The organism is Massilia pinisoli, from assembly GCF_024753285.1.
In the GTDB taxonomy this organism is placed as follows: Bacteria; Pseudomonadota; Gammaproteobacteria; order Burkholderiales; family Burkholderiaceae_D; genus Telluria; species Telluria pinisoli.
On the sequence record NZ_JANUGW010000015.1, the window covers coordinates 115,344 to 167,005 of the forward strand.

Consider the following 51,662-nt stretch of genomic DNA (forward strand, 5'->3'; position numbering starts at 1 on the left):
GACGGCCGCCTTCACGCGGTCGACCATCTCGCCCTGGCTGACGATCTCCTTGCCCGGACGGTGGCCGCAGCGCTTGGCGCCGACCTGGTCCTCGATGTGGCAGGCGGCCGCGCCGGCCTTGATCAGCGAACGGACGGTCCGCGCGACGTTGAATGCGGACGAACCGAATCCGGTATCGATGTCGACGAGCAGCGGCAGGTCGCACACGTCCGTGATGCGGCGCACGTCGATCAGGACGTCTTCGAGCCCCGAGATGCCGAGGTCCGGCAGGCCCAGCGACCCGGCTGCGACGCCGCCGCCGGACAGGTAGATGGCGCGGTAGCCGGCCCGCTTCGCGAGCAGCGCGTGATTCGCGTTGATGGCGCCGATCACCTGCAGCGGATGTTCGTCCTGGACGGCCTGGCGGAATGCGGCGCCGGCGGAGTGTTGGGTCATGTCCTTACCTTTCTTGAAGCAAATCGGAGGGTGTGGCACAAGGTTTTGCAAGGACCGTGCCAGTGGGCTTCCGAGGCGGACAACCCCGATTTTCAAGCACTTGGGTGCGCGGCGCAAGCGCGCACGGCCGTCAGACGTTGCACGCCGTTTCAATCTGAAACAGCCGGCGAAACAACGAACAGGGATTGTCGGTCTGCAGAAAGCGGCCAGTGCCGTTCGCCGAGCGCGGCCAGGGCATGAAAAAACCCGCACGCGGCGGGTTTCTTGTGGAGGACGCAAGGTGGGCAGCGAGGCCGGGGCCTCATGCCCACCTTTGCGTCGATGCGCGATCAGTGCGCGGACGCGCCGGCGGCACCGATACCGGTTTCCGAACGCACTTCCTGCGCTTCGTAGCCGGCCTTGTCGATCGCAGCACGCGGGCTGCTGTCAGTGACCGAGAACAGCCAGACACCGATGAAGCCGACGGCCATCGAGAACAGGGCCGGCGAGGTGTACGGGAAGATCTCGGCCGTGTTGTGGAACACGTCGACCCACACGGACTTCGAGAGCACGGTCAGGATCACGGCAGTGGCCAGGCCCAGGAAGCCGCCCACGGTCGCGCCGCGGGTCGTGCACTTGCTCCACAGGACCGACATGAACAGCACCGGGAAGTTCGCGGATGCGGCGATCGCGAATGCCAGCGACACCATGAACGCGACGTTGACCTTCTCGAACACGATACCCAACAGCACGGCGGCGATGCCCAGGCACACGGTCGTGATCTTCGACACGCGCAGTTCGCTGCCCGGTGCCGGCTGGCCCTTCTTGATGACCGTGGCGTACAGGTCGTGCGACACGGCCGAGGCACCCGACAGGGTCAGGCCCGCCACGACGGCGAGGATCGTTGCGAACGCGACGGCCGAGATGAAGCCGAGGAACACGTCGCCGCCGACGGCGTTCGCCAGGTGCACGGCCGCCATGTTGTTACCGCCCAGCAGTTTGCCGGCCGCATCCTTGAACGCGGGGTTGGTGCTCACCAGCACGATCGCGCCGAAGCCGATGATGAAGGTCAGGATGTAGAAGTAACCGATCCAGGTGGTTGCCCACAGCACGGATTTGCGCGCTTCCTTGGCGCTCGGGACCGTGAAGAAGCGCATCAGGATGTGCGGCAGGCCGGCCGTGCCGAACATCAGCGCCATGCCGAGCGAGATGCCGGAGATCGGATCCTTGATGAAGCCGCCCGGGCCCATGATCGCGTCATGCTTGCTGTGCACTTCGACGGCCTTGGCGAACAGCGCTTCCGGGCTGAAGTTGTACATGGCCAGCACGGAGAACGCCATGAACGTGGCGCCGCCCAGCAGCATCACGGCCTTGATGATCTGCACCCACGTCGTCGCGGTCATGCCGCCGAACAGCACGTAGACCATCATCAGCACGCCCACGATGACGACGGCCATCCAGTAGTCCAGGCCGAACAGCAGCTTGATCAGCTGGCCGGCGCCGACCATCTGCGCGATCAGGTAGAACAGCACGGTGACCAGCGTGCCGGAGGCCGCGAACATGCGCACGGGCTTCTGGGCGAAGCGGTAGGCGGCCACGTCGGCGAACGTGAAGCGGCCCAGGTTGCGCAGGCGCTCGGCCATCAGGAACGTGATGACGGGCCAGCCGACGAGGAAGCCGATCGCATAGATCAGGCCGTCGAAGCCGTTCGCGAACACGGCGGCGGAAATGCCCAGGAACGAGGCGGCCGACATGTAGTCGCCGGCGATCGCCAGGCCGTTCTGGAAGCCGGTGATGCCGCCGCCGGCCGTGTAGAAGTCGGAGGCGGAGCGGGTGCGCTTGGCGGCCCACTTGGTGATGAACAGGGTGAAGACGACGAACACGACAAACATCGAGATCGCGGTCCAGTTCGTGGCCTGCTTTTGCGCCTGGCCCAGGTCCGGGGAGGCGAGGACGGCGCCGGTCGCGGCCAGCAGCGCCGCGGCGGCGGCGCTCTTCATCAGGGTAGAGTTCTTCATGCGCGTACCTTTTCTTTGCCGGACGCGGCGTTGCGTTGGATGGCGTCGGTCAGCGCGTCGAATTCGCTGTTGGCACGGCGCACGTAGATGCCGGTGACGGCGATCGTGAACAGGATCACGAACAGGCCGAGCGGAACGGCCCAGGACATGACGCCGGACCCGACTTTCGAGGCCATGAACTGCTTGTCGAACGCGTTCAGCAGCGTGAAGCCGTAGTACACGATCATGACGAGCCACGTCAGCGTCCAGCCGTAGCGGGAACGCGTCTTGACGAGCTTGTGGTAGTTCGGATCTGCTTTGACCCGCTGGACGATTTCATCTTCCACTTTAGTCTCCATTTTAATAATCACCGTTCAGGTGGACGGCATGGCAACGATCCTATGTCGGTCGCCTTACCCGATTCTTACGGCTGGCGGAAATGTTTGCGCCCAACCATTTCACCGTGAAACCAAATTGAAACATCGGTTGCACGTTGCGGTACACTTGCAACATGAGTTACCCGAACCGACCCGCTCCGGCGCCGGACCAGGGTGCCGGCAAGCCCGTCATCTGGACGGTGTCCGTGTCGCGCCTGTCCGACCTGTTCCGCCACATCACCCCCGAATACGACCACCTGGCGCAGATCGAACCGCTGCACCTGGGCTTCGACGAGGCCGCCCGCCACATCCGCGAACGCATGGCGACGGAGCACTGCGACGTCGTGATCGCGGCCGGCTCGCAGGCCGCCTACCTGAAGGGACGCGTGTCCGTCCCGGTCGTCGTGGCGACAGCCAGCGGCTTCGACGTCATGCAGGCGCTGTCGCGCGCGCGGCGCCTGTCCCCGCGCATCGGCCTCGTGCACTACCAGCGCCCCGTGGCGGAACTGGCCGAGTTCGCGGCCACGTTCGGCCTCGCCGTCGAGCAGCGCACGTATGTGACGGAAGACGATGCCCGCGCCAGCATCGCCGAGCTGAAGGCGGCTGGCGTGGAAGTCGTCGTCGGCGCGGGGCTGATCACCGACCTGGCCGAGGAAGCGGGGCTCAAGACCGTGTTCGTGTACTCGCTCGATTCGATCCGGCGCGCGTTCGACGACGCCCTCGAGATGGCGCGCCTGACGCGGCTCGAGAGCGGCCGCGGACGGCGCGTGGTGGCCGCCGACAGCCGGCGCGCCCGCCGCGGCCTGGCCGACCTACGGGGGGAGTCCCCCGCGATGGAACGGCTGCGCCAGACCGTCGTGCTGTACGGGCGCTCGCCCGCGACGGTCCTCATCCAGGGCGAGACGGGCAGCGGCAAGGAACTCGTCGCCCAGGCCATCCACCGCGAGAGTCCGCGTCGCGGTGCGAACCGGCCGTTCGTCGCCGTCAACTGCGGGGCGATCGCGGAGTCGCTGCTGGAATCGGAATTGTTCGGCCACGAGGAAGGCGCGTTCACGGGCGCGCGCCGGGGCGGTCATGCGGGACTGTTCGAGGCGGCCGACGGCGGCACCCTGTTCCTCGACGAGATCGGCGAGATGCCGCTCGCGCTGCAGACGCGGCTGCTGCGCGTGCTGGAGGAGCGCGAAGTGATGCGCGTGGGCGGCACGCGCCCCGTGCCCATCGACGTGCGCGTGATCAGCGCCACCCACTGCGACCTGGAGGCACGCGTGCGCGAGGGCCGGTTCCGCGCCGACCTGTTCTACCGCCTGGCCGTGCTGCGCCTCGCCCTGCCCCCGCTGCGCGAGCGCCGCAGCGATATTCCCGCGCTCGCCGACTGGGCGCTGAAGAACGCCCTCGCCGCGCTGAGCGCACGGCCGCATCCGAACCTGGCTGCGGAAATCGCCGCGTGCGGCCCGCAGCTGGCGGCGTATGCGTGGCCGGGCAATGTGCGCGAACTGCGCAACGTGATGGAACGCCTCGCGCTGTTCCTCGCAGCCGAACCGCTGCAGGCGCTGACGCCCGCGTTCCTGTTGTCGGTGGCGCCGGAACTGGGCGCGGCGCCCGTGCTGCCGGCCGCCCCGGCGCAGGAAACCGTGGCCGACGTGCTGGCGCGCTTCAACGGCCAGCGCGACGCGGCGGCGCGGCACCTGGGCATCAGCCGCACGACGTTGTGGCGGAGATTAAAGGCGGGCAACTAGCCCGTCTTAATTCGCCCCAACGCACGCGCGCGCCAAAAGCCGTAGTATTATTTTTTTACTACGGCCTGGCGCCCGATCGGCGCCAGCTTTCGCACGCGGCGCCCACGAGGCCCGCGCCGCCCGTCCGCACGGAGGCACTATGCAAGACTTGTCGCAAGCTGCACTGTTTTCCCTGATCGGCAACACCCCCATGGTGGAAGTCACCCGCATCGACACGGGGCCCTGCCGCCTGTTCCTGAAGCTCGAATCGCAGAACCCCGGCGGCTCCATCAAGGACCGCGTGGGCCGCGCCATGATCGAGGCGGCGGAGCGCGACGGCCGCCTGCAGCCGGGCGGCACCGTCGTCGAGGCCACGGCCGGCAACACGGGCCTGGGCCTCGCCCTCGTCGCCCGGATCAAGGGCTACCGGGTCGTGCTCGTCGTGCCCGACAAGATGGCGTCCGAAAAAATCCTGCACCTGAAGGCGCTCGGCGCCGAGATCCACCTCACCCGCTCCGACGTCGGCAAGGGCCATCCCGAGTACTACCAGGACTACGCTGCGCGGCTCGCGCGCGAGATCCCCGGCGCCTGGTTCGCCGACCAGTTCAACAATCCCGCGAACCCCGCCGCGCACGAAACCACCACCGCGCCCGAAATCTGGGACCAGATGCGCCACGAGCTGGACGCCATCGTCGTCGGTGTCGGTTCGTCGGGCACGTTGACGGGCCTGTCGCGCTTCTTCGCGCGCGTGCAGCCCGACCTGGAATTCGTGCTGGCCGATCCGAAGGGCTCGATCCTCGCCGAGTACGTCGAGACGGGCAAGGTCAGCGAGGTGTCCGGCTCCTGGGCCGTGGAAGGCATCGGCGAAGACTTCATCCCCTCGATCGCCGACATGTCGCGCGTGAAGACGGCCTATTCGATCAGCGACGAGGAAAGCTTCAACACGGCGCGCGATCTGCTGCGCCAGGAAGGCATCCTCGCGGGCTCGTCGACGGGCACACTGCTCGCGGCCGCGCTGCGCTATTGCCGGGCACAGACGACGCCGAAACGCGTCGTGACGTTCGTCTGCGACACGGGCACGCGCTATCTCACCAAGGTGTACAGCGACGGCTGGATGGTCGACCAGGGCCTGCTGCACCGTCCCCGCACGGGCGACCTGCGCGACCTGATCGGGCGCCGCTTCGACGACGGCGAAGTCATCACGGTGTCGCCCACCGACACGCTGCTGACCGCGTTCAACCGCATGCGCAGCGCCGACCTCGCGCAGATGCCTGTCATCGACAAGGGCAAGCTCGTGGGCCTCATCGACGAGTCCGACCTGCTGCTGCACGTGACGAGTGACCGGGAACACTTCAAGGCGCCCGTCTCCGGTACGATGACGTCCGACCTCCAGACGTTGGCTCCCTCCGCCGGCATGCAGCAGCTGCGCGACATCCTCGACCGCGGCCTCACCGCCGTCATCGCCGAGGGCGATCATTTCTATGGCCTGATCACCCGCTTCGACCTTCTCAACCACCTGCGCAGGACACTGACGTGACCCATCCAGACGACACGAACAAACGCCACATCGCCACGCGCGTCATCCACGGCGGCCAGGCGCCCGATCCGGCCACGGGCGCCGTGATGCCGCCCATTTACGCGACGTCGACCTTTGCCCAGGAAAGCCCCGGCGTGCACAAGGGCCTGGACTACGGCCGCTCGCACAACCCCACGCGCTGGGCGCTGGAGCGCTGCGTGGCCGACCTCGAGAGCGGCGGCGCCGCGTACGCGTTCGCGTCCGGCCTCGCCGCCATCGCGGCCGTGCTGGAACTGCTGCCGGCCGGCTCGCACATCGTCGCCGGCGACGACATGTACGGCGGCACCTACCGGCTGTTCGAGCGCGTGCGCCGCGTCAGCAGCGGCCACGATTTCACGTACGTCGACCTGACGGACCCGCTGGCGCTGGCGAACGCGCTGCGACCGGAAACGAAGATGGTGTGGGTGGAGACGCCGACGAACCCGATGCTCAAGCTGGCCGACCTGCACGCGATCGCGCAGCTGTGCCGCGAGCGCGGCGTGATGACCGTGTGCGACAACACGTTCGCGAGTCCCGTCAACCAGCGCCCGCTGGAACTGGGCATCGACATCGTCGTGCACTCGACGACCAAGTACATGAACGGCCACTCGGACGTCATCGGCGGCGTCGCCGTCGTCGGCGGCCAGCCGCACCAGCAGGCGTGGCGCGAGCGCCTCGGCTTCATCCAGAATGCCGTCGGGGCCATCCAAGGACCGTTCGACAGTTTCCTCGTCCTCCGCGGGATCAAGACGCTGGCGCTGCGCATCGAACGCAGCAACGCCAACGCGCTCGACCTGGCGCAGTGGCTCTCGAGCGAGCCAAAAGTGCGGCACGTCTACTATCCGGGCCTCGCGTCGCACCCGCAGCACGAGCTGGCGCGGCGGCAGATGCACGGCTACGGCGGCATCATCTCCATCGACCTCGACACCGACCTCGCCGGCGCGCGTCGCTTCCTCGAGAAATGCGAGATCTTCACCTTGGCGGAAAGCCTGGGCGGCGTCGAGAGCCTGATCGAGCACCCGGCCATCATGACGCATGCGACGATTCCCGCGGACCAGCGCGCGCGGCTCGGGATCGGCGATGGCCTGATCCGGCTGTCGGTCGGGATCGAGCACGTGGACGATCAACGCGCCGACCTGGCAAGGGCGCTCGCCGCGATCTGAAAACGTCTCCTCCGGGGTGCCCTCCGGTGCCCACGGAGTCCTGTGGGGCGCCATCCTGTGCCCACGGACTCCTGTAGGGTGGGCTCCCTGAGCCCACCCTACGACTAGGCCCAGGCCGGCGCTGGCAGCGCCAGGCCTTCCTCGTTTTCGCATTCTGCGACGAACACGGGTCGTCCGGCGTCGTCACCTTGCACGCGGAACGTGGACACGACGTCCGTCAATTGCTCCGCCTGCGCGCGCAGCGTGGCGGCCGCGGCCGCGGCCTGCTCGACCATCGCCGCATTCTGCTGCGTCGCCTCGTCCATGTCGGCGATCACACGACGCACCTGCGCGATGCCCGCCGCCTGCTCCGAGCTGGCGCCGTCGATCGCATGCAGCAGGTCGGCGACTTCGCGCACGCGCGCAAGGATCTCGCGCATCGTGCCGCCGGCCGCGCTGGCGATGCCCGCACCGGATTCGATGGCGCCCGTCGATTCGCCGATCAGCTGCTTGATCTCTTTCGCCGCGGCCGCGGAATGCTGGGCCAGGCTGCGCACTTCGGCCGCCACGACAGCAAAGCCGCGCCCTTCGGCGCCCGCGCGCGCCGCCTCGACGGCCGCGTTCAATGCCAGGATGTTCGTCTGAAACGCGATCCCGTCGATCATCGCCGTGATGTCGCCGATGCGCGCGGCGGACTGGCGGATCGTCTCCATGCGCTCGACCATCTGCCCGACGGCGCCCGCGCCCTGCTGCGCAACGCCGGACGCGGCGAGCGCGAGCGCGTTGGCGTCGTGCGCGTTGACGTGGTTCTGCTCCACGGCTTCCGTCAGCTCGGACATCGCCTGCACCGTGGCGTGCAGATTGCGCGCCTGCTCCTCCGTCCGGTGCGACAGGTCGCGGTTGCCGGCGGCGATCTCGGCCGACGCGTCGTCGATCGTGCGGGCGCTGTCCAGCACCTTGACGACTGTCGCCGACACACCGCCCGTCATGTGGTTCAGCGCATCGAACAGGCGGCCGATCTCGTCGCCGCGTGCGTGGTCGATGGTGGCCGACAAATCGCCCTCGGCGACGCGCTCGGCGAGTTCGACGGCGTGCTGCAGCGGCGTCACGATGCTGCGCGTGAGCAGCCACCCGGCCGCGCAGCCGATGAGGAGCGCCGCCGCGCCGAATGCCGGCAGGAGCACGCGGCTCAGCGCGAACGCGTGCGCCGACGTTGCGGCCAGCGCGCGCGCCTCGCGCGTCTGCCAGGCCAACAAGCTGTCGAGCGCGTGCGTGTAGACATCGAACGTCGTCGCGAGTTCGCCGGCCGTCATCTGCTCGACGTCCTGCGTCTTGCCGAGGTCCTTGGCCTGGAACACCTGCGCGCGGATCTTGAGATACGCGGCCTTGCGCTGGGCCGCCGCGTCGATCAGCGCGCGCTCCGCGGGGGCGGACGGCAATGCGGCCAGCTTCGCGTCGAGGGCAGCGGCATTCTTGTCGCCTTGCGTGAGCTGGGCCTGGAAATAATCGCCCGCTTCCAGGCTATCGCTGCGGGCGATCGCCACGGCGCGCACGCCGTTCAGCCGGGCGATGCCTTGCAGTTCCGCCGTCAGCTGCTGGCGGGCGAGCTTATCGTTGACGAGATCGTTCGTGATCGCGTCGGCGGCCTGCATGCGCCACAACGCGACGATGGAAATGATGACGATGGCGAGAGACACCACGGCAAAGGCGCCGAGGATCTTGGTGCCGGTCTGGAGGTGGGCGAGTCGCATGGGGTCGTGTCCGGAAGAGAGGGATGCGACCGATTATAGAAATGCCATGTGACAACAAAATGAATGAATGTGACAGCCATGCATTCTTTTGTTACGTGCCAATGACAAAAAAGAAAGCCCGCACGGGGCGGGCTTTCGGTGCAGCGATGGCGATCGCTTATTCGGCTTATTCGATCTCAACGGTCTCGACCGGCTCCGGCGGCGGCGGAACGTCGCCTTCCGGGAACTCGAGGAACACCTCGTCCTTCTCGTTCAGCTCGACCGTCACACGACCGCCGTTCACGAGACGGCCGAACAGCAGCTCGTCGGCCAGCGCCTTGCGGATCATGTCCTGGATGAGGCGCGACATCGGCCGCGCGCCCATCTGCGGATCGAAACCTTTCTTCGCGAGGAACTTGCGCAGTTTCTCGGTGAAGATGGCTTCCACCTTCTTCTCGTGCAGCTGCTCTTCCAGCTGCATCAGGAACTTGTCCACGACGCGCAGGATGATGTCCTCGTCGAGCGCGCGGAAGCTGATGATCGCATCCAGCCGGTTGCGGAACTCCGGCGTGAACATGCGCTTGATGTCGGCCATCTCGTCGCCCTGCGCCTTCGAATCCACGAAGCCGACGGAGCGCTTGGTCAGGCTTTCGGCGCCCGCGTTCGTGGTCATGATGATGATCACGTTGCGGAAGTCCGCCTTGCGGCCGTTGTTGTCGGTCAAGGTGCCATGGTCCATCACCTGCAACAGGATGTTGAAGATGTCCGGATGGGCCTTCTCGATCTCGTCCAGCAGCAGCACGGCATGCGGCTTCTTCGTGATGGCCTCGGTCAGCAGGCCACCCTGGTCGAAACCGACGTAGCCCGGCGGCGCACCGATCAGGCGCGACACGGCATGACGCTCCATGTATTCCGACATGTCGAAGCGCACCAGCTCGATGCCGAGGATGAACGCCAGTTGCTTCGCGACTTCCGTCTTGCCGACGCCGGTCGGACCGGAGAACAGGAACGAACCGATCGGCTTGTCCTGCTTGCCGAGGCCGGCGCGCGCCATCTTGATCGCGGACGCCAGCGCATCGATGGCCGGGTCTTGCCCGAACACGACGTTGCGCAGGTCGCGGTCGATGGTCTGCAGCTTGCTGCGGTCGTCCTGGTTGACGGTCTGCGGAGGAATCCGCGCGATCTTCGCGATGATGTCCTCGATCTCGGTCTTGCCGATGGTCTTCTTCTGCTTCGACTTCGGCAGCACGCGCTGCGCGGCACCCGCTTCGTCGATCACGTCGATCGCCTTGTCCGGCAGGTGACGGTCATTGATGAAGCGCGCGGCGAGCTCGGCCGCGGTCGACAGGGCCGACGCCGAATACTTGACGCCATGGTGCTCTTCGAAGCGCGACTTGAGGCCGCGCAGGATCTGCACGGTCTGCTCGACCGACGGCTCGTTCACGTCCACTTTCTGGAAGCGGCGGCTCAGAGCGTGATCCTTCTCGAACACGCCGCGGAATTCCGTGAACGTGGTCGCGCCGATGCACTTCAGCTGGCCGTTCGCGAGGGCCGGCTTCAGCAGGTTCGATGCGTCCAGCGTGCCGCCCGATGCGGAACCGGCGCCGATGATCGTGTGGATCTCGTCGATGAACAGGATGCCGTTCGGCGTGTCCTTGAGCTGCTTTAACACCGCCTTCAGGCGCTGCTCGAAGTCGCCGCGGTACTTGGTGCCGGCCAGCAGCGCGCCCATGTCCAGCGAATACACGACGGCATTCTGCAGGATCTCGGGCACGTCTTCCTGGACGATGCGCCATGCCAGGCCTTCCGCGATCGCGGTCTTGCCGACACCGGCCTCGCCCACGAGGAGCGGATTGTTCTTGCGGCGGCGGCACAGGATCTGGATCACGCGATCCACTTCCTCTTCGCGTCCGATCAGCGGATCGATGCGGCCATCGGCGGCAGCCTTGTTCAAGTTCTGGGTGAACTGATCCAGCGGGCTTTCCTTGGCCTGGCCTTCGACCTGCGCCTCTTCCACGCCTTCCGACGCCTTCTGGCTGTCGATCTGCTGGTCCTTGCGGACGCCGTGCGAGATGAAATTGACCACGTCGAGACGGGTCACGCCCTGCTGGTGCAGGTAGTAAACGGCATGCGAGTCCTTCTCGCCGAAGATCGCCACGAGCACGTTCGCGCCCGTCACTTCCTTCTTGCCGTTGGACGCGGACTGGACGTGCATGATCGCGCGCTGGATCACGCGCTGGAAGCCCAGCGTCGGTTGAGTGTCGACTTCGCCCGTGCCGGGCACGGTCGGCGTGTTGTCGCCGATGAAATTCGTCAAGGTCTTGCGCAGGTCTTCGATGTTGACCGCGCACGCACGCAGGACTTCAGCGGCCGACGGATTGTCGAGCAGCGCCAGCAGCAGGTGTTCGACCGTGATGAACTCGTGCCGAGCCTGCCGCGCTTCGACAAAGGCCATATGTAGAGATACTTCCAGTTCCTGCGCAATCATACTTCCTCCATCACGCACTGCAGGGGGTGGCCTGCCTTGCGCGCATGCGTTAATACAAACTCCACTTTGGTACACGCTATATCTTTGGAAAACACGCCGCACACGCCCTTGCCATGACGGTGTACGGAAAGCATGATCTGCGTGGCCGTTTCGCGATCCTTGTTGAAGTACTCCTGGATGATGGCGACCACGAACTCCATCGGCGTGTAGTCGTCATTGAGCAACGCCACCTGATACAACGGGGGTGGCTTGACGGTCTGCCGCTCCAGCAGCTGTTCGGTATCTTGCTTGGTTGCCATAGGGGTATTCTAAATTGCTTTCGATCTTCGTGTGTGCGGAAACTAACCCTCAGGGTAATCCCAGTTGCTTTCATCTTACGCGTTTTCCAGCCGGAGCACAGATGGCGGTCCGATTGCCAAAATCAAGAGGTTGTTTTTAGGCGATTGTGAAAATTTTCACAACACCTGTTCAAAACCGCTTGACTTACAAGATTATTGCACCAACAATGCAGTTATTGACATGTACTTATGTACTTGTTGATAAGAATGAGCAGGCTGAGGAGGGGGCAAGAAGCTTCTTGCTTTTATGGCTCGTGTGATTTGTTTTTAATCGAAGGTTATTTTATGGCAACAGGTACTGTGAAGTGGTTCAATGATTCCAAAGGTTTTGGCTTCATCACCCCTGATGACGGCGGCGAAGATTTGTTCGCGCACTTCTCCGCAATCAATATGAACGGTTTTAAGACCCTCAAAGAAGGTCAAAAAGTCCAATTCGAAGTCACGCAAGGCCCGAAAGGCAAGCAAGCTTCCAACATCGTCGGCGCGTAAGCACCCTCTGGAAGCAGAAGACCCCGCTGCGGCGGGGTTTTTTTCATTCTACGCCAGGCGCAGCAGCGTGCGGCGCGGCACCTCGGCGCCCCTCCTCCCGGCCGTGACGCTCGCCGTAGCGCTCAGTTTGCATATGTGCAATCGTTTGCCGCGCCGCAAAACATCTGCATGCGGTAAATCAAACGTCCACCCTCTTATATTCTTTAGCCCGCTTATCGCCGCCTCGGTATGTGCGCTTATATATAGTGATAAAAGAAAAAGCCCCGCTATTAACGGGGCTTTTGATTTGCATCAATCGTTTGCAATTACATATTCTCGATCATGACGTCGCCGAAGCCCGAGCACGACACCTGCGTCGCGCCTTCCATCAGGCGCGCGAAGTCGTAGGTGACGCGCTTCGAGGCGATCGCCCGTTCCATCGAGCTGATGATGAGGTCGGCCGCTTCCGTCCAGCCCATGTGGCGCAGCATCATCTCGGCCGACAGGATCAGCGAACCCGGGTTCACGTAATCCTTGCCCGCGTACTTCGGCGCCGTGCCGTGCGTCGCTTCGAACATGGCGACGGAGTCGGACATGTTCGCGCCTGGCGCGATGCCGATGCCGCCGACCTGGGCCGCCAGCGCGTCCGAGACGTAGTCGCCGTTCAGGTTCAGCGTGGCGATCACGCTGTACTCGGCCGGGCGCAGCAGTATCTGCTGCAGGAACGCGTCGGCGATGGAATCCTTGACGACGATGTCCTTGCCCGTGCGCGGGTTCTTGAACTTGCACCATGGACCGCCGTCGACGAGCTCGGCGCCGAATTCCCGCTGCGCCAGCGCATAGCCCCAATCGCGGAAACCGCCTTCCGTGTACTTCATGATATTGCCCTTGTGGACCAGGGTCACGGACGGCTTGTCGTTGTCGACCGCGTACTGGAGCGCCTTGCGCACGAGACGCTCGGTGCCTTCGCGCGACACGGGCTTGATGCCGATCGCGGACGTGTCCGGGAAGCGGATCTTGCGCACGCCCATTTCGCGGGTCAGGAAGTCGATGACCTTCTTTGCCTCGGGCGACTCGGCCGCCCATTCGATGCCGGCGTAGATGTCTTCCGAGTTCTCGCGGAAGATCACCATGTCGGTCTTGTGCGGCTCGCGCAGCGGCGACGGCACGCCGTTGAAGTAGCGCACGGGGCGCAGGCAGACGTACAGGTCGAGCTCCTGGCGCAGCGCGACGTTCAGCGAGCGGATGCCGCCGCCGACGGGCGTCGTCAGCGGGCCCTTGATCGACACGACGTACTCGCGCACGACGTCCAGCGTTTCCGGCGGCAGCCACACGTCCGGGCCGTAGACCTGCGTCGACTTCTCGCCCGCGAACACTTCCATCCACGCGATCTTGCGATCGCCGCCGTAGGCCTTGGCCACGGCCGCGTCGACGACCTTGCGCATCACCGGCGTGATGTCGACGCCCGTGCCGTCACCTTCGATGAACGGGATGATCGGTTGATCGGGGACGTTCAGGCTGAAGTCCGCGTTGACGGTAATCTTTTGACCATCGGTAGGTACTTTGATATGTTGAACCATCATGTTCTCCGAAGTGGGCGCCTGGCGGGCCGCCAGGTCTGCCGGCTCCATTAGATTAGAATAGTGATCGGGTCGTCGGTCTTGTCTAAGACGCAACACTGGCACGACATTATGCACCAAAAACTATCCCCCATGTCTCTGATCCTGTTCAACAAACCCTTCCAGGTCCTGTGCCAGTTCTCACGCGAGGACGAACGCCCCACGCTCGCCGACTACCTCGACATCCCGAACATCTACCCGGCCGGCCGCCTCGACGCCGACAGCGAAGGCTTGATGCTGCTCACGGACGACGGCCGCCTGCAGCATCAGATCGCCCATCCCGACCACAAGGAAGCGAAGACTTATCTCGTGCAACTGGAAGGCGTCGCCGACCGCGCCAGCCTTGCGCGTCTGCAGGCCCCGATCGACCTGGGCGACTTCACGACGAAGCCGTGCCGCGCAGCGCTGATCGCGGAACCGGACTGGTTGTGGCCCCGCAATCCCCCGATCCGCATGCGGCAGGACAAACCGACCAGCTGGATCGCGATCACGCTCGAGGAAGGCAAGAACCGCCAGGTACGCCGGATGACGGCGGCCGTCGGGCTGCCGACGTTGCGTCTCGTGCGCTCGAGCATCGGGCCGTATTCGCTGGCGACGCATCCGTTGATGCCGGGAGAGTGGATGGAAGTGGACGCCGCGCAGGTCGGCGGCAAGCGCTCAGGAGTTTGACTTACATCAACCTTTCGAAAAGTTAATGTAGGCGCGAAGAAAACCTGTCAACCGGCAATTCTTGGCCACCGTTAAGGGTACAGATTCACCGTTGTGGATCACCATCTTCTTTAAAGGAACCCGAAATGTCCAAACTGATCGCTGGCCTGGTTGCTTCCCTGTTCGCCGTTTCCGCTTTCGCCGCCACGCAGGCCGCGGCACCGGCAGCTGCCGCTCCGGCAGCATCGACCACCGCCGAGCAGCCTGCCGCTCCCGCGAAGAAAATGAAGAAGCACCACAAGAAGGCCAAGAAGGCCGCCGCCGCCGAAGCCGCTTCGGCCGAACCGGCAGCAGCGAAGTAAGCGCTTCGCCGCCCATCCAGGCAGCCTGCGGGCTGCCTTTTTTATGCCTGCCTGGCTCAAGGCAACAAAAAACCCGCCGGACTTGCGTCGAGCGGGCTCTTCATCCACGCCGGGCGCGCGACCTCGGTCGCGCGGGCGTTGCCGTCGGGTGATTAAGCCGACAGGGCCTTGATGGCGGCAGCCAGGCGGCTCTTGTGGCGAGCGGCCTTGTTCTTGTGGATGATTTTCTTGTCAGCGATGCTGTCGATGGTCGACACGGACTGCTGGAAGATTTGCGAGGCGGCGGCCTTGTCGCCAGCCTGGATGGCCTTGCGGACGGCCTTGATTGCGGTACGCAGGGTCGAGCGCTGGGCCGAGTTGTGTGCGTTTTGCTTGACTGCTTGACGAGCGCGCTTGCGTGCTTGTGCGGTATTTGCCATGGAATTTCCTAATCGGGGTCAAGTTGCGTTTGCAAACATTCAAACCGGCCCATTCCAGTGCCTGCCAAACGAGTGTCTGCTAACAGAATTCAATACAGCCCTCGATTATAGCGAAGGTTTCATCGTAGGGCAAATCCTGGTTCGTTTTTGTGCAATAGCCCAGCTATAATCGCTGGCTATGAACCTACTCAAGACCCTGGCAGCCATCTCGAGCATGACGATGCTGTCCCGTATCACCGGCCTGTTGCGTGAGTCCCTGTTTGCCCGTGCCTTCGGCGCCAGCGATTATACCGACGCCTTCAACATCGCCTTCCGCCTCCCGAACCTGCTGCGCCGCCTGTTCGGCGAAGGCGCGTTCTCGCAAGCCTTCGTGCCGATCCTGGCCGAGTACAAGAGCCAGAAAGGCGACGCCGCCACCCGCACCCTCGTCGACCACGTCGCGAACACCCTCGTGTGGGCGACGCTGGCAACGAGCATCCTCGGCATCATCGGCGCCCCGATCGTCCTGTACGTGATCGCGAGCGGCCTGAAGGGCGCGGCATTCGACGCCGGCGTCGTCATGACCCGCCTGATGTTCCCATACATCCTGTGCATGTCGTTCGTCGTGCTCGCGGGCGCCGTCCTCAACACCTGGCGCGAATTCAAGATCCCCGCGTTCACGCCGGTGCTGTGGAACCTGTCGTCGATCTTCTTTTCGCTATTCATGGTGAAGTATTTCGACGTGCCGATCTATTCGATGGCCGTCGCGGTGATGGTCGGCGGCGTGCTGCAGGTCGGCATCCAGATCCCGGCGCTGCAGCGCATCGGCATGCTGCCCCGGCTGTCGCTGAACCCGCTCGCGGGCCTGGCCGACCCCGGCGTGCGCCGCATCCTCAAGAAGATGGGGCCCGCCGTGTTCGCCGTGTCGGCCGCCCAGATCAGCCTGCTCATCAACACGAACATCGCGTCGCGCCTCGGCGCCGGCAGCGTCTCCGTGCTGCAGTACGCGGACCGGCTGATGGAATTCCCGACCGGGATGCTGGGCGTGGCGCTGGGCACCGTGCTGCTGCCCAGCCTGTCGAAGGCGAACGCGGACGGCGACCCGGTCGAATACTCGGCCCTGCTCGACTGGGGCCTGCGCCTGACATTTCTCCTCGCGCTGCCGGCCGCCGTCGGCCTCGCCACGTTGGCCGAGCCGCTGATCGCCACCCTGTTCAACTACGGTGCCTTCAAAGCGCATGCCGTGACCGCGGCCACGGCGCCGCTGATGGCCTATGCGGCGGGCCTGCTCGGCATCATCCTCATCAAGATCCTCGCGCCCGCGTTCTATGCGCGCCAGGACATCCGCACACCTGTGAAGATCGCCATCGGCGTGCTGATCGCGACGCAGCTGATGAACCTCGTGTTCGTGCCCGTGCTGGGCGTGACGGGTCTCGCGCTGTCGATCGGCCTCGGCGCCTGCATCAACGCGAGCTTCCTGTTCACGGGCCTGCGCCGGCGCGCCATCTACGTACCGCACGCCGGCTGGCTGCCGTTCTTCCTGAAGGTCGTCGCTGCCGTTGCGCTGATGGGCGCCGTCGCGTGGTTCAGCCAGGCGCAGCTCGACTGGGCCGCGCTGCGCGCCCATCCGCTGCTGCGCGCCGGCGCGCTGTTCCTCATCATCGGCGCGAGCGCGCTCGTCTATTTCGCCGCGCTGCTGGCGCTGGGCTTCCGTCCGCGCCATTTCATGCGCCGCGCCAAGTGACGGGTCGGGTTTAGCGGCCGGCGTCCTGCGCCGGCGGCGGCTCGTCCCGCTCGTCGCGGCCGTCCCCGGACGCTTCTGACGGCGGCGGCGCGGGCGCCGCGTCCGCGGGCGCCGGCTCGACGGGAACGGGCGGAGGCGCCGGCGGTGGCGGCATGACCGGCCCAATCGGCTGCCCGCCGGCCGGGCGCGCCGGATCGGACAGCGTGCTGCCGGGCGCCGGGAACAGCGACGGTTGTGCGGCCGGCGTGCCGTTCGGCTGCGGCTGGAACAGCGACGGCTGCTGCGCCAGCATCTGCCCTTGCACGACGGTCTGCCCCATCGCCGCGAACTTCCAGTCCGAGACGTGCTCCTTGTTCTCGAACCCCGCGAAGCGCGCATCGAAATTTGCGATCTTCAGCGGCTTCGCCGTCGACAGGCTGTACACGGCAAGGACGCCCTTGCGGTCGCCCGGGTTCGTCCACACGATGCCCCATTCGGCCTTGCCCGTCATGGGGTCCACGAAGATCTTGCGCAGGTGCCGCCGCACGCCGGGAAAGCGCGGATCCTTCAACAATTCCTTCAGCGACGGCGGCTGCGCCGGCTGGCCCTTCGGCGTCGCTTCCGCATACGTGCGCAGTGCCTCGCCGAACGCGGCGCCGATGGCCAGCAGCTCCTCCTCGGCCCGCGCGCGGCGCAGCAGCGCATCGATCTTCAGCGTGGCCGCGCCGACGAGGCCGATCACCGCCACGAGGATGATGAGGCCGAGATAGGTAAATCCGCCGTCGCGCCGCGCCCGCATCGTGTCACCACTCGGCATACGGCTTGCCGTTGCGGCCGTTGCCCGGAGCGCCGCTGTGGATGTCGTACACGCCGCCTTTCTCGTCGCCCTCGGGCGGGACGACGACCCAGGCCGCGTCGCTCTCGGCGATCGGGTCGTACGGCAGCGCCGCCAGGTAGCGCTTGTCGACGAGCTGCTGCAGCGAGTCGGGATAGCGCCCCGTGTCGCCGTGGAACTGGTCGATCACGGCGCGCGTGTTGCGCAGGTTCTCCGCGAGGATCGTCTCCTTCGTGCTGTCGATCTTCGGGAAGAAGCGCGGCACCGCGAGCGTCAGCAGCAACGCCACGATGCCCAGCACCACCAGCAGTTCGATGAGGGTGAAGCCCCGCTTGCGCGTAATGGTCGGTGTCGAAGTCATGCGCTCACCAGCGGCTGTAGGGGATGTCGTTCAACCCGACCTTGCTTGACGTCGAGTAGACGTCGTACACGTCGTCCCCTTCCTTCGGCTCGTCCGGCTCGCTCGCGTAGCTGCGCTTGCCCCACGTCTCGGCGTCCTTCAGGTCGGCGTTGCCGTTGAACGGGTCGCGCGGCAGGCGGCGCAAAAAATAAATCTTCGCCTTCTTCGGGCTGCGCTGGTCCGGCACGCCGTCGACGAGCACCTCCAGTTTCGGCGGATACCCGCTGGCGCCGGCCGCGCGTGCGACGCGGCCCTCGTCGCCGGCCTTCTTGTACGCGTCGATGGCGGCGCGGATCTCGCGCAGCGCGGTACGCAGCTCCTGTTCGTGGCGGCGCTGCAGCGCGACCTGGGCCACCGGCACGACCAAGGTCCCGAGCAGGGCCAGGATCGCGAGGGTGACGAGCAGCTCGATCAGGGTGAAGCCGCGCGGGCGCCGTGCGTTCATTGCTGGTTCGGGAAGGCCGCGCGGGCCGCGGGCACGGGAGCGGGCGTCGGTGCGGGTTGCGGTGTCGGCGTCACATCCGGCGGCGGCAGCGGCGTGATCTGGACCGGCGGCGACACCGGCAGGTCGGACGGCGGCACGGACGGCGGCGCGGACGGCAGCGTGGCCGTGCCGCCGACGCTGGTGGCAGGCACCATCCCGCCCGGCGCATTGGCGGCCCCGGGCACCGGCGCCGGCGTCACCGGCAGCGGCGCGGGCGTCACCGGCAGCGGCGCCGGCGCGTTCGGGACGGGCGCGGCGCCGGGTCGCGCGCCCGGCGCCGCGTGCACACCCTGCCCCGGCATCTGCACCGTCCCGCGCCCGCCCGAGTCGGGGCGGCGCCGGAAGCTGGCCTCCGTGCCGGCGCTGAATTCGGACGTCGAGGCCGGCGGGCGCTGCACGTTGCGGATCAGGTGCGGCGTGATCGACAGCACGACTTCCGTCTTGTTGCGCGTGTCCTGCTGGCTGCCGAACAAGCGGCCGAGGATGGGGAAGTCGCCGATGCCGGGCAGCTTGGTGCTGCTCGACCGGTCTTCGTTCTTGATCAGGCCCGCCAGCACCTGGTTCTCGCCGTCCTTCAGCTGCAGCATCGTCGACGCGGACCGCGTGCCGATGCGGTACGCCGTCGTGCCGCCCTTCGTCGTGACGGTGTCCACGAGGTTGCTCACCTCGAGCGAGATGCGGATGCCGACTTCGTTATTCAGGTACACCGTGGGCTCGACGTCCAGCTTCAGGCCAACGTCGACGTAGTTCACGGACTCCGACGCGAAGCCGCCCACGCCCGACGAAATGGTCGTCGTGATCGTCGGCAGCTTGTCGCCGATGACGACCTTGGCCTTTTCCTTGTTGCGTACGCGGATGCGGGGCGCGGCGAGGGTGTCGGAATCGCCGTCCGTCTTGCTCGCGGTGAGGGAACCGGCGACACCCGTCACGCCGATCGTCTTGCCGTTCAGGTGGCGCAGCTGGTCCACGGTGATCGCGGCGCCGGTCGACGTCTGCAGCGGCGTGAACGCCAGGCTCGTGGGCCAGTCGATGCCCAGGTCGAGCAGGCGGTTGCGCTGCACCTCGAGCACCTCGACGTCCAGCATCACCTCGGCCTCCGGCACGTCCTGCAGCGCGACCAGCTGCGACGCCACTTTTACCGCTTCCGGCGTGTCGCGCAGGATCACGAGATTCAGCTTCTCGTCCACCACCACGTCGCGCGACTTCAGGATCGTCTTCAACGTGTTGGCGATGTTCTTGGCTTCCGCGTTTGCCAGGTAGAAGGTCTTCACCGTCATCTCCTGGTATTCCTTCTGCTTGGCCGCGATGTTCGGGTAGATCAGGATCGTGTTGCCGTCCATGACCTGGTGTTCCAGCTGGTTCGTCATCAAGAGGTAGTAGACGGCCGCTTCCACCGTGCTGTTCTTCAGGAAGATCGACGCGCGCTGGTCGGTCTTGACGTCCTTGTCGAACAAGAAGTTGAGGCCCGAGTGGCGCGCGATCACTTCGAAGATCTGCTTCAACGGCGCGTCGCGGAATTCCAGGCTGATCGGCGAGCGGAACGCGGCCGTCAGCGCGGCCTCGGGCGACGCGGCCTCGATCTTCTCGTTCACGACGGCCAGCAGGTCGCGCGCCGGGTCGTACGTGGGGCGCTCCGTCAGGATCGCCGACAGCTTCGTCTTCGCCGCCTCGTAGTCCTTGCGTTCGATGGCGGCGCGCGCCTCCGTCATCAGCACGCCGTGGCGGCGGTCGGCGTCGACCTGGCGCAGGCCCGCGCGTGCGCGCTCGTTCAGCGGGTCGATCGCCAGCACGCGCCGGTAGTCCTGCACGGCCAGGTCGGCCTTGCCGTCGGCCAGGTTACGGTCGGCCTGCGGCAGCAGGCGGTTCGTCGCGGCGTCGCGCGCGCGCAGGAACGCGGTCTTGTACGCGACGTTGGTGGGGTCCGCGGCCAGCGCCTCCTGGTATTTCGTGAGCCCGGCCTCGACCTTGTCCTGCGCGACGAGCTCATTCCCTTCGCGGTAAGCCATCTGTGCCGCGCAGCCGGCCAGCAGGAAGGCCAGCGCGGCCGGGAGCAGCCGGCGGGCCAGCATGGTGGGCAGCATTGAAGACCGGCGCATCCGGCCTGCCGTTGGGCGAGCGATCAATCGAATACTCCAATATTAAGCTGCTGAATCTGATTCAGCGGCAGGTAGGTCAGGGTCAGCACCGGCGGCGCGATGGACTCGACGCGGTACGTGCCGTCGATCACCGCGCCCTTCTCGCGCACGACGTACGTGCGATCGCCCCGCGCCAGATAGACTTCCCACGCGCCGTTGCCGACGGACTTGCCGATGAACGTGAACGGCAGCGGCGGCGCCGTGGGCGGCGGTGGCGGTGGCGCGGGCTGCGGTGGCGGCGGTGGGGGCGGCGGCGGCGTCCAGTCCTGGTGCGCGAACGGACCGGCGCCACCCTGGCCGAACGCGGCGTCGCCGTCGCCGATCAATACGTCGCGCGGCACGAGGGCAAGCACCGGCTGGGCGGAGACCGCGTCGCCTGGCTTCGCGGGCGCGGGCGGCGCCGCGACGGGGGCGGACGCAGGCGCGGGCGTGCGCGCGAGCACCGCGCTCGCGGACGGACGCGCGGCCGGGCGCTCGGCCGGTTCCGCGATGCCGCCGGCCGGCGACCGGTCGCCGAACGCGGCGAGCAAGCCCGCGCCGACGAGGGCCAGGCCGAGGATCGCGTGGCGCGGCTTGAGAGGCTTCATGGCTGCGGCGCGCCGTCGCGCAGGTACAGGGTCAGGCGCAGGCGCGCTTCCACGTTAGCGTCGCCGATGGCGTCGCGGTGGAAGGTGATCTCGTCCAGCGACGCGAACGGAATCGCGCGCAGCGCCGCCATCGCGAACTGCCAGATGGCCTGGTACGTCCCCTTCACCGGCAGGTTCACCTGGTACGTGTAGACATGGGCATTGCGGTCGAAGCCCGCCTTGTACTCGCCCTGGCGCAGCACGAGACCGGATTTCGCCGCGAGCGCGAACAAGGTGCGCACCTGCTGCTCGGCGCCGTGGCGCTCGCCCAGCGCGCCGTAGAATGCGGTGAGATTGTCGGGAGCCTGCACGGGCGCGGCTTCCGGAGCCGGTACCGGCGTCGCGGCGGCCTGCGGTTTCTGCTTCGCCTGCGCGGCGTACGCGTCCTGCGCGCGCTCCATCGCCCACACGGCGTGCAAGGTCCACGCCAGCGCGCCGGCCATGACGAGCGGTACGACGATGGCTGCCGCCATGATCGGATTGGCGCGCAGCAGCATGATCCGCAGGCGCAGCATGGGCGAGGCGAACGTCGTTTTCATTGCGCGGGCCTCCACTGTGCGTCGATCTGGAAGCGGATCGGACGGTTCGGGTCCTGCTCGTTGATCTCGTGGCGCGCCAGCAGCACGGTCGTGAACCACTCGATGTGTTGCAGCGCCTCGACGTAGGCGATCATGTCGTCGCTGTTCTTCGCTTCCGCCGTGATGCGCACGCTGCTCTTCTTCGCGTCCGGCTCCAGCGCCAGCAGCGCGATGGTGGCGGGGGTCGCCGCCTGGACGGCGTCGTGCAGGCCGCGCCACGGCACGTTCAGCTGCTGCACGGCCGTGTTGACGGCGCCGGCCTGCGCGGGCGGCACGGCGCGCGCGGGCGCCGCGACGGGCACGCGTGCGGCGGCGCGCGCCTGCGTGCGCGCGACCTGGGCCTGGCGCTCGGCGGCCGCACGCTGCAGGCCGCGGTATTGCGCGACGGTGCTGGCGAGCGGCCCCGCCAGCCCGAGCGCGACGACCAGCAAGCTCCACGTCCCGCGCGGCGTGCGATACCACGCGCGGCGCAGGCTCGGCGGAGCGAAATCGATGTGCACTTTTCTCATGGCGCCCTCCCCGTCAGCGCGAGCCGTGCGCAGTCGGGCCACAGCGGGTCCGTCTCGTCCTCGAACAAGGTGCAGGCGAATTTCAATCGGCCGGCGCTGCTCCCCCATCCATTCGGCGCGGGGCCGCAGATCTGCAGGCGCTCCGGCCGCGACAGCCCGACGCGCAGCGCTTCGCGCGCCACGTGGCCCTCGAGCCAGTCGCGGTCCGCACCGGGCGGGATCGGCGCCGTGCGCACGGCCGCGAGCAGGTCGCCGTCGAACGCGGCGACGGACAGTACGCCGCCATGCACGACGCCGAACCACGCGCCGGCGCGGCGGATGCGCCGGTGCTGGTTCATCGCCGCGACGAATTGCGGCACGATCTCGACGAGCTTGAAGCGCTGGCTCGACGCCGCCGCCGTCAACTGGTCGAGCAGCGCCAGCGGCAGTGCGGCCGCCAGGAACGGGCGCGCCGCATCCCAGTCGGCGCGCATGGCCCACCCCGCGAGGCCGCCGCCGAACAGCGACTGGTAGCGCAGCGCGGCCGCGCCTTCCAGGTCGGCGAGGCGCGTGGCGCCTTCCGGCGGCGTCACCTGCCACAGGCGCACGAGGTCGTCGGCCAGCACGACGGTCGCCGGCAGGCCGGCCACGTCGTGCTCGCCGAGCAGCATGCCGAGCGCGGCCCCGAGCGACACGGCGTCGCCGCCCGTCGCCGCGACCTGGCCCAGCAGGCGCGCGCGCTCGTGCGGCCAGATGCTCGTGCGCACGAGCGCGAGGGCGTCCGGCGCGATACCGATGCGCAGCTGCTGGCCGAAGCCGGACTTGAACGAACTAAGCATGCAGCGTGACCCTCCGGATTTCCTCGATCGTCGTCGCGCCGCGCTGCACGAGGTCCAGTGCCGCCAGGCGCAGGCTGCGCGTGCCGTTCGCGGCCGCGGCGGCCTTGATGCGGCGGATCGGCTGCTTGTCGACGATCAGTTCGCGGATCTCGTCGTTCAAGGTGAGGATCTCGGCAATCGAGCGGCGGCCCTTGTAGCCGGTGCCGCGGCAATCGCCGCAACCGACGCCGCGCATGAACCGGTAGTCGTGGACCTCCGCGCGCGTCAGGTGTGCGGACGTCAGTTCCGCGTCGTCCGGCGTGTACTGGACGGCGCAGCGCGGGCAGTTCATGCGGATCAGGCGCTGCGCCCAGATGCCGTTCAGTGCCGACACGAACGCATACGGGTCGATGCCCATGTGCGTGAAGCGGCCGAACACGTCGAACACGTTGTTGGCGTGCACGGTCGTCAGCACGAGGTGGCCCGTCAGCGCCGACTGCACCGCGATCTCCGCCGTCTCGCGGTCGCGGATCTCGCCGACCATGATCTTGTCCGGGTCGTGGCGCAGGATCGAGCGCAGGCCCTTCGCGAACGACAGGCCCTTCTTTTCGTTGACGGGAATCTGCAGGATGCCCGGCAGCTGGTATTCGACGGGGTCCTCGATCGTGATGATCTTTTCGCGCCCGTTGTGGATTTCCGTCAGCGCCGCGTACAACGTGGTCGTCTTGCCGGAACCCGTCGGCCCCGTCACGAGCAGCATGCCGTAGGCTTCCTGCGCGAGCATCCTGAGCGTCGCGAGCGACGGCGCGTCGAACCCCAGCGCTTCCAGGGTGAGCGAGCCATAGGCCTCGATCATCGCGCGCTTGTCGAGGATACGGATGACGGCATCCTCGCCATGGATGCTGGGCATGATCGACACGCGCAGGTCGATGTCGCGCCCCGCCGACTCCACGCGGAAGCTGCCGTCCTGCGGGACGCGACGCTCGGCGATGTCCAGTTCCGCCAGCACCTTCAGGCGCGAGATGATGTGCTCCGCCAGCTCGATGCCGCCGACGGACGTCGCGTGATCGAGCACGCCGTCCACGCGGTACTTGACGGCGAGGCCGCCCGCGGTGCTTTCCAGGTGGATGTCGGAGGCGCCCGCCTTCAAAGCGTCGTACAACGTGGAGTTCACGAGCTTGACGGCGGGGCTTGCGGCTTCCGACACGCTGGCGAACGACAGCACGGTGGCGCTCTTGCCGTCGCGGCGGCCCTCGCCGCTGTCGCCGACGAGCGTGTCGACGGCGCGCGCGGATTCCTCGTGCTTGCCGAGGTAGGCCTGGATGTCGGACTGCAGCGCCAACCGCAAATGCAGCGGCGCCGCCGCCGTCGCGCAGGCCTGCGCCTGCAACCACGTCTGCAGGTCGAGGTCGAACGGATCGGCGATGACGCCCGTGAGATGCTTGGCGTCGTCGCGCAGCAGCACGCAGTGGCGCGCCAGCGCCTGCGCCAGCGGCAGCAGGTCGAACGCGGGCTGCTGGCCGAACATCTCGGGCGTTTCCATCACGGACAGGCCGAACGGTTCGGCCAGCAGGCCCACGATCTCGCGCGGCTCCAGCCCGCACAAGCCTTGCAGCTCTTCGACGAGCGAGCGGCGCGTCTGGCGGCTCTGCGCGCGCGCGCGGGCGAGCAGCGCGGCGTCGAGGGTGGCGAGGGGCGCGTTCACGACATGTCTCCCGCGAGGTCGAAGATGGGCATGTACAGGAGCACGACGATGGCGCCGACGACGAGGCCGATCGCGGCCATCAACAGGGGCTCGAACGTGCGCGTGAAGCGGTCGATCCAGCGCCCGATCTCGCCGTCGTAGAACGCGGCCGAGCGCGTGAGCATCGTGCCCATCGCGCCCGTGCGCTCGCCCACGCGCAGCATGCGCAGCGAGATCGGCGTCGTCAAGCCGTTCGCTTCGAACGCGTCCGACAGCGGGCGCCCCGCCTCGATCGCCGCACGCGCCGCCTTCAGGCCGCCGGCCAGGCCCGGCGACACCATGCCCTGCACGGTGTCGATGGCGTTCACGAGCGTGATGCCCCCTTCGTTCAGCATGCCCAGCGTGAGGTACAGCCGGGAGAGTTCGTAGATGCGGGCGCGTTCGCCGATGCCGGGCAGCTTCGCCAGCAGACGCGCGGCGCCACCCCGTTTCAGCGCGCGCCGGATGGCCCACGCGGCGAGCGTCACCGTGGCCACGAAGCCGATCAGGAGGCCGCCCGCGTGGCGTCCCGCGAACTGGCCCCACTCGAGCATCACGCGCGACATCCACGGCAGGTTGCGGCCCGCGCCCTGGTACACCTCGGCGAAGCGCGGCACGACGTACGACATCAGGAAGATCGACACGCCGCCGCCCACGAGCAGCAGGATCGCCGGGTAGATCGACGCGCTGACGACCTTCGCGCGCACGGTGTCGATGCGCTGCTGGTATTCGATGTAGCGTTCGAGCGCGCGCGGCAGGTCGCTCGTGCCTTCGGCCGCGCGCACGATGCCCACGTACAGCGGCGGGAACAGCGCGGGCTGCGCGGCCATCACGGCGGACAGGCGCTTGCCCTCGCGCAGGCCGGCCAGCAGCCGTTCCAGCACGCCGCGCGTGGCGGGGCTGGCCTCTTTTTCCAGCAGCGCTTCCAGACCCTCGACGATGCCGAGGCCGGCCGTCAACAGGGCGAGCAGCTCCTGGCTGAACAACACGAGCGACAGCTTGCCGCCGCGCTGGCGGCGCAGCAGCGGCGCGTGCACGGGCTCGATGGCGCTGACGAACAAGCCGCGCGCCTCGACCTGGCGGCGTGCGTCCGCCTCATCCGGCGCGTCGACGACTACGCTGGCGATGCGCATGTCGGGCGCGAGGGTGCGGACCGCGAACTGCATGGTGACTTGAATGGCTTATTGCGACGTGATGTCGGCGTTCTCGCCCTCGCCGCCCGGCTGGCCGTCCTTGCCGAGCGACAGGACTTCATACTCGCTCTTGGTGCCGGGCGCACGGTATTGGTACGGATGACCCCACGGATCGAGCGGGACGCCCTTCTTCAGGTACGGTCCGTTCCACTTGGCGGTCACCGCGGGCGGGGCCGTCAGCAGCGCGTTCAAGCCCTCTTCCGTCGTCGGATAGCGGCCCACGTCGAGGCGGTAGGTGTCCAGCGATTTTTCGAACGCTTCGATCTGCGCCTTCGCGACGGTGACTTCCGACTTGCCCAGCTGGGAGAAATATTTCGGGCCGACGTAAGCCGCCAGCAAACCGATGATAACGATAACTACCAACAGTTCAAGAAGGGTGAAACCTGCCTGGCGGACCCGCGCGGCGGTGCCCTGGTTCTGCATACGATACATCCAACCGACTCCTCTATTGCTCTAATGTAAAGCCTTGCGTGAAGGCTACCATGGCCCCGTCATGGCGACAATGCATTTATGCCACGCTCGTCGGTTGAAAATACCGCAAACGAATTTCTTCTCCGAAAATTTTAACTCGGTTGTGCCCGATTTAACAACATCCTCGTGCGGCGCGCTCAATCCTCCAGCAGCCGCAGATCCATGCAGCGCGCCAGCGCATGCGCGCGGTTGCTGACGCCCAGCGTGCGGTAGATGCGCTGCAGATGGTTCTTGACGGTCAGTGCGCTGATCCCCAGCAGCCTCCCCATCTCGTCATTGCTCTTCCCTGCCCGCAGCCAGCCGACGATTTCCGTCTCGCGCGCGCTGAGCGGCCGCGCCGGCCGCCCGTCGTCCGCGTCGCGCGCCGCCGGCAGCCGGCACAGCGCCAGGTGCAGGTGCGGCAGCAGGAGTTCCGCGAAATAGCCGAGGCGCGCGTCCGGCCGTGGCGGCAGGCCGAACAGCACGAACATGCTGCCGCCCGCACTCGTCGGCCCGGTGCCGTGCACCAGCACGTTGTCGAAACCGGCCCGCGCCACCTCGGCGCGGAATCCGTCCAGCGTCTCGGGCGCGGCCGCGCCGAAGTCCGCCAGCGCCGGCAGGCGTCCCGACCGCATGCAGTGGCGGGCGATGCGCAGCGCCAGGCCGTCGTCCGCATCCGTCAGCGCGCGCTGCGCGGCCGTGTCGAGCACGGTGCCGTGCAGGCATTCGAGGCGCGTCACGCCGCCGCCCGGGCCGAACTGCAGGCAGACGAGCACATGGTGCGGCAGCAGCGCCTGCACCTGGCCCTGCGTCCACAGGAAGAACTGGCGCAAGCTCGCCACGCGCAAGCCGGGCTCGATGGCGCGCAGCAGGTATTCCTGCTCCTGGCGGCTGAGGATGACGACGGGTTCCACCTTGGCGTTCAGCGCTGGACGGCGCCGCTCCAGGCGGCCGCGCGCGCATGCCAGGCGACGAAGCGGTAGCCGGTGCCGCGCACGGTCTCGATGTGCTCCTGGTGGCCGCTCGGCTGCAGCGCATGGCGCAGCCGCCCCACGTGCGCGTCCACCGTGCGCTCGTCCAGCACGGCATGGCGGCCCCACACCTGGTCCAGCAGCTGCGAGCGCGTGTGCACGCGTTCCGGGTGGTGCATCAGGAAGTTCAGCAGGCGGAATTCGACGGGGCCCAGCGCCACCTGGCGCGCCCCGGCCACGACCCGCTGCGTGTGCGGATCGAGGCGCAGGCCCGCCATCTGCACGGCGTCGACGGACACGTGCGGCGCGCGCCGGCGCAGCACGGCCTGCATGCGCGCCAGCAGCTCGCGCGGATTGAACGGCTTGGTGAGATAGTCGTCGGCGCCCGATTCCAGCGCGAGGATCTTGTCGTGCTCCCCGGCCCGCTGCGACACCATGATGATCGTCAGCTCGCGCGTGCGCGGCTGCGCGTGCAGGCGCCGGATCAGCGCCTCGCCCGATTCGCCCGGCAAGTCCCATTCGAGCAGCAGCATGTCGGGCATGCCGGCGTCCAGCGCGGCGAGCGCGGACTCGGCATCCGGGCACAGGTCCACGCGGTGGCCCGCGCGGGTCAGGTTCAATTCCAGCAGCTGGCGGACGGCGGGGTCGGGATCGACCACGAGGACGTGTGCGCTCATCGCGATATCCTGGGCATGTTTGTCTCGGTGACAACAGGCTCGAATATGCACGAAGCAAAGTCAGCTGAACAATATAATTTCGATTAAGAATTAATATGTTTAGCGAATATATTGCCGCGCGGAAGTACCCCCACGCGCCCGGGCGGACGCGTGGGGGTCAAGCGTCAGCGCAGGCGGCGGCGCTGCGTCCAGGTCAGCAGGACGAGCCCGGCCGCGACGAGCATCCAGTCGGCCGGTTCCGGCACCGGGTTCACGGTGGCGAAGGCGGCATCGGTCGCGATGGCGGGCGGCAGGTCGGCCACGAGGCTGATCGACGCGGCGGGATACGCCAGGTAGTCGCCGGCCGCGTTCAACAGGTCGACGGTCAGGCTCGTGCTGCCGCCGTCGAGCGGCGTGCCGCCGAACGTGACGTCGAAGCCAAACTGGCCGCCAAGCACGATGGACTGGAAGAATTCCGAGAACGCATCGCTCTTGAACGTGTACGCGCCGCCGGACTGCACGACGTTCGCGAGGTCCGGCGTGCCGGTGAAGGCGCCGTCGAGGCCGCTGATCGTCGCCGTCAGCACGTCGCTCGTGAGGAACGGCAGGAAGTCGATCTGCATATAGCCGTCGCCGCTCGCGGCCGACGTGTCGAGGGCCACGTGGTAGGTCGGGTTCGCGTATGCGCCCGTCGTGCCGGCCAGCAGGGTCAGCGCCAGCAGTGCGCGGGACATCAGTTTTTTCAGGTTCGTCATGGTGCTCTCTCAATCAATCTTCAAAAGGTGCCGGAATACAGTTTCGACGTGTACGTGATGTTCGTCTTCGACGGGTTGGTGAAGGTCAGGCCCACGCTGACGGTCGCGCCCGGCGCCAGCGACGCGCCCGGCAACGTGACGTAAGGCGCGCCGTTGAAGTCGCCGCTCTTGTTGTCGAGCGTGACGCCGGCCGGCAAGCCCTGCAGCACATATTGCAGCGGTCCGGACAGCGCGGTGCCGCCCGTGTTCGTGAACGACACGCTGCCAGTGAACTTCCCGGTGACGCGGTTATAGCCCAGCACGCCCGGCACGATCTTCACGCCCGCGGTGACGTCCGTGTACGCTGGCGCCAGGTTCAGGCTCACGACGACCGGGTCGTGGTCCGACGCGCGGAACGGATTGTTCACGTACGGATCGTCGGCCGTGTCACCGAGGTTGTAGTCGATGGCGTCCGGCTCGTCGGCATTGTTGTGCCACTCCGCCACGCCGGCCACTTGCGGGTTCAGGCTGCTGCTGGCCAGCGCGTGGTCGAGGTAGCCGCTCTGGCCGTCGAACACGAACGAATACGGCATGCCGTTCGGGCGCACGAAGCGTTCCAGTTCGTTGACCATGCCGTTATCCGTCAGGAAGGCGATCGGATCCTCGTGGCCGTACGAGTTGAAGTCGCCGACGGCCAGCACGTCCGGGTCGCCGGCGGCCGCCACGACGGTCGGGATGAAATAGTTGAACAGGCGTTTGGCCTGCTGGATGCGCGTCGCGTTCCAGCAACCCTGGCCGTCACCGGAGTCCGTGTCGCCCGCGCCCGCGCCGCCGCAGCCCCCCTTCGATTTCAGGTGGTTAACGATCAGCGAGAACTTGCTGCCGTTCGCATTCACCTTGAACGTCTGCGCCATCGGTGCGCGGTTGTTGACGGCATCGCCGTCCGACAGCGCGCCGCCCACCGGCGTCAGCACGGCCGGCTTGTAGATCATCGCCACGCGGATCGCGTCCGTGCCCGTCGCGGCGGGCTTCGCCACGTAAGCGTAGGTCGGCGTCGGCGCACCGATCGCCTGGTTCAGCGCATCGACGAGATAACCCACCGTGGTGTCGCCGTTGTTCTGGATTTCCATCAGGCCGACGGCGTCCGCGTTCATCGCCTTCAGCTCGTCGACGATCTTGTCGCGCTGGCGCACGAATTCCGTCATGTTGTCGGCGCCGCGGCAATTGCTCTTCGACGTCGAGTTCCCGATGGTGCAGCCCTGCCCCGTGCGGCCCCACGCATCCGTGCCGTCCGTGAACGTCGTGAAGAAGTTCAGCACGTTGGCGCTGGCGACGCGCACGTTGCCGGCGACGACGACGGGCGCATCCTCGCGTGGGTTCGTGCGGCTGATCACCGGGGCTGCCGTCGGTTGAAGCTTGTACCAGCCGCCGCCACCGCCGATGGCGCCGAAGTCCAGCACGCCGACGAGGTCCGTCACCGTGTCGCCGGCGCGCACCGTCTTGTCGGCGGCGAGGTACGGAATGTGCGCGGGCACCGTGAAGATGCCGTCGTCCAGGATCACCATGTTTTGCGCGTTCGCGGCGATCTGCGCGTTAGCTTCCGGCGTGCCGGCGCGGTAGCGGTTCGTCGGGCTCTCGCGGCGGCCGCTGGCCAGCACCAGCTCGCCGCGGTCTCCGAGGTAGCTGTTGCCGTTGACGGTGAGCGGGTTCGCGAAGCGCACGAGCATGCCTTCGTAGTGGCTCAGCTCCGTCGGCAGGTCGATGTTGACCGGGGTGATCGTGTTGCCGGTGCCCAGCACGGCGACGGCGCTGACGTCCTTCAATTCCGTGAACGAGCGCGCCGAACCGTTCGGCGCGTATTCCGTCACGGTGCCCGTCACGCGCACGAGGTCGCCTTCGTTGGCGGCGCCCGGCGAGCCGAACACGAAGATCGCGTCCGACGTGTTCGGGTCGCCGTCGCCTTGCGGGTCCTGGATGTAGAAGCCGCTGCCCAGTTTCTTCGTGATGACGCCGGACGTCGTCTGCACCGTGTTCGCGTACGGGCTCGTGAGGCCGCTGCCCTGGATCTGCGGGATCGTCAACGAGCCCGTGACGGCCACGTTGACCGTGCAGCTGGCGCTCTGGCTCGCGTCGTTGGCGAACGTGATCTCGACCGGGTACGTGCCGGCAGGGAGATTCGCGGCGATGACGAGGCTCGCGGTCGCCATCCGGTTGTCGACCGTTGCCGGCACGAAGCCGGTCAGGCTGATGCCGGCCATGGCGCCCTTGCTGATGACGGCGCTGTTGACGATGCTGTCGGCGTCGCTCGCCTGCAGCGGCGCGGTCGTGCCGGTGCCGACGTCGATGCCCACGCTGCCGGGGCATGCCAGCACGATCGGCTGCGGCAGCGCCACGCCGCTGCACGACACGCGGTCGCTGGCCGTGGTGCGCGGCGCGGCGGCGCCCGTCACGAAGTCGCTGCTGTTGTCGTTGCTGTCCAGGCAGCCGCTGTTCTTGCGCAGGACCGCCAAGGTGTTCGATGGCCCGGCCGTCGGGCCGGAGCCTTCATACGCGCTCGCGGTCGCGCCGAAGCCGACGAGGTCGACGACGTTGTCGACCGGCTTGGCACCGGCCAGCGCCGTCGTCGAATTCACGAGCGCGACCTTGCCCGCCGTCGCGCTCATCGCGATCGTGCCGGCCGTGTCGGGTACCAGCGCATCCGTGCCGCCGCTGCCCGCCGCTTCGTGGACGAGGTAGTACTGGCCCGCGGCCAACGTGATGCTGGCCGGCAGCTTCGTCACCTGCCACGTGGTGCCCGCGCTCGACGCGTATTGCACGCTCCAGCCGTTCAAGGTGACCGCGGTGTCGCCCGTGTTCAGCAGTTCGACGAAGTCGTTCTTGTAGGTGGCGCCGGAATTGCCGCCGCCGCCATAGACCTGGCTGATGACGACGCCGCCGGGTGCGGCGAACACGGGTGCCGACAGGCCGGCCAGCAGGGCCGCGAGCACGGTCATGCGTCCGGGCGAGTGATGAGCTGAGCGTTGCTTCATGGGATGTCCTAGGGTCTGATTTTGTCGATGAAACACTTAACAAATGAATATTAAATGCGTAACACGACAACATCATGACCACGGATTAGTCCGAACGAACCAATCGGCAACCACAGGACAAAGGGAGATGCGTCCGCGCGCGGGGCGCGGACGCGGGAGGCGGCGCGACTTGACGTCGTCAGGCGCGCTTGTAGATGTCCTCGAAGCGGACGATGTCGTCCTCGCCGAGGTAGCTGCCCGATTGCACTTCGATGAGGTGCAGCGGCAGCTTGCCCGGGTTTTCCAGGCGGTGCGTCATGCCGATGGGGATATACGTGGACTCGTTCTCGGACAGCAGCATGACGTTGTCGCCGCACGTCACGCGCGCCGTGCCCGACACGACGATCCAGTGCTCGGCGCGGTGGTGGTGCATCTGCAGCGACAGCTTTTCGCCCGGCTTCACGCAGATGCGCTTGACCTGGAAGCGGTCGCCCGCGTCGATGCCCTCGTAGTAACCCCAAGGACGGTACACCTTCGTGTGGTACAGGTGTTCCGTGCGCTCGTGGCCCTTCAGGTGGTCGACGACGTTTTTCACGCGCTGGACCATGTCCTTGTGGGCGACGAGCACGGCGTCGGGCGTTTCCACGACGACGAGGTCCTTCACGCCGACGACGGCCACGATGCGGCTCTCGGCGCGCACGAGCGAGTTGCTCGTGCTGTCGAGGTAGACGTCGCCGCGCACGGCATTGCCGCTCGCGTCCTTCTCCTGCACGTCGGCCAGCGCGGACCACGAACCGACGTCGCTCCAGCCGATGTCGGCCGCGACGACGACGCCGTCGCGCGTGTGTTCCATCACGGCGTAGTCGATCGAATCGGACGGGCTCGCGCTGAACGCGGCTTCGTCCAGGCGGCAGAAGTCGAGGTCACGGTACGCGGACTGCACGGCGCCGGCGGCTGCCTGGGCGATTGCGGGCGCATGCTGTTCGATCTCGGCCAGGAAGCGGTCGGCGCGGAACATGAACATACCGCTGTTCCAGTAGTAGCTGCCGTCGGCGACGAAGCTCGCCGCGGTGTCGCGGTCGGGCTTTTCGACGAAGCGCTCGACCTTGTAGCAATCGTCGCAGCCCGGCAGCGGCTCGCCGCGGCGGATGTAGCCATAGCCCGTTTCCGGGGCGCTCGGCACGATGCCGAACGTGGCGAGCCCGCCTTGCTCGACCTGGTCGGCGGCGCGCTCGACGGCGATGCGGAACGCTTCGTTCTTCTCGATCACGTGGTCTGCGGGCAGCACAAGCATCACTGCGTCGGGATCCTGCGCGTGCAGGAAGCGCGCGGCCGCCGCGACGGCCGGGGCCGTGTTGCGGCCGGTGGGCTCGAGCAGGATGCCGTGCGGCGTGATGCCGACGTCACGCATCTGCTCGGCGACGAGGAAGCGGTGCTCGTTGCCGCACACGATCAATGGTGCCATCAACCCCGGCCAGCCGCGCACGCGCAGCGCGGTTTCCTGCAGCATCGTCTTCTCCGTCACGAGCGGCAGCAGCTGCTTGGGCATGACGGCCCGCGACAACGGCCACAAACGGGTACCGGCGCCGCCGGAGAGGATGACTGGGTAAATTTTCATGCGTTGACTTTCTCGATTGCCTTGACTGTTTCTTCGGCTTGTTCTTTGCGCCGGCTGCGGCGGCGATCGCGCGCGTTCAGCCACTCCGACGACCCGTATTCGGACGAGTGCTTCATCTCGCCGGCCCGGTCGATGCTGTAGTCCTTGAACACGATCATTTCATGCAGGGTCACGTCGTTCAGCACGCGAGTGTACTCGAAAAGCACACTGCGGACGACTTCGGCGCCCTCGCAGATATGGCTGCCATGGCCGATCCACGTGGGCCCGATGATCGTCGCGCCGGCCTCGATCTTGACCCCGGAGCCGATGTAGACGGGCCCCTTGATGGTCGTGCCCCGCCAGTCGATGCTCGTGTTCAAGCCCGTCCACAGGCCGGGCTCGATCTGGATGCCCGGCACGTCCATATGATTGACCTCACCCGTCAGCACGTTCTGCAGTACTTCCCAGTAATCGCTCACGCTGCCGATATCGAGCCAGTTGAACGGGCGGCCCTGGGCATAAAACGGCATGCCCTTTTCCGCCAGCAGCGGGAACAGCTGCGAACCGATGTCGAATTCCACGCCCGACGGGATCAGGTCGATCACTTCCGGCTCGAACAGATAGATGCCCGTGCTGATGAAATTCGACAGCGCGTCTTCCTGCTTCGGCTTTTCCTGGAATTGCGTGATGCGGCCGTTCTGGTCGGTCACGACGACGCCATAGCTCGACACCTTGTCCCACGGGACTTCCTTCGTGATGACGGACGCCATGGCCCCCTTGCGGCGGTGCTCCGCCAGCGCGGCCTTGAGGTCGAGGTCGATCAGCGCGTCGCCGCACAGGACGATGGTCGTGTCGTCGAAGAAGCCGCCGAATTCCTGGATCTTCTTCATGCCGCCGGCCGAGCCGATCGGCACCGCGACGACTTCGCCGTCTTCCTTCGTGTAACCCTCGAACGAATAGCCGATCTGGACGCCGTATTGCTCGCCCTCGCCGAAGTATTCCTCGATCTTCTCGTGCAAATGGCTGACGTTCACCATGATCTCCGTCACGCCGTGCTTGCGCAGGTGCTCGATCAGGTAGGCCATCACGGGCTTGCCCAGCACGGGGATCATCGGTTTCGGCAGGTCGTAAGTGAGCGGACGTACGCGCGTACCTTTGCCTGCTGCAAGAATCATCGCTTTCATGGTTCGGTCCTCATACGTTTATTTTGGGGTAGTTTGGTAGCGCCAGGAATCGGCGCACATCTGAGCGATGTCACGCTGCGCAGTCCATCCCAGCTCCTCGCGCGCTTTCGTCGGGTCGGCGTAGCACTTGGCAATGTCGCCTGGGCGACGGTCCACGATCTGGTACGGAATCGGCTTGCCGCACGCCTTCTCGAACGCGTGCACCATTTCCAGCACGCTGTTGCCGTTGCCGGTGCCGAGGTTGTACGTGTACAGGCCTGCGGCCTGCCCAAGCTTGTCCAGCGTCTTCACGTGGCCGACGGCCAGGTCGACGACGTGGATGTAGTCGCGCATGCCGGTGCCGTCCGGGGTCGGATAGTCGCCGCCGTAGACGGACAGCTTCTCGCGCTGGCCGTTGGCGACCTGGGCGATGTACGGCACGAGGTTGTTCGGGATGCCGTTCGGCTCTTCGCCGATCAGGCCGCTTTCATGGGCGCCGACCGGGTTGAAATAGCGCAGCAGCGCGATGCGCCAGTCGGGCTCGGCCTTGAAGACGTCGCGCAGGATGTCTTCGATCATCAGCTTGCTGCGGCCATACGGATTGGTGGCCGACAGCGGGAAATCCTCCTTGATCGGCACCGAGGCCGGATCGCCGTAGACGGTCGCCGACGACGAGAACACGAGGGTCTTGCAACCGAACTTGGCCATCGTCTCGAACAGCGCCACGCTGCCGTAGACGTTGTTGTCGTAGTAGCGCAGCGGCTGCGCCACCGATTCGCCGACCGCCTTCAGGCCGGCGAAGTGGATCACGGCGTCGATCTTGTGCGCGCCGAACACGGCTTCCATCGCCGCGCGGTCGCGGATGTCGCCTTCGACGAAGACGAACGGCTTGCCGGTGATCTTTTGCACGCGGTCTTGCACGGAGCGCACCGCGTTGTACAGGTTGTCGTACACCACCACGTCATGGCCGGCGTTCTGCAGTTCCACGACCGTGTGCGAACCGATGTAACCCATGCCGCCAGTAACCAGAATCTTCATGAATGTTCTTCTTTCTCAAAAAATGTTGCTGCCGCCTTGACCCCTGGTCCGGCGTGCATCGTTTTTTAGCGGCGCGAGCATCGGGCCCGCGCCATCCCTGTCGGTGTTTTGGTGTACTGCTGCCTCGCGGACGCTATCGTGCGCCCTGCGCTTATTTATCTATCTCGTCAGCCGCGGACTTCCCTGGTCAGGATGTCCACGATCCGTTCCGCCGCACGGCCGTCCCACAGGTGCGGCCGGCGGCCCTGCTTGCCTTCGCCGCGCAGGATCTTCCGTGCTTCGGCGACGATCACGGCCGGGTCGGTGCCGGCCAGGACGTTCGAACCTTCGTCCACGGTCACGGGGCGTTCCGTGTTCTCGCGGATCGTTACGCACGGCACGCCCAGCGCCGTCGTTTCTTCCTGCAGGCCGCCGCTGTCCGTCAGCACGACGGCCGCGTCCTTCCACAGGTTCAGGAACGCCATGTAGGCCTGCGGGCCCGCCAGCGTGATGTTCGGGCCCAGGTCGATGCCGAATTTCTCCAGGTTCGCGCGGGTGCGCGGATGCACGGGGAAGATCAGCGGCAGGTCCGCCGCGATGTCCTTCAACGCCCCGGCGATGCGCGTGAACATGGCCGCGTCGTCCACGTTGCTGGGACGGTGCAGGGTGACGACGCCGTAGCGCTGGCCGGCCTGCTGGCGCGCGGTCTTCCACGCGCTCGTCTCGAAGCCGGACGTGTCCGTGCGCGTCAGCTTGTCGGCCTGGTACAGCACGTTGTCGACCATCACGTGGCCGACATAGTGGATCGCCTCTTCCTTCTTGCCTTCGCGGCGCAGGTGCTCGACGGCCGCAGGCTCCGTGACGAAGAACCAGTCGGAGATGCTGTCCGTGACGAGGCGGTTGATTTCTTCCGGCATCGCCATGTCGAAGCTGCGCAGGCCTGCCTCGACGTGGGCGACGGGGATGTTGAGCTTCTTGGCGACGATCGAGCATGCAAGCGTGGAATTCACGTCACCGACGACGAGCACGGCATCCGGACGCTCGCCCTGGCACAGTTCCTCGAAGCCGATCATGATCTTGGCCGTCTGCTGGGCGTGGCTGCCGCCGCCGGCGGCCATGAACACGTCCGGCTGCGGGATGCCGAGCTCCTCGAAGAACACGTCGTTCATCTCGCGGTCGTAGTGCTGGCCCGTGTGGATGATCTTGAACGCGGGCGCATCCGGACGTGCCTGCAGCGCGCGCACGATCGGCGCGATCTTCATGAAATTGGGGCGGGCGCCGGCGACCAGATAGATAAGCATGAGAAAACGATCCCTTGTTTAGTTATGGAAAAACACTGTTAGAAAAACGCTATTGTAAACTTGCACTCGACCGGGACGGCGGACGATACGGCGCTGATCTTCAGCACGTCGCACGGCTGCATGCTTTCCGCGCTCCCCGCATACCAGCCGAGCGGCGGATTTTCGTGGCCGCGCACCAGTTCCAGTTTGAGGTCCGCCCCGTGCGCATGCATCTGCAAGGTGAAGCGTTTGCCCCGTACGTGCAGGCCGGAACTGTTCAGCCGCACGTCCAGGCCGGGCGCGAAATGCCAGAACAATTCGAACTGGTGGTGCTTCTTCGCGGCGATCTCGTCGCGCACGATCAGCGTGGCGCTCGCGGCGTCGTAGCGGACGCTGCGCATGTGCCGCACCGGATCCGCCAGGCGCTCGTAGCCGTCGTGCGCGCCGCGGAAATCGAACTCGTGCGGCGACTGCGGCATGCGCTCGATCGACGCCCTCGCCTTTTTCAGCCACATGAAACGTCCGCCGGACACCGACTGGTCGAGCCCGTCGATGCGCACCGTGTTGTGCGCCGACGTGCCGCGGAAATACTCGCGCCACTTCGGCTCCTGCCACGACGAATACGAGCCGGGATCGACGAGGCATTCCTCGCCGCCGATGGACAAGGTCAGCGCCAGCGCATCCGCGTGGCCATGCGCGGCGAAGCCGAGGTAGCCGAGCGGTCCGCAATCAACCATGCCCTTGATCTCGTTGGGCTCGCCGAAGTGCGAGCCGAACAGCAGGTAGCCGCCGTCCGGGAAGGCCCAGCCCGTCCCGGACTCGTGCGGGTCTGCCTCCGGCCGCTTGCCGGGCACCGTGTGCAGCAGCCAGCGCACACCAGGATGCGCGGGCGCGAGCCGGTGCAGCACGGCGTCGCCGAGCGCCAGCAATTGCTCGATGCGGTTGCCGCCGGGCGCGTCGAGACGGAACGCGAGGCCGGCATCGGTATCGCCCACTCGCGGCACGTTGCCGCCCACGTCGCGCACGGAACGGAGAAAGCGCTGCGCGCGCTGCAACGCCGTCCAGTAGGCGCGCGAGAACGGGTGGTCGCACGCCTGGCCGACGAGGCCCGCGACGAACAGGCACTCCAGCGCGAACACGTGGTAGGCGAACGCCTGCTCGCGGTTGACGCCGTCGCGCGAGAACTGGACCTGCGCCTCGTGCTCCAGTTCGCGCCGCGCCTGCTCCAGCCACGCGCCGGACGCATCCCAGCACGGCCACACGGACGCCCCCACGTACAGCCCGGCCAGCTCGCCGATCAAATGGTGATTGGCGGACGAATGGCGCGACAGGTTGCGCGCGATCGCGCTGCAATGGGCGTGGATCGAATCGAGCCAGTCGGCGCGCAGGCGTCCGCCCTCCTCGCCCGCGAACAGGTCGCTGCCCTCGCCGCCGACCAGCTGCCACACGAGCCCCCAGTTGACGAGGCGGATGCCGAGTTCCAGCGAGCTCGTCCAATTAGGGCCCACGAGCGGCGGGCACTGGTCGAGCCAGCTGCGCAGCTGCGTGTGCAGCGCGTGCAGCCAGGCCGGGTCGCGCGTCAGCGCCCAGGCCTGCGCGAGGCGCACGAGGTGCAGGTGCCGATTCAATTCCCACACGTGCTGGATGTCGCCGACCTGCTCGCGGTTCCCGGTCGCGATGTCGCCGCCGTAGATGCTCGGGCCGACGACGCCGCTGTCCGGATCGCGGTTCCACACGGGCGGCATGCCGACGTCGAAGCGCCGGTGGCCGAACAGGACGACGTGGCCGGCGCAGATGCTGTCGGCGTCGGCCAGCAGCGCCTCGCGCTCCGCCTGCGGCAGCGTGGGGATGCCCTGGACGTTGAACGTGCGGGCATGCGGCAGCGGCGGCGCGGCGCGGGCGCGCACGCGCTTGGCGACGCGCGCGACCGCGGCCCGCCGGATCCGGTAGCCGACTTCGGCCACGGACATGCAGCGCAAACGGTTGACCAGCCAGACCATCCCTGTCGCTTCACTCATCATTGTGTCCCCGCCTGGTGACGGTGCCACGCGGACGGCCGCCCGCGCGCCACCTCGGTTGAGTATTGTTGTTCGATGGATGTGCGCGCACGTGCCGCCAGCCGGTCGCGCAGGGCGGAGCCGCCCGGGAGTGATGCAAGCGCGCTGGCGGGCGCCTGTTCGCGGTGCGCCGCGGCCGGAGGGCCGTCGCGCAGGATGGGGGCAAGCGCTGGACGTCCGGGCCGGTGGCCAGACAGCGCACCACGGAGACCACCGCCGCGCGCGCCTTCGGGCGCAGCGCCGGCCAGCGGACTCCGCGGCGCCGGCGCTTTCACGCGCGCGCCCCTGGGATCATCGTCTTGCGTCGTTGTGACAAGGTATGCACCCTTACAAATTGGACAATATTTCGATAATACATGATGCATTGTCGACAGTGCGCACGCTATGGCGCGCACGTGCCGCCGACGCGGCGAGGCAGGATGCTCGGGGTGTTTCTGTTAGTTTCTACAACATTGTTACACAGAATATCACAGGTCGGCCAGGCATTACATGACGTACGGTACGTCCCGCCGCGCGACGCCGGCGGCGCCGAAGATCCGATTTAACATTTCACGCGTCAGGCGCGATAACAATCCAGGATCCGGGGAATGGCCTGGAACACGTCCAGCGGACAGGTGTCCGGCAGCGGCATCCTCACCGGAGGGCGGCCGAGGACGTCGGCCAGGCGCTGCACGAGGCGGGGCATGGTCTCGGCCAGTTGCAGCTGCCCGTCGTAGTATTGGTAGGCGGCCAGCTCGGGCGTGCCGCCCCGCGCCAGGGCGACGCACGGCTTGCCCAGTGCCAGGGCCTCCATCACCGTGGCGGGACACGCTTCCTCGAGCAGCGACGGCATCACCAGCACGTGGCTGCGCGCCGCCATGCCGATCACGTCGTCGTGCGGCCGCCGGCCGAGGAAGCGCACCTGCGGACCGGCGTGAAGACGTTCGAGGCTCTGGCGCAGCGGCCCGTCGCCGACGACGGTCACCGTCGCGTGGCGCGGCAGCCAGCCCTGCACGTGCGCGAGGAATTCGCCGATGCCCTTGCCCGCATCGATGCGGCCGGCGATCAGGACATCACCCGGCGTGACGTCGCCGGGGGCGGCCGCGTGGTCGCGCAACCGCGCGTATGGGACGAAGTCGTGGATCACGCGCGCACGCGACAGGTCGGCGTCGGGCACGGCGCGCAGGAATGCGCGGCGCAGGAAATCGGAGATGAAGATGGTCTTGTGCCGCGCGAACGCCTCCGAGGCGCCCGAGCGGTAGCGCCCGACGGCGAGGCCGGACACGGTGCGGCGCAGCGAATTCGGTGTCGGGTGCAGGCAGGCGGCGCAATCGCGCACGTCGCGCGTGTCGCACACGTGTTCTTCCTTGAAGCGCAGCCGCGTCACGCATTCGCTGCCCTGGTCGTGGCGCGTCTGGACGAAGTTCACGCCCACGGGCACGTAACGGCCCACCATCGGCAGGTGGCCGTGGTAATGCACGACGTCGTACTGGTCCGCCGCGCGCATCAGCGCTTGCGCGACGCGGCGCGCGAACCAGGGCCGCTTGGCCGGATTGAACAAGCCCAGCTGGGCCTCGTTCCAGCCGGGATGCGCGAAGCCGAAACCGGGCAGCACGCGCCCGTGAAAACCCATGTCGGCGGCGGCGCTTGCGTGCACGCGCTCGCTGCGTCCCATGATGTCGACGACATGCCCTTGGTCGAGCAGCGCGTTCGCCAGCGTGACCACGTGCGCGCCGAGCCCGCTCGTCGGGGCGCCCGGCAGGTCTTCCGATACCATCAGGATCTTCACACCGTATTCCTCATCGACAACAAACCACGCGCGTGCGAGTGTCCAGCCCGCCGCATTACATATACGACGAGCGGGCCGAACGCGGCGCGCGCCTGCGCGGCAGTTTGCCGATGCCGGTGTGCGGGTTATTCGCCTTTGACGCGCGCGTCGAGGCGTTCCCAGCGCTCGAGCGCGTCGAGCAGCAGTTCCTCGATTTCCGCGTAACGGGCATTGATGCGGCGCGCGTCGGCGGGATTCGTCTTGTAGAAGTCGGGGGCATTCAGTTGCGCCGTGATCGCGGACTGCTCGTCTTCGAGGGTGGCGATCAGCTGCGGCAGCTCTTCCAGCTCGCGCTGTTCCTTGTAGCTCAGCTTGACCTTCTTGGCGGCCGCAGCCGGCGCGGCCGGCGGCGCTTCCGCCGCCTTCGCGGGCGCCGCTTTCGGCGCAGGTGCCGGTGCCGGCGCACTCTTCACGCGTTCCCAATCGCTGTAGCCGCCGACGAATTCGCGCCACGTGCCCTGCCCTTCGGACACGATGACTTGCGTGACGACGTTATCGAGGAACGTACGGTCGTGGCTGACGAGGAACACGGTGCCCGTGTAATCCGTCAGCAGCTCTTCCAGCAATTCCAGGGTGTCGATGTCGAGGTCGTTGGTGGGTTCGTCCAGCACGAGGCAGTTCGCGGGCTTGGCGAACAGGCGCGCCAGCAGCAGGCGGTTGCGCTCGCCGCCGGACAGCGATTTCACGGGCGAGCGGGCGCGCTCCGGTGCGAACAGGAAGTCGCCCAGATAGCTCATCACGTGCTTGCGCTGGCCGTTGATCTCGACCCAGTCGCTGCCGGGCGCGATCGTGTCGGCGAGGGTCGCCTCTTCGTTCAGTTGCGCGCGCATCTGGTCGAAGTAGGCGACGTTCAGGCGCGTGCCCAGCTTGACGGTGCCGCCGTCCACGGTCTGTTCGCCGAGGATGATTTTCAACAGCGTCGTCTTGCCCGCGCCGTTCGGACCGATCAGGCCGACCTTGTCACCGCGCATGATCGTGCCGGTGAAGTTCTTGACGATGGTCTTCTCGCCATACGACTTGGAAATGTTTTCCAGTTCCGCGACGATCTTGCCCGAGCGCTCGCCCGTCGCCACGTCGATGCGCACCTGCCCCTGCTGGTCGCGCCGCGCGGCGCGCTGCAGGCGCAAGTCTTCCAGGCGGCGCACGCGGCCTTCGTTGCGGGTGCGGCGGGCTTCCACGCCCTTGCGGATCCACACTTCTTCCTGTGCGAGCACCTTGTCGAACTTGGCGTTCTCCACTTCCTCGATCGCGAGCAGTTCGCGCTTGCGTTCCTGGTACTTGCTGAAATTGCCGGGGAACGACAGCAGGCGACCGCGGTCGAGTTCCACGATGCGCGTGGCGACATTGTCCAGGAAGCGGCGGTCGTGGGTGATGAACAGCACGGAGCCGCGGAATTCGCGCAGCAGGCCTTCGAGCCACTGGATCGACGTGAAGTCCAGGTGGTTCGTCGGCTCGTCCAGCAGCAGCACGTCCGGACCGGACACGAGCGCGACGGCCAGCGCCACGCGCTTCTGCATGCCGCCCGACAAGGTGCCCATCGTCGCGTCGCCCGCGAGGCCCAGGCGGTCCAGCGTGGTCTCCACGCGGTTGCCGAGGTTCCACGCATCCGTCGCGTCGAGCTTCACCTGCAGGTCGTGCATGCGCTCCATCACGGCATCGTCATTGCCCTGGCCGAACTGTCCCGTCAGCGCCTCGTACTCGGCCAGCATCGCCTTCTGGTCGCCCATGCCGGCGGCGACGGCGTCGAACACCGTCATCGCGAGATCGAACACGGGCTCCTGCTCGACGTACGCGATCTTGACGTTCTGCTGCATGACGAGGAGGCCGTCGTCCAGTTTCGAGCGGCCGGAGATGATCTTCAGCAGCGAGGACTTGCCCGTGCCGTTGCGGCCGATGAGACCGACGCGCTCGCCGGCTTCCAGCGAGAAGTCGGCATGGTCGAGCAGCGCCACGTGGCCGAATGCCAGTTGCGCGGAAGTGAGGGAGATGACAGCCATGGTGTGAGCGAAATGAGAAAGCAGGCATTGTACCGAAGGGGACGCGCCTGATGCGGCTGGAGAAGCGGTGAAGGTGGTGTCGCCAGCAGGAATCGAACCTGCATCTAAGTCTTAGGAGGACCTTGTACTATCCATTGTACTATGGCGACACTCTGCGTATTGCAGCCAGCTATTCTACCTGAGTGACGCGCCTCCCACAATCGCCCGGCCGTGCCAGCGGCCGGCCGCCCGCCTTTCCGCGCCTTCATGTTGGGCTTATCGGATAACCCATCCAGCATTATTCACGGCAATAAAAATAACCTGAATAAAACCGCTTTTATTCAAATCTATTCTTTCGAAAGAATTGTAACGTCGTGGCGCGCACGCTGGACCCATTTGCAAAATGCGTGTTATATTTTTTGCCCATCGTTTTAACAATCTGTTTTCTGGGAATGCATCAAACCGGTGCATTACCCCGTCTCGAGATTCACCGGCCACGCGCCGGTGCCGAATCGATATCGCCATGCGTCCACGCTGATTCGCCATTCGCGAAGGGCCGGTCGCATTCTGACTGACAACCATCGTTCTTCCGCGAGATTCCCATGACTACGAATACCCTCAAGTACGATTTGCCGGCCGGCATAGTAGTGTTTCTTGTCGCCTTGCCCCTGTGTCTCGGTATTGCCCTCGCATCGGGCGCCCCTCTGTTTTCCGGGATTATTTCCGGCATTATCGGCGGCATCGTCGTCGGACTCGCGAGCGGCTCGCACACGAGCGTGAGCGGCCCCGCCGCCGGGCTGGCGGCCGTCGTGCTGGCGTCGATCACGAAACTCGGCGCATTCGAGATCCTGCTCGCGGCAATCGTCATTGCCGGCGCCCTCCAATTGATCATGGGCGTCGCCCGCGCCGGCGTCATCGCGAATTACATTCCGTCGAACGTCATCAGGGGACTGCTCGCGGCGATCGGGATCTTATTGATCCTGAAACAGCTGCCACATGCGATCGGCTATGACGCGAACCGCGCGGACGAATCGTCATTTATCCAGGCCAATGGCGAAAATACGTTTTCGGCGATCCTGCACGCATTCGCCGCCATTACGCCGGGCGCGCTGATCATCGCGCTGCTGTCGATGCTCGCGCTCGTGGTTTGGGACAAGACGCCGCTGAAAAACGTCAAATTGCTGCCCGCCCCGCTGTTCGTCGTCGTATTGGGCGTCGCGCTGCAGCTGACGTTTGCGCAGTTTTTCCCGGCACTCGCCATCGCGCCCGCGCACCTCGTCGATATTCCACCGGTCGATACGAATAATCTGGGCGCCTACCTGCAATTGCCCGACCTCGCCCATTTCACGAATCGCGACGTGTGGATCGTCGGCGTCACGATCGCCATCGTCGCATCGCTGGAAACGCTGCTGAACGTCGAGGCCGTCGACAAGCTCGACCCGCACAAGCGCGAGACGCCGCCGAACCGCGAACTCGTCGCGCAAGGCCTCGGCAATATCTGCGCCGGGCTGCTGGGCGGCCTGCCGGTCACGTCCGTCATCGTGCGCAGCTCCGTCAACGTACAGAACGACAACCGGACGAAGGCCTCGAGCGTCATCCACGGCCTCCTGCTGCTCGCCAGTGTGCTTGTGCTTGCGCCGATGCTGAACCTGATCCCGCTCGCGGCGCTGGCCGCCATCCTCATCGTGACGGGCTACAAACTGGCCAAGGTCTCGCTGTTCCGCGACATGTACAAGAAGGGCTGGTCGCAGTTCGTGCCGTTCGTCGTCACCGTCGCCGCCATCGTCCTGACCGACCTGCTGACCGGTGTGCTGATCGGCCTCGCGGCCAGCCTGTTCTACCTGATGCGCAGCCATTTCCGCAATCCTTTCTCGATCGAGCAGTACCGCCTGCACATCGGCGACGTCATCAAGATGGAATTGCCGAACCAGGTGTCGTTCCTGAACAAGGCGACGATCAAGAGCACGCTATGGGAGATTCCCGCCAACGCGAACGTGCTGATCGACGCGTCCGCCACGGACTACATCGACAACGACGTGCTGGAAATTATCGACGACTACCGCGTCGTGGCGGCCGAACGCAACGTCCGCCTGAACGTCATCGGCCTGCGCGACGAATACCGCCTGCAGGACCCGATCCAGTTCGTCCCCGCCCTCGACCGCGACACGCAGACGAAGCTGCGCCCCGACGACGTGCTGCAACTGCTGCGCGACGGCAACGAGCGCTTCCGCTCGGGCCGCACGACGAACAAGTACTACCTGCACCAGGCCGAGGCGACGACGTCCGGCCAGCATCCGATGGCCGTCGTCGTCAACTGCATCGATTCGCGCACGTCGCCGGAAATCATCTTCGACGCGGGTATCGGCGACCTGCTGACGGTGCGCATCGCCGGCAACGTGATCAGCCGCGAGATCATCGGCAGCCTGGAAATCGCGCACAAGCTGGGCGCCAAGCTGATCGTCGTGAAGGGCCACTCGAGCTGCGGCGCCATCGGCCTCGCGCTGCAGAACGAAAAAGGGCACAGCGTCGGCGCCATCACCGGCAAGATCCGCAAGGCGATCGACGATTGCCAGTGCGGTGCGCAGCATCCGCCTTCAGGTCCGGCCATGCTGGAGCAAGTCACGCGCCGCAATATCGAGAACTCACTGGACGAGATCATCGCGGGCAGCGCCTTCCTGCGCGAGCGCATCGCGCGCGGCGAGATGGGCCTCGTCGGCGCCTACCACGACATCGCGACGCGGACCGTGCAGTTCGGCGAACTGGTCACCCCGGACCGCATCGACGGCCCCCTCGCCGCCTGATGCCGGCCGGCGCCAGGCCGCTCAGGCGGCTTCGGCGCCGGTCTCCGTGCCCGCTTCGGTGCCCGCTTCGACACCCTGACCCTGGCACAGCAGGGCGCCGACCTTGTCCACCAGCGCGTTCATCGCGAACGGCTTGGTCAGGATCTCCATCTGCGCGGGCAGCTTCTCGTTCTTCATGACGGTGCTTTCCGCATAACCGGTCACCATCAGCACCGGAAGTTGCGGCCATTGTGTGCGCACGTGGTCGGCCAACTGGCGGCCATTCATGCCGTTGGGCAGGCCTACGTCCGTCACGAGCATGTCGGGCCGCGTCTCCTTCAGCAGGCGCAGTGCCTGCGGGGCATCGCAGGCGGCGAGCACCGTGTAGCCCTGCAGTTCCAGCACTTCGCTCATCACGGCGCGGATGTCGTCCTCGTCGTCGACGACCATCACGACACCCTTGCGCGTGCCCGCCGCCAGCGGCGGCTCGGCGTCCTGGCCGGCCGCCGGCGCCGTCTCGACGAGGTGGCGCGGCAGCAGCAGCCGGACTTCCGTGCCCTGCCCCGGCAGCGATTCGATGCGCACGTTGCCGCCGGACTGGTGCGCGAAGCCATACACCATCGACAGGCCCAGGCCCGTCCCCTGCCCCATCGGCTTGGTCGTGAAGAACGGGTCGAACGCGCGCGCCACGACGTCGGGCGCCATGCCTGCTCCGTTGTCGCGCACGCTCACCTGCACGTATTCGCCGGGCCGCAGATCGCCGTGGCGGCGCGCCTGCGCGGGCGTCAGGGTGACGTTTTCCGTCTCGATGACGAGCAGGCCGCCTTCCGGCATCGCGTCGCGCGCATTGTTCGCGAGGTTCAGCAGCGCGCTTTCCAGCTGGTTCGGATCGCACAACGTCGTCCACAGCGACGTCGCCAGCCGGGTGCGCACGGCGATGGCGGGGCCGGCCGCGCGCTCGATCAGGTCCGTCATCGACATCACGAGCGCGTTGACGCTGGTCGGCTTCGGATCGAGCGCCTGCCGGCGCGAGAACGCCAGCAGCCGGTGCGTGAGCGCCGCGGCGCGCTGCGTCACGCCGAGGGCGGCGTCGATGCGCGTGGGCAGGTCGCCGGTCTGGCCCATGCGCAGCCGCAGCTTCATCAGTTCCAGGTGGCCCGTGACGCCAGCCAGCATATTGTTGAAATCGTGCGCGAGGCCGCCCGTCAGCTGGCCCACGGCTTCCATCTTCTGCGCCTGGCGCAGTGCTTCCTCGGCCTGGCGCAGCGCGTCGGCCTGGTGCTTTTCCGCCGTGATGTCGCGCGCGACGCCGTACAGCAGCTCGCCTTCCGGCGAAATGGTCCAGGACACCCAGCGGTACGAGCCGTCCTTGTGCTGCACCCGCACTTCATAGCCGACGAGTGGCGTGCCGGCGGCCAGCAGGTGCATCTTGTCCAGCACGTCGTCGCGGTCTTCCGGGTACACGAGTTCCAGGAACGGGCGCGTCGTCGCCTCTTCCGCCGTCCAGCCGAACGATGCCGTGAACGCCGGGTTCACGGTGAGGAAGCGGCCCGTGGCCAGCGACGCCGCGCACATCACGTCGGGCGAAATGCGCCACAGCCGTTCGCGGTCGCTCGCGTGCGCGGCGACCTGGTGCGTCAAGGCGTCATTCAGCCGCCGCAGCGTATCTTCCTTCTGGCGCAGCGTCGCGAGCGCGCGTACCTTGCCCGTCGTCTCCGTCACCGTGCACAGGATGCCGCCGACTGTGCCGTCGTCGTCGCGCACGGGACTGCACGAGAACGTGAACCAGGCCTGCTCCGGGTAGCCGTGACGCTCCATCAGCACGGGCATGTCCTCGTAATAGCTGGCCTCGCCGGCATAGGCCTTCGCGGCGATGGGGCCGACCGTGTCCCACACTTCCGGCCACACGGTGCCGAACGGCAGGCCCAGCGCGGCCTTGTCGCCGAGCAGCGGTGTGTACGCGTCGTTATGAAAACTGATCAGGTCCGGCCCCCACGCGAGCAGCGAGGGGAAGCGGGAATTCAACGTGAGGCCGAGTGCCGTGCGCAGGGCGGCGGGCCAGTCTTCGATGGGTCCGAGCGGCGTCGCGCGCCAGTCGCGTTGGGCGATGCGCGCAGCCATCTGGCCGCCACCCGTGAGGAAGGTCAGGCTGGGAGTTACCGTGGTCTTCATAATCCTCGCTCATGCAATCCCTGGTCAATGGCCGCTCCCGGCGGTCTGCGCCGCCGTGCAAAGTCGACTATTTTAATGACAAGCAGATGACGGACGGCGCGCGCTTGGCGCGGTCCGCACGGGGCAAAAAAGACGCCCCGCAAAGTTGCCGTACTGCCTGGGAATGGATGCACGCCGGCCACGGCAAAGGACCAGTATGCCGCATTCTGACAACGTGTGAAGGGTAGTTTTACAACAATCTTATGACAATTTTTCGCATTTTCCAGTGGGAATTTAATATGTCTGGAAAACCAGTTGCTTACCACGATGACACCAAGTTGAACCAATCCGTCACGACACCATTCACCATCCGGGGCTGTCGTTGGCTTCCGGTCGGTGTATTCTTTACGCGCACCGGCTGCGCTCCGAAGTTGGTAGGATTGAGGTGGACTAACTCTTGCCCTCATCGAGGGAGAACGACAGGCGTCTCAGTCTGTTCGCCTAGCAACTGAACTCGACAGCTAATTGAGCGTCATCATAGAAATCTGGCACCTGCAACGGGTGTGGAACGATTGGCCTAAACAGACAAACGTGAGCGATTTGATGAAAAAACATGCTGGCTTTTACGATGAAGACTTTTACAGGGGGCAGATGGATGGCTCCTATCGAAGCGGAAAAAGATATGTCTCGGAATTGCTGTCGATTTACAAGCCCGACAGCGTTATCGACATCGGGTGCGGCAGAGGCACCTGGCTGAAAGCATTTGGTGAGATTGGCTCAACTTTACTCGTCGGAATCGACGGGGAATGGAATAGTCAAGCAAATATGGCTGACCAGTCCATTCGCTTCTTTCCGAAGGATCTAAATCTGCCAATCAAGGTACCTGAGTTCGATCGATTTGACTTGGCAATGTCTGTAGAGGTTGCCGAACATTTAGCGCCGGCGTCGGCGGATCAATTCGTGCAATCTCTGACAAATCTTTCCGATGCTATCTTGTTCGGGGCTGCTTATACCGAACAAGGCGGCACGAATCATATCAACGAGCAGCCGCACACTTATTGGGCTGAAAAATTCTGTCAGAAAGGTTATTTTCCCTTTGACTTATTCAGAGAAAAATTTTGGGGAGACAGCGAAATTCCTTACTGGTATCAACAGAACACTTTTCTCTATGTAAAAGAAAATTCCGATCTTTACCGAAGCCTTATTAGCAAAGGAAGACACCCTTTAAAGAATCTTAATTTTTTGAATTGTGTGCATCCGAGCCTTTATCTAACACGTGTCAATAGAAAGCAAGATCCTGTCTTGATCAGAGCCTTCCGAAAACTGACACCCGAGCCGCTTCGCCCCCTCGCCAAAGCCATTAATAAAAGAATCTTTAAGATTGGCATATGACAATCTGAGAAGTTGAGCAGCTGATCAATGCGATGTTCGCCGGCTCGATCCCGATTAACCGTCCGTTCGTGGTGACGGCAGTCGGCTTCGGTTGTGCCGGCCATCCGAAGTCATGCTGGATATCCTGCCGGTACCGCAGCGAGGCGCATTTACGAAGAGGATGGCGAACCTGTTGTCGGCGTATAAAGAACGCGAATCAAATGACTAAAGAGCGCGTAACAAAAGCCCTTCTTGTCGTCAGAGCAACAAGGTCCTACACTGAGCCGTTCCGAACGTCTGCAGCGACTAGCAGCCTGTCGTGACAGTCCGAGAGTTCGTCTGTCCGGCAGCATGCTATGCTGGCTCGACCGCGGCCGCTGTCCTATCGCTTGAATTATCGAGTATGTAAAATCGGGGACTGCATTCACTGGACCTGCACAAGGCTTACATTTGATAACTGCTTCGACAGCACAGGGCACATATCGGCGATCAACCACAGCATTGTTGTTGTCTTTGCTGGCGCATGCGTTCTTGTTGAGCATTTCGCTCGGCGGGCAATCGTTGGGGATGCCGGGTTTCACCTTTTTTTGGGAAGCGCGACGACTTCGCGCAGACGGGCTACATGTCCGACTGGCGCCGCCATTACCGCAAGTGCCGGCCCCTCCCGCTCCAGTGCGCGAGCCCGTCAGTGAAGTTGCGACTCCCTCGTCACACCTTCGCCCGGCCCCAACAGAGTTGGCGTCGGCGCCCGTCGTGGCGCACAAGGTGATCGCCAACGTGGTCCCTCCAAAAAGCCTGCCTTCCGAACCCAGAGAGTTCAGGAAAGCGGAAGGACTTGTGATGAAGCCGATCGAGCAGCCGGAGCCATCAGCACAGGCCGAAGAGCAGGTACCTGCCGACGTAGAGCGGGCGCGGCAAGTGGAGATTCTCGCCAACACTCAACGTGAAGCACGGCGGCAGGAAGAGCTGCGGCGCGAAGCGGCATTGGCTGAGCAGGAGGCACAGCAGGAAGCGACAAGGACCGAGGCAGCCAAGCAAGAGCTTGCGAAGTTGGAAGCGAAGCAGGAAGAGGCAAGACAAGAGTTGGTTAGGCAAGAAGCGGCAAAACAGGAGCTGGCGAAGGAAGAAGCGCTGAAGCAGGAGACCGCGCGACAGCAGGCCGCCGATGTTGAAACGGCCCGTCTGGAAGCCGCAAAGCAGGAACAAGCGCGGCAGCAGGCAGCCCGTATTGATGCGGCACGTCAGGAAGCCGCGCAGCAGGAGCTCGCCGGACGGGAAGCTGCAAAGCGGGAAGAAGCACGGCAGGAAGAGGTCCGGCAAGAGGCGGCACGGCAAGATGCAGCACGGCAAGAGGCGGCACGGCAAGAGGCGGCACGGCAAGAGGCGGCACGGCAAGAGGAAGCACGGCAAGAGGAAGCACGGCAAGAGGAAGCACGGCAAGAGGCAGCACGGCAAGAGGCGGCACGGCAGGAACTCGCGAAAAAGGAACAGGTACTGGCTGAGCGCGCCGCAGAGGAATCGGCGCGCGAAGAGCGGCTACGTCAGATCGGCAAGCAACTCGACCTCGAACGGGCGCAACGCGAAAACGCGGTGAACCGCCAGGCGAACTCGCCGTTGCCGACTGCGAGCAGCCTGCGTCGGCGATGGATGTTCGGCCGTGCGGACCCGGACGGGGATCTGGTGTTGTACGCAGACGCGATGAGCCGGAAAATCGAGCTGAACATGACGATCGACATGGTGCGTGAGCTGCTCAAGCAGCCGCATACACAACCCACCGTGACGATTGCGGTGCGCGCTGACGGTTCCGTGGAGAAGGTGACGTTTGAAGTGTCGAGCGGCGTTCCGGCTCTCGACGATGCCATACGCAAGGTCATTGCCAGCCAAGCACCCTATGGGGCGTTCTCGCCCTCGCTGGCGCGCCAGTATGACGTCATCGAAATCCGCCGCACCTGGGTTTTCGACTATGCCATCCGCCTTCAATAAGCGCTCTCGGTCGGTTCCTGCCGGTCGTGACACTGCGTGATTTTTTCTTTGCCGACTGGCCCGACTACGGCCGTTCCTGACCGTCTGATGTTCGGCTTGCTATGCTGAGCTGGCCGGCCGATGACGGCCAGAAGCGGCCACTGGATTTTTAACCCCTAAGGGAATCCCCACAATGCGCGATCCTGCCAGAATTGACGAGGTACTGGAACTGCTGCGCGAAGTATGGACACTTGAGCCCGATCTACGGTTGGGGCAGCTCATCTACAACGCCGCACGGATTCGCGAGCCCAGTTTAAGTGATGTATTTTCAATCGAAGACAGCAGTCTTTATAAGGGACTGGTTCGCTACCTTGAGCAGATTCAGGTTGATAGATCTTTAAAGTCGACCGGTGAATGACTGCTATGGG

General features: G+C 65.9%; 42 protein-coding genes and 1 tRNA gene (1 of these 43 only partly in view). 11 read left to right on the plus strand and 32 right to left on the minus strand.

Features of this window, described 5'->3' with window-relative positions:
- The 3 genes from prpB to NX784_RS19320 all read right to left on the minus strand — a co-directional run.
- Positions 1-435, minus strand: the beginning of a protein-coding gene (gene prpB, locus NX784_RS19310) for a methylisocitrate lyase (RefSeq protein ID WP_258818322.1). 456 nt of this gene lie to the left of the window's left edge; the window shows 435 of its 891 coding nt (coding positions 1-435); it begins with the start codon at positions 433-435; the stop codon falls past the left edge of the window.
- A gap of 329 nt (positions 436-764) precedes the next feature.
- Complete coding sequence (locus NX784_RS19315) at positions 765-2,432, minus strand: cation acetate symporter (protein WP_370662951.1); 1,668 nt, start codon at positions 2,430-2,432, stop codon at positions 765-767.
- Positions 2,429-2,758, minus strand: coding sequence for a DUF485 domain-containing protein (locus tag NX784_RS19320; RefSeq protein WP_258818323.1), 330 nt, complete (start codon positions 2,756-2,758; stop codon positions 2,429-2,431). Before NX784_RS19320 ends, NX784_RS19315 begins: the two co-directional genes overlap by 4 nt.
- Positions 2,759-2,922: 164 nt before the next feature.
- Between NX784_RS19320 and prpR the strand changes: the two genes are divergently transcribed.
- The 3 genes from prpR to NX784_RS19335 all read left to right on the plus strand — a co-directional run bounded on the left by prpR (position 2,923) and on the right by NX784_RS19335 (position 7,221).
- Positions 2,923-4,524, plus strand: a complete 1,602-nt coding sequence (gene prpR / locus NX784_RS19325; protein ID WP_258818324.1) for a propionate catabolism operon regulatory protein PrpR — start codon at positions 2,923-2,925, stop codon at positions 4,522-4,524.
- Positions 4,525-4,663: 139 nt separating this feature from the next.
- Positions 4,664-6,040 (plus strand): pyridoxal-phosphate dependent enzyme, encoded by a 1,377-nt coding sequence (locus NX784_RS19330; RefSeq protein ID WP_258818325.1) that lies wholly within the window; start codon positions 4,664-4,666, stop codon positions 6,038-6,040.
- Complete coding sequence (locus tag NX784_RS19335; RefSeq protein ID WP_258818326.1) at positions 6,037-7,221, plus strand: trans-sulfuration enzyme family protein; 1,185 nt, start codon at positions 6,037-6,039, stop codon at positions 7,219-7,221. The genes NX784_RS19330 and NX784_RS19335 overlap by 4 nt, the downstream gene beginning before the upstream one ends.
- A 104-nt stretch (positions 7,222-7,325) precedes the next feature.
- On the opposite strand, the gene NX784_RS19340 is transcribed toward NX784_RS19335, so the two are convergent.
- From NX784_RS19340 to clpS, 3 genes are all read right to left on the minus strand, one after another.
- Positions 7,326-8,951: a methyl-accepting chemotaxis protein gene (locus NX784_RS19340; RefSeq protein ID WP_258818327.1), complete on the minus strand. Its 1,626-nt coding sequence runs from the start codon at positions 8,949-8,951 to the stop codon at positions 7,326-7,328.
- 166 nt (positions 8,952-9,117) lie between these two features.
- Positions 9,118-11,418 (minus strand): ATP-dependent Clp protease ATP-binding subunit ClpA, encoded by a 2,301-nt coding sequence (gene clpA / locus NX784_RS19345; protein ID WP_166859891.1) that lies wholly within the window; start codon positions 11,416-11,418, stop codon positions 9,118-9,120.
- Positions 11,415-11,717 carry an ATP-dependent Clp protease adapter ClpS gene (gene clpS, locus NX784_RS19350; RefSeq protein ID WP_258818328.1) on the minus strand — a complete coding sequence of 101 codons (303 nt, stop codon included), beginning with the start codon at positions 11,715-11,717 and terminating at the stop codon, positions 11,415-11,417. Before clpS ends, clpA begins: the two co-directional genes overlap by 4 nt.
- Before the next feature lie 324 nt (positions 11,718-12,041).
- On the opposite strand from clpS, the gene cspE reads away from it, so the two are divergent.
- A complete protein-coding gene (cspE, locus tag NX784_RS19355; RefSeq protein WP_036165387.1) occupies positions 12,042-12,245 on the plus strand; it encodes a transcription antiterminator/RNA stability regulator CspE in 204 nt (67 codons plus the stop codon).
- Between the two features lie 305 nt (positions 12,246-12,550).
- Here the strand turns inward: cspE and icd are convergent, their stop codons facing one another.
- Positions 12,551-13,804 carry an NADP-dependent isocitrate dehydrogenase gene (gene icd / locus NX784_RS19360; RefSeq protein WP_258818329.1) on the minus strand — a complete coding sequence of 418 codons (1,254 nt, stop codon included), beginning with the start codon at positions 13,802-13,804 and terminating at the stop codon, positions 12,551-12,553.
- A 132-nt stretch (positions 13,805-13,936) separates the two neighbouring features.
- Between icd and NX784_RS19365 the strand changes: the two genes are divergently transcribed.
- Both NX784_RS19365 and NX784_RS19370 read left to right on the plus strand, forming a co-directional pair.
- Positions 13,937-14,512, plus strand: a complete 576-nt coding sequence (locus NX784_RS19365) for a pseudouridine synthase (RefSeq protein ID WP_258818330.1) — start codon at positions 13,937-13,939, stop codon at positions 14,510-14,512.
- Positions 14,513-14,637: 125 nt separating this feature from the next.
- A complete protein-coding gene (locus NX784_RS19370) occupies positions 14,638-14,853 on the plus strand; it encodes a hypothetical protein (protein WP_166859888.1) in 216 nt (71 codons plus the stop codon).
- Positions 14,854-15,005: 152 nt separating this feature from the next.
- Here the strand turns inward: NX784_RS19370 and rpsT are convergent, their stop codons facing one another.
- Positions 15,006-15,272, minus strand: a complete 267-nt coding sequence (rpsT, locus tag NX784_RS19375) for a 30S ribosomal protein S20 (RefSeq protein WP_075795330.1) — start codon at positions 15,270-15,272, stop codon at positions 15,006-15,008.
- Between the two features lie 178 nt (positions 15,273-15,450).
- Here rpsT and murJ point away from each other — a divergent pair, with 178 nt between their 5' ends.
- Positions 15,451-16,995 carry a murein biosynthesis integral membrane protein MurJ gene (gene murJ / locus NX784_RS19380; RefSeq protein WP_258818331.1) on the plus strand — a complete coding sequence of 515 codons (1,545 nt, stop codon included), beginning with the start codon at positions 15,451-15,453 and terminating at the stop codon, positions 16,993-16,995.
- Between the two features lie 10 nt (positions 16,996-17,005).
- Here murJ and NX784_RS19385 read toward each other — a convergent pair whose 3' ends face one another.
- The 23 genes from NX784_RS19385 to NX784_RS19495 form a co-directional block, all read right to left on the minus strand.
- Entirely contained in the window at positions 17,006-17,791 is a 786-nt protein-coding gene (locus tag NX784_RS19385; RefSeq protein ID WP_258818332.1) for a type II secretion system protein, read from the minus strand.
- Positions 17,778-18,170 carry a type II secretion system protein gene (locus NX784_RS19390; protein WP_258818333.1) on the minus strand — a complete coding sequence of 131 codons (393 nt, stop codon included), beginning with the start codon at positions 18,168-18,170 and terminating at the stop codon, positions 17,778-17,780. The genes NX784_RS19385 and NX784_RS19390 overlap by 14 nt, the downstream gene beginning before the upstream one ends.
- A gap of 4 nt (positions 18,171-18,174) precedes the next feature.
- Positions 18,175-18,654, minus strand: a complete 480-nt coding sequence (locus tag NX784_RS19395) for a type II secretion system protein (protein WP_258818334.1) — start codon at positions 18,652-18,654, stop codon at positions 18,175-18,177.
- Positions 18,651-20,774, minus strand: coding sequence for a secretin GspD/PilQ domain-containing protein (locus NX784_RS19400; protein ID WP_258818335.1), 2,124 nt, complete (start codon positions 20,772-20,774; stop codon positions 18,651-18,653). Before NX784_RS19400 ends, NX784_RS19395 begins: the two co-directional genes overlap by 4 nt.
- Before the next feature lie 38 nt (positions 20,775-20,812).
- Complete coding sequence (locus NX784_RS19405) at positions 20,813-21,415, minus strand: hypothetical protein (protein ID WP_258818336.1); 603 nt, start codon at positions 21,413-21,415, stop codon at positions 20,813-20,815.
- Positions 21,412-21,993 (minus strand): hypothetical protein, encoded by a 582-nt coding sequence (locus tag NX784_RS19410; protein ID WP_258818337.1) that lies wholly within the window; start codon positions 21,991-21,993, stop codon positions 21,412-21,414. Before NX784_RS19410 ends, NX784_RS19405 begins: the two co-directional genes overlap by 4 nt.
- On the minus strand, positions 21,990-22,541 hold the full coding sequence (locus NX784_RS19415; protein WP_258818338.1) for a PilN domain-containing protein: 552 nt from the start codon (positions 22,539-22,541) through the stop codon (positions 21,990-21,992). The genes NX784_RS19410 and NX784_RS19415 overlap by 4 nt, the downstream gene beginning before the upstream one ends.
- Positions 22,538-23,359: a hypothetical protein gene (locus NX784_RS19420; RefSeq protein ID WP_258818339.1), complete on the minus strand. Its 822-nt coding sequence runs from the start codon at positions 23,357-23,359 to the stop codon at positions 22,538-22,540. The genes NX784_RS19415 and NX784_RS19420 overlap by 4 nt, the downstream gene beginning before the upstream one ends.
- Positions 23,352-25,043 carry a GspE/PulE family protein gene (locus NX784_RS19425; protein WP_258818340.1) on the minus strand — a complete coding sequence of 564 codons (1,692 nt, stop codon included), beginning with the start codon at positions 25,041-25,043 and terminating at the stop codon, positions 23,352-23,354. The genes NX784_RS19420 and NX784_RS19425 overlap by 8 nt, the downstream gene beginning before the upstream one ends.
- Complete coding sequence (locus NX784_RS19430; RefSeq protein WP_258818341.1) at positions 25,040-26,227, minus strand: type II secretion system F family protein; 1,188 nt, start codon at positions 26,225-26,227, stop codon at positions 25,040-25,042. Before NX784_RS19430 ends, NX784_RS19425 begins: the two co-directional genes overlap by 4 nt.
- Positions 26,228-26,242: 15 nt before the next feature.
- Positions 26,243-26,686, minus strand: coding sequence for a type II secretion system major pseudopilin GspG (gene gspG, locus NX784_RS19435; RefSeq protein WP_258818342.1), 444 nt, complete (start codon positions 26,684-26,686; stop codon positions 26,243-26,245).
- Between the two features lie 176 nt (positions 26,687-26,862).
- Entirely contained in the window at positions 26,863-27,618 is a 756-nt protein-coding gene (locus NX784_RS19440; RefSeq protein WP_258818343.1) for a LuxR C-terminal-related transcriptional regulator, read from the minus strand.
- A gap of 8 nt (positions 27,619-27,626) precedes the next feature.
- Complete coding sequence (locus NX784_RS19445; protein ID WP_258818344.1) at positions 27,627-28,352, minus strand: winged helix-turn-helix domain-containing protein; 726 nt, start codon at positions 28,350-28,352, stop codon at positions 27,627-27,629.
- 164 nt (positions 28,353-28,516) lie between these two features.
- Positions 28,517-29,086, minus strand: coding sequence for an NF038129 family PEP-CTERM protein (locus tag NX784_RS19450; protein ID WP_258818345.1), 570 nt, complete (start codon positions 29,084-29,086; stop codon positions 28,517-28,519).
- A gap of 20 nt (positions 29,087-29,106) precedes the next feature.
- Positions 29,107-32,094, minus strand: a complete 2,988-nt coding sequence (locus NX784_RS19455; RefSeq protein ID WP_258818346.1) for an ExeM/NucH family extracellular endonuclease — start codon at positions 32,092-32,094, stop codon at positions 29,107-29,109.
- Positions 32,095-32,272: 178 nt separating this feature from the next.
- A complete protein-coding gene (locus NX784_RS19460; protein ID WP_258818347.1) occupies positions 32,273-33,691 on the minus strand; it encodes a mannose-1-phosphate guanylyltransferase/mannose-6-phosphate isomerase in 1,419 nt (472 codons plus the stop codon).
- Positions 33,688-34,854 carry a nucleotidyltransferase family protein gene (locus tag NX784_RS19465; protein ID WP_258818348.1) on the minus strand — a complete coding sequence of 389 codons (1,167 nt, stop codon included), beginning with the start codon at positions 34,852-34,854 and terminating at the stop codon, positions 33,688-33,690. Before NX784_RS19465 ends, NX784_RS19460 begins: the two co-directional genes overlap by 4 nt.
- 18 nt (positions 34,855-34,872) lie before the next feature.
- A complete protein-coding gene (gene galE / locus NX784_RS19470; RefSeq protein ID WP_258818349.1) occupies positions 34,873-35,871 on the minus strand; it encodes a UDP-glucose 4-epimerase GalE in 999 nt (332 codons plus the stop codon).
- Positions 35,872-36,038: 167 nt separating this feature from the next.
- Positions 36,039-37,151, minus strand: coding sequence for a non-hydrolyzing UDP-N-acetylglucosamine 2-epimerase (gene wecB / locus NX784_RS19475; RefSeq protein WP_258818350.1), 1,113 nt, complete (start codon positions 37,149-37,151; stop codon positions 36,039-36,041).
- A gap of 38 nt (positions 37,152-37,189) precedes the next feature.
- Positions 37,190-39,148, minus strand: a complete 1,959-nt coding sequence (locus NX784_RS19480; protein ID WP_258818351.1) for a heparinase II/III family protein — start codon at positions 39,146-39,148, stop codon at positions 37,190-37,192.
- A 595-nt stretch (positions 39,149-39,743) separates the two neighbouring features.
- Complete coding sequence (locus NX784_RS19485; RefSeq protein WP_258818352.1) at positions 39,744-40,955, minus strand: glycosyltransferase family 4 protein; 1,212 nt, start codon at positions 40,953-40,955, stop codon at positions 39,744-39,746.
- Positions 40,956-41,080: 125 nt separating this feature from the next.
- The gene (locus NX784_RS19490; RefSeq protein ID WP_258818353.1) at positions 41,081-42,991 is read right to left on the minus strand and encodes an ATP-binding cassette domain-containing protein; all 1,911 of its coding nucleotides are present in this window, start codon (positions 42,989-42,991) and stop codon (positions 41,081-41,083) included.
- Between the two features lie 74 nt (positions 42,992-43,065).
- A tRNA-Arg gene (locus NX784_RS19495) sits at positions 43,066-43,140 on the minus strand.
- 432 nt (positions 43,141-43,572) lie between these two features.
- On the opposite strand from NX784_RS19495, the gene NX784_RS19500 reads away from it, so the two are divergent.
- Positions 43,573-45,771, plus strand: a complete 2,199-nt coding sequence (locus NX784_RS19500; protein ID WP_258818354.1) for a bifunctional SulP family inorganic anion transporter/carbonic anhydrase — start codon at positions 43,573-43,575, stop codon at positions 45,769-45,771.
- Positions 45,772-45,792: 21 nt separating this feature from the next.
- Here NX784_RS19500 and NX784_RS19505 read toward each other — a convergent pair whose 3' ends face one another.
- The gene (locus NX784_RS19505) at positions 45,793-47,922 is read right to left on the minus strand and encodes a hybrid sensor histidine kinase/response regulator (protein WP_258818355.1); all 2,130 of its coding nucleotides are present in this window, start codon (positions 47,920-47,922) and stop codon (positions 45,793-45,795) included.
- A 504-nt stretch (positions 47,923-48,426) separates the two neighbouring features.
- Between NX784_RS19505 and NX784_RS19510 the strand changes: the two genes are divergently transcribed.
- The 3 genes from NX784_RS19510 (at position 48,427) to NX784_RS19525 (ending at position 51,652) form a co-directional block, all read left to right on the plus strand.
- Complete coding sequence (locus NX784_RS19510) at positions 48,427-49,293, plus strand: methyltransferase domain-containing protein (RefSeq protein WP_258818356.1); 867 nt, start codon at positions 48,427-48,429, stop codon at positions 49,291-49,293.
- 819 nt (positions 49,294-50,112) lie between these two features.
- Positions 50,113-51,255: a TonB C-terminal domain-containing protein gene (locus tag NX784_RS19520; RefSeq protein WP_258818357.1), complete on the plus strand. Its 1,143-nt coding sequence runs from the start codon at positions 50,113-50,115 to the stop codon at positions 51,253-51,255.
- A 172-nt stretch (positions 51,256-51,427) separates the two neighbouring features.
- Positions 51,428-51,652 (plus strand): DUF1040 family protein, encoded by a 225-nt coding sequence (locus NX784_RS19525; protein ID WP_258818358.1) that lies wholly within the window; start codon positions 51,428-51,430, stop codon positions 51,650-51,652.
- The last annotated feature ends 10 nt before the right edge of the window (positions 51,653-51,662 follow it).

Excerpts from the sequence above, each read along its gene's own strand:
- wecB (WP_258818350.1), bottom strand. The coding sequence starts at position 37,151 with ATGCTTATCTATCTGGTCGCCGGCGCCCGCCCCAATTTCATGAAGATC.
- NX784_RS19390 (WP_258818333.1), bottom strand. The coding sequence starts at position 18,170 with ATGACTTCGACACCGACCATTACGCGCAAGCGGGGCTTCACCCTCATC.
- NX784_RS19400 (WP_258818335.1), bottom strand. The coding sequence starts at position 20,774 with ATGCTGCCCACCATGCTGGCCCGCCGGCTGCTCCCGGCCGCGCTGGCC.
- cspE (WP_036165387.1), top strand. The coding sequence starts at position 12,042 with ATGGCAACAGGTACTGTGAAGTGGTTCAATGATTCCAAAGGTTTTGGC.
- NX784_RS19490 (WP_258818353.1), bottom strand. The coding sequence starts at position 42,991 with ATGGCTGTCATCTCCCTCACTTCCGCGCAACTGGCATTCGGCCACGTG.
- NX784_RS19315 (WP_370662951.1), bottom strand. The coding sequence starts at position 2,432 with ATGAAGAACTCTACCCTGATGAAGAGCGCCGCCGCCGCGGCGCTGCTG.
- NX784_RS19420 (WP_258818339.1), bottom strand. The coding sequence starts at position 23,359 with ATGCTTAGTTCGTTCAAGTCCGGCTTCGGCCAGCAGCTGCGCATCGGT.
- icd (WP_258818329.1), bottom strand. The coding sequence starts at position 13,804 with ATGGTTCAACATATCAAAGTACCTACCGATGGTCAAAAGATTACCGTC.
- NX784_RS19450 (WP_258818345.1), bottom strand. The coding sequence starts at position 29,086 with ATGACGAACCTGAAAAAACTGATGTCCCGCGCACTGCTGGCGCTGACC.
- NX784_RS19365 (WP_258818330.1), top strand. The coding sequence starts at position 13,937 with ATGTCTCTGATCCTGTTCAACAAACCCTTCCAGGTCCTGTGCCAGTTC.
- NX784_RS19405 (WP_258818336.1), bottom strand. The coding sequence starts at position 21,415 with ATGAAGCCTCTCAAGCCGCGCCACGCGATCCTCGGCCTGGCCCTCGTC.
- NX784_RS19480 (WP_258818351.1), bottom strand. The coding sequence starts at position 39,148 with ATGAGTGAAGCGACAGGGATGGTCTGGCTGGTCAACCGTTTGCGCTGC.
- clpS (WP_258818328.1), bottom strand. The coding sequence starts at position 11,717 with ATGGCAACCAAGCAAGATACCGAACAGCTGCTGGAGCGGCAGACCGTC.
- NX784_RS19430 (WP_258818341.1), bottom strand. The coding sequence starts at position 26,227 with ATGCAGTTCGCGGTCCGCACCCTCGCGCCCGACATGCGCATCGCCAGC.
- prpR (WP_258818324.1), top strand. The coding sequence starts at position 2,923 with ATGAGTTACCCGAACCGACCCGCTCCGGCGCCGGACCAGGGTGCCGGC.
- NX784_RS19330 (WP_258818325.1), top strand. The coding sequence starts at position 4,664 with ATGCAAGACTTGTCGCAAGCTGCACTGTTTTCCCTGATCGGCAACACC.
- NX784_RS19415 (WP_258818338.1), bottom strand. The coding sequence starts at position 22,541 with ATGAGAAAAGTGCACATCGATTTCGCTCCGCCGAGCCTGCGCCGCGCG.
- NX784_RS19445 (WP_258818344.1), bottom strand. The coding sequence starts at position 28,352 with ATGAGCGCACACGTCCTCGTGGTCGATCCCGACCCCGCCGTCCGCCAG.
- NX784_RS19505 (WP_258818355.1), bottom strand. The coding sequence starts at position 47,922 with ATGAAGACCACGGTAACTCCCAGCCTGACCTTCCTCACGGGTGGCGGC.
- NX784_RS19370 (WP_166859888.1), top strand. The coding sequence starts at position 14,638 with ATGTCCAAACTGATCGCTGGCCTGGTTGCTTCCCTGTTCGCCGTTTCC.
- rpsT (WP_075795330.1), bottom strand. The coding sequence starts at position 15,272 with ATGGCAAATACCGCACAAGCACGCAAGCGCGCTCGTCAAGCAGTCAAG.
- NX784_RS19520 (WP_258818357.1), top strand. The coding sequence starts at position 50,113 with ATGAAGCCGATCGAGCAGCCGGAGCCATCAGCACAGGCCGAAGAGCAG.
- clpA (WP_166859891.1), bottom strand. The coding sequence starts at position 11,418 with ATGATTGCGCAGGAACTGGAAGTATCTCTACATATGGCCTTTGTCGAA.
- NX784_RS19460 (WP_258818347.1), bottom strand. The coding sequence starts at position 33,691 with ATGAAAATTTACCCAGTCATCCTCTCCGGCGGCGCCGGTACCCGTTTG.
- NX784_RS19465 (WP_258818348.1), bottom strand. The coding sequence starts at position 34,854 with ATGAAAGCGATGATTCTTGCAGCAGGCAAAGGTACGCGCGTACGTCCG.
- NX784_RS19385 (WP_258818332.1), bottom strand. The coding sequence starts at position 17,791 with ATGCCGAGTGGTGACACGATGCGGGCGCGGCGCGACGGCGGATTTACC.
- NX784_RS19500 (WP_258818354.1), top strand. The coding sequence starts at position 43,573 with ATGACTACGAATACCCTCAAGTACGATTTGCCGGCCGGCATAGTAGTG.
- NX784_RS19455 (WP_258818346.1), bottom strand. The coding sequence starts at position 32,094 with ATGAAGCAACGCTCAGCTCATCACTCGCCCGGACGCATGACCGTGCTC.
- NX784_RS19340 (WP_258818327.1), bottom strand. The coding sequence starts at position 8,951 with ATGCGACTCGCCCACCTCCAGACCGGCACCAAGATCCTCGGCGCCTTT.
- murJ (WP_258818331.1), top strand. The coding sequence starts at position 15,451 with ATGAACCTACTCAAGACCCTGGCAGCCATCTCGAGCATGACGATGCTG.
- NX784_RS19410 (WP_258818337.1), bottom strand. The coding sequence starts at position 21,993 with ATGAAAACGACGTTCGCCTCGCCCATGCTGCGCCTGCGGATCATGCTG.
- gspG (WP_258818342.1), bottom strand. The coding sequence starts at position 26,686 with ATGTATCGTATGCAGAACCAGGGCACCGCCGCGCGGGTCCGCCAGGCA.
- NX784_RS19395 (WP_258818334.1), bottom strand. The coding sequence starts at position 18,654 with ATGAACGCACGGCGCCCGCGCGGCTTCACCCTGATCGAGCTGCTCGTC.
- NX784_RS19525 (WP_258818358.1), top strand. The coding sequence starts at position 51,428 with ATGCGCGATCCTGCCAGAATTGACGAGGTACTGGAACTGCTGCGCGAA.
- galE (WP_258818349.1), bottom strand. The coding sequence starts at position 35,871 with ATGAAGATTCTGGTTACTGGCGGCATGGGTTACATCGGTTCGCACACG.